The organism is Veronia pacifica (assembly GCF_001707825.1).
GTDB lineage: Bacteria > Pseudomonadota > Gammaproteobacteria > Enterobacterales > Vibrionaceae > Veronia > Veronia pacifica.
In genome coordinates this window covers 1-57,671 of record NZ_LYBM01000018.1, presented here as the reverse complement: position 1 = coordinate 57,671, position 57,671 = coordinate 1, and the positions used below count along the sequence as shown (strand labels likewise).

The window sequence follows — 57,671 nt, the reverse complement described above, 5'->3', positions numbered from 1 at the left end:
CTTCAAAATGGCAAAAGCACAGACTCAGCTAATGAATGCCTGGGATAAAACGCATCCCGTTTCAGCATGGGAATGTGAGAGAGACCGTAAGATTGCTGCTATCCAGAAAAACCACAATCCTTTTGTTCTGGAAGCCTGTCAATCCAAAGGGCTGTAAGCTTCAGCTTTGTCACGTTGCCCGTTGATGCCCATCGTTGGGCAGCGTGATACACTGTCGCGCTTGCGATTGCTAACAGAGTTTATCATGCGGATCCCTAGAATTTTTCATCCCAGCCTCCTGCCCTCTTGTGGTGAAGTGTCCCTGAGTGACGAAGCCGCCAACCATGTCGGCAGAGTACTGCGCATGCAACCCGGGCAACAAGTTCTGCTGTTCGATGGCAGCGATGCTGAGTTCCCAGCCACTATTGCCTCAGTCACCAAAAAATCCGTCGCCGTCAATGTGGAGGACAGGGTTGAGCGCAGCACTGAATCGCCACTGTATCTCCACCTTGGACAAGTGATCAGTCGCGGTGACAAAATGGAATTTACCATCCAGAAAGCCGTTGAGCTCGGGGTAAATACCATTACGCCACTCATATCAGAGCGATGTGGGGTAAAACTGAACGCTGAACGTTTTGAAAAGAAGCTACAGCAATGGCAAAAAATTGCGATTTCAGCCTGCGAACAGTGTGGTCGGAATAGTGTTCCTGAAATCAAACCTGTCATGTCACTGGAACAGTGGTGTAGGGTTGAATTTGAAGGCTTGAGTCTCAATCTTCATCCTAGAGCGAAATACTCAATTAATACGCTTCCTGAGCCTGTTTCTCGGGTCAGGCTCTTAGTCGGACCTGAGGGTGGTCTTTCGGCAGAAGAAATTGACAGCACACGGGAGTGGGGATTTGAAGAAACCCTGCTGGGTCCAAGAGTTTTAAGAACAGAAACCGCTGCACTGACAGCCATTACGGCGCTTCAGGTTCGCTTCGGCGACCTCGGTTAACAAGGAAAAAAGAATGATCAAACTGGGCATAGTGATGGACCCTATTGAGTCTATCAATATTAAAAAAGATTCCACCTTTGCAATGATGCTTGAGGCGCAGAGTCGTGGCTGGGAAATCCACTATATGCAGATGCAGGATCTTTCTCTCGAACAAGGTAAACCACTCGCCAAAACGAAAGTCGTTACCGTTGAGGAAAACCCTCAGAAATGGTTCGAGGTCGTCAGTGAACAGGACATCGCCTTGTCTGATCTCGATGCTGTTTTCATGCGAAAAGATCCCCCGTTTGATACCGAGTATATCTACGCCACTTATATTCTGGAGCGTGCGGAAGAGGCGGGCAGCCTTATTGTTAATAAGCCACAAAGCCTGCGTGACTGTAATGAAAAACTGTTTACCGCTTGGTTCCCAGAGCTGACTCCAACCACGTTAGTGACACGCCGAGCTGAACAAATCAAAGCGTTTCAGGAAAAACACGGTGACGTGATCCTTAAGCCTCTCGACGGCATGGGCGGTTCATCAATCTTCCGGGTTAAACAAGGCGATCCTAACCTGTCAGTGATCATTGAAACCCTGACAAATCTTGGGAATAACTACTGCATGGCACAAACGTTTGTGCCGGACATCAGCAATGGCGACAAACGTATCTTGGTTGTTGATGGTGAGCCTATGCCATATTGTCTGGCTCGTATCCCTGCTAAAGGGGAGACCCGAGGTAATCTGGCAGCAGGTGGTCGCGGTGAGGCACGTCCTCTGAGTGACACAGACTGGGAAATTGCCCGTAAAGTTGCTCCTGCCCTCAAAGAAAAAGGGCTGATATTTGTCGGTTTGGATGTGATTGGTGATAAACTGACCGAAATTAACGTAACCAGTCCAACCTGTATCCGTGAAATTGAGGCTGCATTTGATATCTCCATCACCGGAAAATTGATGGATGCTGTTGAGCGCCATATAAATCAATAACGGTCAGTTACTTGCTTACAGAGGCAACGGTGAGTTGCCTCAATATGACTTTCTGGTGCTTTCCGATCATACTTAATGTAAGCACACCCAGTTGAAAGGTGCTATGAATCTAAAAAACCATTTTTTAGTCGCCATGCCAAGCATGACGGATAGTCGCTTCGATCATAGTGTTGTGTACATGTGCGAACACAACGATGAGGGCGCGATGGGATTGGTGATCAACCAGCCAATCAATATTTCTGTTGCCAGCATGCTCGACCAGATTGAGATTGAACGGGACCTGACAGTGGTCAACCCAATAAGTCTTGATCAGCCAGTATTGTTCGGAGGCCCCGTCTCCGAAGACAGAGGTTTTGTGCTTCACAAGCCTAAGCAGGAATTCGGTTCCAGCGTGATTTTGTCAGAAGAACTGACTGTGACGACGTCGAAAGATATTCTGAGTCTACTCGGCACCAGCGAACAGCCAGAGCAGTTTGTCGTTGCACTCGGCTATGCTGGCTGGGATGCAGGACAACTTGAGCAAGAACTGGCGGAAAACAGCTGGTTAACCATAGAAGCTGACCCCATCGTAATCTTCGATACCCCAATTAATGAACGCTGGGAGAAAGCCTTGTCTCACCTTGGTATTTCTGCCGCAAATCTGTCTTCAGAAATAGGACACGCATGAGTAATACCCAAACTGTGCTTGGTTTCGATTATGGAACCAAGAGCATTGGCGTCGCTATTGGTCAGGCAATCACTGGCACTGCACAACCTCTAAAAGCATTGAAAGCCCGCGACGGTATCCCAAGCTGGGATGCCATTGAATCGATTTTGAAAGAGTGGCAACCGGATCTCGTCGTTGTTGGTCTGCCGCTTGACCTGCACGGTGGAGAGCTTGACGCTATAACACCGAGGGCTCGAAAGTTTGCTAACCGACTGAATGGCCGTTTCGGCTGTAAAGTTGAACTGCACGATGAGAGACTGACGACCACGGAAGCCCGCTCATCACTGTTCGAGCAAGGTGGTTACAAGGCGCTGGGTAAAGGTAAAATAGATAGCCAGTCAGCGGTAATAATTGTTGAGAGCTGGTTTGAAAATCAGTATCAGTAATGACTTAGCATCAGATGAAAAAGGCAGCTCTCCGCTGCCTTTTCTTGTTATTGTTCGTTCTAAAGGATAGATATCGTCAAACCAGCTTGGTTTAAAACTGATTGGTTTATAAAGGCTTTATCCATAACGACGCCTTTGATGGGGATCACCCCATATCTATGCTTATTTTTTTAACCGGATTAGACACAGCAGAGTCACTGCTCATCTTGATCATCAGCTTCAGTTCATTCTGTGAATCAGCATGGTGAAGAGCGTCCTGCTCAGTTATCTTACCCTGATTGAGGAGTACAAACAGCGACTGGTCAAAACTGCACATCCCTGAGGTCTGTCCCCGGGAAATAGCACTTTTCAGCTCATGTAATTCTCCCCTGCGAATCAGGTCAGACACGCTTGAGGTATTAATCAGGCATTCAAATACACCATGTCGCCCTGTTCCACTGACATCAGGAATCAGTTGTTGAGCCAAAATCCCTCTAAGGTTCATCGATAAATCAAACAAAAACTGTTCGCGTCGCTCTTTCGCCACCAAATGTAATATTCGTTCCAGAGCCTGATTGGCATTGTTGGCATGCAGTGTTGCAATACACAAATGTCCGGTCTCAGCAAACTGCATGGCATATTCCATGGTTTCCGGGGTCCGAATCTCACCAATCATGATCATATCCGGTGCCTGACGCAGCGAATTTTTTAGGGCAACCTCGTAGTTTTCCGTATCAATACCCACTTCACGTTGAGTCACAATGCAGGATTGATGAGGGTGAACAAATTCAATCGGATCTTCGACAGTAAGAATGTGACCACTCATCCTTCGGTTTCGAAAGCCGACCATCGCCGCCATAGAGGTTGATTTACCTGAACCGGTGCCGCCGACAATCAACACCAGTCCCCGCTTGGCAATAGCCAGATCTTTCATTACATCTGGCAGGCCCAGTGACGACATTTCGGGGATCTCGGTCTGAATGCGACGGATCACCGCACCGGGCATGTCACGTTGCCAGAAGGCACTGACGCGGAAGCGTCCTTTCTCATTAACCAAGGCGAAATTGGCTTCTTTTTCCTGGTTAAAGGTTTGCCATTGCACATCATCCATACACTCGCGGAGCAACATGCTGACGTTATCAATATGCATTTGTGGACCAAAAGCAGTCAGTTGACCATCAACCCGCAACATGGCGGAGGCACCAACGGTTAAATAGCAGTCGGATGCGTATCGGTTGTTAATTTCATCCAGTAACCTATCAAGCATGCTGTGACATGTCCTGATAACGCTGCATTTCATCCATATCAATCGCCCCCTGCGCCAATAGGGCACGCATGGCCTGATCCATTGTTTGCATTCCCTGCGAGGCACCGGTCTGAATCATTGAGTACATCTGTGCGACCTTGTCCTCCCGAATCAGGTTACGCACCGCAGGTGTGGCAACCATGATCTCGTGAGCGGCAACCCGTCCCCCACCGACACGCTTCACCAGCTTTTGTGAAATAACAGTCCGGAGAGACTCAGATAACATCGAGCGCACCATCGACTTATCATTCCCCGGGAACACATCAATAATGCGGTCTATGGTTTTTGCAGCACTTGATGTGTGCAAGGTGCCAAACACCAAATGTCCAGTCTCAGCGGCCGTCAATGCCAGACTGATGGTTTCTTTATCGCGCAGCTCGCCGACCAGAATCACATCAGGGTCCTCGCGAAGGGCAGAACGAAGTGCAGCGCTAAAAGAGCGCGTGTCTTTATGCACCTCACGTTGGTTGATCAGACATTTTTTCTGGGCGTGAACGAATTCAATCGGATCTTCAATCGTCAATACATGCCGGTGTTGTTCGCTGTTAATACGATCCAGCATGGCTGCCAGTGTGGTTGATTTTCCCGAGCCTGTTGGCCCGGTGACCAGTACCAGTCCATTCTGTAAATTAACAAACCGCTCGAAAGCCGCAGGCGCACCGATTGATTCCAGCGTCGGCACTTCGGAAGGGATGGTCCGGAACACAGCCGCACAGCCACGGCTTTGGTGGAATGCATTGACACGGAAACGGCCTACCGCAGCCATATCGAAAGAGAAATCCACTTCAAGGTTTTGTTCAAACTCGCGTTGCTGCGCATCATTCATAATATCAAAGATGAGTCTCTGTACCTGATTATTGTCCAGAGATGGCAGGCTGAGTTTACGGACATCACCATCCACACGTACCATGGGAGGAATCCCAGCTGAAAGATGTAGATCTGATGCATTATGCTTTACACTAAAGTCCAGTAACTCCGTAATGTCCATTAACTTTTTTCCTCGCAGAAACAAACATGTGTAGTATCAAACAAAACCTGTTGCAGGTCACTGACCAAATTAACGTTGCCGCACGAAAATGCGGGAGAGATGAACAAACAATTACTCTGATGGCGGTCAGTAAGACCAAACCCGCCAGCGATATTGAGCAGGCCGTAGAGGCAGGCCACCGCTGCTTTGGTGAAAACTATGTCCAAGAGGGTGTTGAGAAAGTTCAGTATTTCAATACAAAAGAACTGACACTTGACTGGCATTTCATTGGCCCAATTCAGTCGAATAAATCGCGCCTTATTGCAGAACACTTCGGCTGGGTTCACACCATTGATCGACTTAAAATTGCCAAACGCCTGAGCGATCAACGCCCAGACACCATGCCCCCCCTACAGGTTCTGATTCAGGTAAATACCAGTGGTGAGGCAAGTAAGGCAGGCGTCAGTCTTGAAGAAGTTGAAGCTCTCGCTGAACAAATTGATTCCTTGTCTGGTCTCATACTCAGGGGGTTGATGTGTATCCCACAACCAGAATCAGATTATCAGCGGCAAATGGAGGCGTTTGCCCCGCTTTCAGCCCTGTTTAACAAAATGCGTTCCTCACGCGACAGCTTCGATACGCTGTCGATGGGAATGAGTGGCGATCTGGATGCGGCGATTGCCTCCGGCAGCACCATGGTGAGAATAGGCACTGCAATTTTTGGTGCCAGAGATTACAGTAACAAAAATAGCGACACTAAAAACTGAAACGAATACCAGACCCAGTGTCATGTTGCGGCGGATAAAAAAGCCGCTCACTAAAGGATTCTTTATTGATGGAACATCGTGTCATTGCCTTTATCGGGGCCGGGAATATGGCCCGCTCGATCATCTCCGGTCTGTTGCAGTCCGGTTATCCCAAACACAAAATCATTGCCACCAACCGCACAGATGAAAAGAATTCAGCGCTGATTGAGGCATTTGATATTGATGCCAATTCAGACGTTACAACCTCTATTGATAAAGCGGATGTTGTTGTCTTGGGGGTCAAACCACAGGGGATGGAAGCTCTCCTCGCTTCAGTCGGCAATGTCAGTTTTGACGGCAAGCTCGTCATATCCATTGCTGCTGGTATCACCATTTCGAGGCTTAATGAAATGGCCGGACAAAGCCTGAGCTTAATCAGAACTATGCCGAATACGCCAGCTCTGGTCAGTGAGGGAATGACGGGACTATTCGCACCAGATAATATATCTGATTGCGACCGGACTTATGCCGCTGAGTTACTGTCCGCGACAGGTAAAACCTGCTGGGTAGAGAAGGAAGAAGACATTAACGGTGTGATTGCCGCAGCAGGTAGCGCACCAGCGTATTTCTTTTTGTTTATGGAAGCCATGGAAGCAGAAGCCCGCAGAATGGGATTTGAACCTCAGACCGCACGCGAGCTGGTTCAGCAGTCTGCCTTGGGCGCGGCAAAAATGGTGGTTGCCAACCCCGGAACAACACTGGCAACCTTAAGGGAACAAGTGACCTCGAAAGGCGGCACGACCGCCGAGGCGATAAAAGTATTTAACGACAAACAACTTTCCGAAACGGTCGCCACAGCGATGAAAGCTGCGGTAAACCGTGCCAGGGAAATGGAATCATTATTTTAGGGTTATTCTATGAATTCACTGACTTTCTTAATTGAAACACTTTTTGGCCTCTACTTGATGGTCGTCTTATTGCGGGTCTGGTTACAATGGGCACGTGCTGATTTTTATAACCCTTTCTCCCAGTTTGTAGTGAAAGCCACTCAACCTGTGGTCGCGCCACTTCGCCGCATCATTCCATCACTGGGCAATCTTGATATGGCAACCTTGTCGTTTGCCTACGTACTGATCATTCTGAAATTTGTCGCGTTAGCGGCCGTTTCAAATGGACAGACAATTTTCAGCCCTGAGTTACTTCTTATCGGCTTGATCTCATTGGTAAAAGAGGCGGGCACCCTGTTTCTATACGTTCTGATCATCAGAGCAATCATGAGCTGGGTCAGTCAAGGACAAAGCCCCATTGAGTACGTCATGATTCAGCTGACCGAGCCTGTTGTCGCGCCAGTACGCAGAATCATTCCTGCAATGGGTGGAATCGACCTGAGTGTGCTGGTTATCTTCATTGGTCTTCAGTTTCTTAACTACCTGATGGGCGATCTTATTCCGCTCTGGAGATTTCTGTGATACCCACTGGCGACACAATCAGCCCGTTGCGCATGGAAAACAGTCAACTTCTGCTGAAGCTTTATGTACAACCCAAAGCAAGCAGAGATCAATGGATGGGGCAGCATGGCAGTGAGTTAAAACTTGCCATTACAGCACCTCCTGTTGACGGAAAAGCGAATGCCCACATTGTAAAATGGCTGGCTAAACAGTTCGGTGTTGCCAAAGGTAAGGTCATCATAGAAAAAGGCGAACTGGGGCGACACAAACAGGTGCGTATTGTTCAGCCCCAGTTGTTACCGGAGCATGTTGAGAAACTGCTTGAGTGTTAGACGTCTCAATATTTCAATGTTTCGTCAATTATTCTGCTTTGACGGTCAGTCTTTATTTACTCGACATCAAAAGGCTGGCTAAATAATGATCGAGTAATTTAAAACGATAAGGGCGCATCAGCGCCCTTTTTTGTTGCAGATGGACCTGCTGTCAAAACGATCTGCTTCACTGTTGTTACTCGTAATAACGATTATAAACATTGCCAAGGACGCGAAAATGATACGTTTTGTTCTCACCTTACTGTCGGCTGCCGCCCTGTTTGTTACCACGGCCGTGTCCGCTGGACAATCGAAGGATATTGGCTCGCTGGAAGTCCACTACTCGGCCTTTCCTTCAACCTTTATTCCTGCTGCCGTGGCAAAACATTACGGTATCCAACGCAGCCGATACAACGCAGTCATTAATATTTCGGTTCTCGACAAGAGCAGCCCGGGCAAGCCTGCGGTCAACTCTTTTGTTGAAGGCACGGCAAAAAATCTTCTTGGCACCACCAAAAAGCTGCTCTTCCGTGAAGTCGTAGAGGGGGACGCCATCTATTATCTGGCTGAAGTCGGCTACGCCAACGAAGAAACCTATAACTTTGAAATTAATGTAAATTCATCGGGAAAAAGCAGCGGTAAATTGCGCTTCAAGCAAAAGTTTTACACCGATGGATGACGTGTCAGAGTCCATCAAACGTGACTATGATCGGCAATCTAGTATGATAGCGGCCAATTATCGGCCGCTTTTTTATTGGCCAACGAAAAACACAGAGGAACAGAAGATGAGCAAAGTGGTTCTGGCAACTGGTAACCCGGGAAAAGTGAGAGAAATGGCGGATATGCTGGCCGAGTTTGGTCTGGATATCGTAGCACAGAGCGAGTTCTCTGTTTCTGATGTCGCGGAAACCGGTACTACATTCGTTGAAAATGCCATTATCAAAGCCAGACACGCTGCAAAGGAAACAGGCCTACCAGCCATCGCTGATGATTCGGGTCTGGAAGTTGATTTTCTGCAAGGCGCACCCGGTGTGTATAGCGCTCGCTATGCAGGTGAAGGTAAGAGCGATCAGCAAAACCTTGAAAAGCTACTTACTGAAATGAAAGACGCCCCAGACGGCGAGCGCACCGCAAGATTCCACTGTGTGCTGGTATATATGCGTCATGCTGATGATCCGACACCCGTGATTTGCCATGGCACGTTTGAAGGCAGTATTGCCCGTGAGGCGTCAGGTAGTCATGGTTTTGGTTACGACCCTGTTTTCTGGCTAGATTCGCACAACTGTTCGTTAGCTAACGTTGATCCGTCAGAGAAAAAACAAATCTCTCACCGTGGTCAGGCGCTGAAAAAGCTGTTTGCAGCCATGAAGGTGGCTGGATAAAGAGTATGTCAGCTGTTATCCCACTGAGTCTTTACGTTCACATTCCCTGGTGTGTGCAGAAGTGCCCTTACTGCGATTTTAACTCCCATACACTGAAGGGAGAGGTTCCGGAACAGGATTACATTGATGCACTTCTAGACGACCTGTCACAGGATTTATCTCAATTCCCTGAGGCAGGATCGCGCCCCCTGCACTCTATTTTCATCGGTGGCGGTACACCGAGCCTCATGTCGCCAGATGAAATTGGCCGTTTACTGGCAGGCATTGAGGCGCAACTGCCCTTCTCAGACAATATTGAGATCACGATGGAAGCCAACCCCGGAACCGTAGAGGCTGATAAATTTTTGGCTTATCGCGATGTGGGGGTAAACCGAATTTCAATCGGTGTGCAAAGCTTTGATGCCGCTAAGCTAACGAAGCTTGGCCGTATTCACGGTCCGAAAGAGGCGAACAGAGCCGCACTGCTGGCTCATGATGCGGGTCTCAACAGCTTTAATCTGGATTTGATGCATGGCTTACCAGACCAGTCATTGGCCGGGGCTCTCAGTGATCTCAAACAAGCAATTGACTTGTCGCCACCACACCTGTCTTGGTATCAACTGACTATCGAGCCAAATACGCAATACTATTCGAAACCGCCAGTCTTACCCGATGATGACGACCTCTGGGACATATTTGAACAGGGTCACGAGTTATTGAGAGAAGCAGGCTATGTGCAATATGAAACCTCTGGTTACAGCAAACCCGGTTTTCAGTGTCAGCATAACCTGAACTATTGGCGCTTCGGCGACTACCTCGGCATAGGCTGTGGCGCACATGGCAAAGTGACAGACAACAAGGGAAATATTACCCGCACCGTCAAGGTGAAACATCCGCGCGGATTTCTCGATCCTGATAAAGCGTACCTCGCTGATTCACGTAGAGTAAGTAGTGAGGAGCTGCCGTTCGAGTTCTTTATGAACCGTTTAAGATTGGTAGAGGCCTGCCCGAAAGCTGAGTTCACCGAACGTACCGGATTGTCATTGAGTGCGATTGAACAGCCCGTCAATGACGCCATTTCACAAGGTTATCTCAGGGATACGGGCGACTGCTGGCAGGTCACGGAAAAAGGGCGTTTATTCCTCAACGACCTGCTGGGTACATTTATGTCGGACTGAGGCCAGATGCTGGCGTCAGTAACAGAATATTTCTGTCGCCAGCTCAAAGACATACTGTGCGACCTAGCGAAGGATTGCTGCGCTATGTTTTTCGTCCGCTTGCTTGCGGCATTATTGGTGCTGACCTCATTTCAGTCTGCATCTGAAACGCCAATATTTTCACCCCTCCCTGAATGGGTAGCCGTTACTCATTCCCTTCCAGACAAACCCATTCCTGATAAAGGTGATCAGCAATACTTGCTGGTAGACAAGCAGCTCAATCTTACCGGACCATCGCCCACCTCCTATAAAAGGGTCGTCGTCAAAGCGCTGTCACTCAAGGGAGCCGCTACCTCTTCGAAGATTTCTATCGAACATGTTCCTGACTATCAGCACGTCGAAATTCACAGCCTATCGGTGTTCAGAGATGGCGTAGAAAGGGTACTGCCTGACAGCGCAAGCATTGTTGTCGCCACCGTTGTTCACGACAGACGCTCTCATCTCTACTCAAACAAAAAGCGAATAGATATTGCGCTGAAAGACATCAGGCCGGGAGATATTATTGATTACAGCTACACAATCACAGGTAACAATCCTGTTTATGGAAACTACTTCGATCGCCACATTAGCGTGGGTTGGAACGCCAAGGTTGCAGAAAGTCGAAGCAGGATCTTAATGCCTGATACCAGCAATATTCTGGTCAGTAACCCTCAGCAAAAGGCGAAAGGAAAGCTGAATATCCTGACCAGTGAAGGATTGATCGAATACAGTTATGTCGAACTCGACGGACATTATGACTATCACGAGAGTGAACAACCGGCGTGGTATGACCCTTACCCCTATCTACACGTGACTAACTTTCAAACCTGGCAGGATATTGTTGACTGGGCACTGCCACTTTACACCTTCAATGATGACAGGTCCTCCGCAGCCATTGCAGCAGATATCAAGGGCAGAAAAGCAGAAGATCCCGAAGCTCAGTTAGTCGAGGCCATTCACTACGCACAAAACAAAGTCAGCCATCTCGGACAGCAACATAAGCTTGATTCACATTCACCATCCGCACCCGATGAAGTTATCCATCAAGGTTTTGGTGATAATAAGGAAAAAGCGCTGCTTATGGTCGCCCTGCTCCGTCAACTGGGAGCGAAAGCCACCCCGGCTCTCGTCAGTGAACACTGGAAAGGAACAGTAAGACTGAGACCCGTCTCTCCATCCAGCTTTGATCATGTGATTGTTAAGCTGGAGCATCAGGGGAAGACGTGGTGGATTGACCCAACCTACACTCATCAGGGCTCAAAACTCGATACGATGGCCATGTCGGACCATGTCCTCGCGCTGGTATTGGAGCCGGGAATAAATAATTTAGAGACAGTGCCAATCCTGCGCCCCGACATTCCTCATCAAGTCATCCAGAATTTTATCGTGAATCGTGCAGACCGAGACAGTTACCTCTCAGTCACAACACAGCTCAAAGGCCGTGAAGCCGAGAGATGGCGGAAGTACCTGAGTTCAACCTCAGAAATCACGCTCAGTGATCACTACGAAAAATATTATGCGCGCCACTTTAAAGAGTTGGCGGTGCTGTCACCACTGACTATCGCAGACGATACCAATGCTAACCTGATAGAAATTAAAGAATCTTACATCATTAAAGATCTGTGGCAGGTGAAAGATAATCTCTATCACTTTATGGTGGCTGGAGACATTGTTGATGATTTTCTTATCACGCCCCGCAGCTCATCGCGTAAAACACCTTTCCGCTACGGGCACGACGGTAAAGTCCTGCAGAAAATACAGCTGAGCCTACCTGACGACTGGGAAGTGAAACCGATAGAACATACGTTAAACAATCCTTTCTTTGAGTATCACAGCATACTTCAATCGATGGATGACGTGAAAAACAAAGTACCGGGCAAGATATTTATTGAAGCTGATTACTCATACCGCTCGAAAGCAAGGCATGTCGCCCCAGGCCAGCTCAACAATTATATAAAGCAAGTTAAACTGGCTTGGGAGAGCAGTGAATATGAGTTCGTTTATCCGGTTAACTAACCATTACTCGTTAACTGATTACTACCAGTTAACTGTTACTGTTTTCCAACTGGATAACGCAGGGATCAGTGACTGGATTTTCTCCTCCTGCCGCTGCCAGACAGACAGTCGTGCGCAGACATCCTGAATAAAACTGGCTGACCGACTTTTTTCATCGTTGATGGTCATCCTGAGTTTTGACTGCAGCACGGCGATATCGTCAGATATTCTCATCAGCTTTTCAGGCGCAGTGGTTTTAGTGGTGCGCTGAAAATCCATCAATCCCCGGCGCGGAATTGTGGTGATAAATTGTGGCAAGGTCATGCCCATTTCTTTCATGGCATAGTTTAAGCGGCGGTGATCAACCTTGATTGTTTTGTCTTTATCATAAATCGCACCGTAGAAGCTTTTCTGCAGGTAGATATGATAATGACCAAGCTCATTTCTCAGAATACTGCGCTTACCGAGCTGATTTTCCAGTACTTCGTCCAAGGCTAACCATGAAGTCTGAATTTCATCCATCAGCCCCTGCCCCATATAAGGCAAATCATCTCTGACAGTCTGGCTGTAAATTTTCAGTGAGGTTTTTTGGGCTTGGGTAAGTTTGACCGGATGCACAGCGAAAAACAGCGCACCGTCCTCAGCAATACTGAACTCGCCATGCTCGCTGTTGCCAATGATATTGCCATCTTTCAAGGCAATATCACTGTGAAGGGTAGGTTGGCATTGGCTGACGTCTGTTGCCGACACCATCGCGGGAAAAACCATTCCCAGAAGACATAAGATCCGTAGATTCATCGTAAGCTCTCCTTTCACAAAAGGGAGCTTTCTTATGCACTCCCTAAAAAATGGAACGACCGATGCGCTCAGCCAGCAGTTCTAATGCTGCCGTGCCAGCTAGCGAGTTACCGGAAGGGTCCAGTTCTGGAGACCAGACTGCGATAGACATTTCTCCCGGTACCACCGCTACGATGCCGCCCCCGACGCCAGATTTTCCTGGCATGCCAACCCGGTAAGCGAATTCACCTGCACCATCGTACAAACCACAAGTGGCTAGTAATGCATTCACTTGCTTACTTTGAGTGTGGCTCACTATGGTTTTTTCTGCGCCCAAAGAAAGCCCTTTATTTGCCAGATAGTTAAAAGCTTTTGCCAAGTCAACACAGCTCATACGCAGCGCACAATAATGGAAATATGTCTGCAAAACTGGCATTACCTCATTGCTGAAATTGCCAAATGAGCGCATCAGATAAGCGATAGCAGCATTGCGATCACTATGATCCATTTCAGACTTTGCCACTGTTTTGTCGTAGTAGATATGAGGATTGGCTGAAAGATCACGGACGAACTCAAGCATACGCTGGCGAGGTGCGGACAATCGACTTTGCAATAAATCACACACGACGAGTGCACCAGCATTGATGAATGGGTTACGTGGGATACCATGCTCCATCTCAAGCTGGATCATTGAATTAAAGGCTTGCCCCGACGGCTCTTTTCCAACCCGATCCCAGATCTCCAACGGGCCGTAGTTCTGCAACGCCAGAGTAAGGCTGAGTACCTTAGAAATAGACTGAATTGAGAAAGGTTCATCAGCATCTCCAGCCGTAATAATGTCACCATCGTTGTAGCAGACCGCGACACCCAGCTTATCTGCAGGCACTTCTTCCAAAGCAGGAATATAGCTGGCCACTCGCCCTTGCCCAATCAGGGGCCGGACTTCGTCCAGTACGTCGTTTAATAATTCCGGGCTTGGCTTCATTATGTTCTCCGGCAGTAAAGATGCGAGTGACTTCTCATTGCGCCACTATCAAGGTCAAAAAAGCCAACCCTGTGGTTGGCTTATCATCATTCCTGAGACCTTAGCAGAGACGTTACCTCGCCTGTGTCTCAGGATTTGTGCGGATCGAAATTATTCCGTACGTGCGTATTTCATGTCCCAGACACCATGGCCGAGACGATGACCACGCTGTTCAAATTTCGTCAGCGGACGCTCTTCTGGACGGGCAATATACGGGCCATCGGTTGCAGTATTTGCATAGCACGGAGCCACATCCATAACCTCAACCATATGTTCTGCGTAATTTTCCCAGTCTGTCGCCATATGGAAAATACCGCCAATTTTCAGCTTGTCACGCAGCATTTCAACAAATGCTGGCTGAACAATACGACGCTTATGGTGACGCTTTTTGTGCCACGGATCAGGGAAAAATAGCTGAACAGTATCCAAGCTTGCTTTTGGTAGCATACTCTCAAATACTTCAACGGCATCGTGGCACATCACACGCAGGTTTGTCAGGCCAGCATCACGGGCTGCCATCAGGCATGCGCCAACGCCCGGTGAGTGAACCTCGATTCCCACGAAGTTTTTCTCTGGTGCATTTTTTGCCATCTCAACCAGTGAGGCACCCATACCAAAACCGATTTCAAGAACGACCGGGTTATCGTTGCCGAATACCTCATTCCAGACCAGTTTTTTGTCTTCAAAGTCAATGCCCATGGTTGGCCAGCATTCTTGCATAGCCTGGTCCTGACCTTTGGTCAGTCGCCCTTCGCGGCGAACAAAGCTGCGGATCTTACGAACAACTTTGCCGTCTTCGGTCAGTTCAGTTTTGGTCACTTCAGTCATGATGTTGTGCCTTCGCCTTCGTAGTGAAGAAAAGTTAAGCGGATCGCGCATTATCCAAAGATTCGGCCCATGTGCAAGAGGCAAACTGCCTGAGAGGTGCTCATAGGCTCAGCCAGACCTATTCCTTCATGAGTCAGCAAAAGATGGGTAATCTTGTTAACATAGTATCAATACGCCAAACGGTAATGTTCAGGTTAAACCGAATTATCCCGTCAGTCGTAAGCCTATCCCCAATGATAATAAATGAGAAGCAAACTGTGAGCCTGTCTTTTTCTGATGCAATTCTGACTTGGTACGACAAATACGGCCGGAAAACCCTGCCATGGCAACTCAACAAAACGCCTTATAAAGTGTGGCTGTCAGAGATCATGCTGCAGCAGACTCAGGTAGCGACAGTGATCCCATACTTTGAGCGGTTTATGGAGCGTTTTCCAAATGTTGCCGATCTGGCCGCCGCCGATCTTGATGAGGTATTACATCTTTGGACAGGCTTGGGGTATTACGCCAGAGCCAGAAACCTTCACAAGGCAGCGGTGATGGTCGTTGAAAAGTTTGGGGGGGAGTTTCCAACCAATATTGATGACATGATGGCGTTACCCGGTGTCGGACGCTCAACAGCAGGCGCAGTGCTTTCTCTATCACTTGGTCTTCATCACCCCATTCTCGACGGCAATGTCAAACGCACCCTTGCGCGTCACTATGCCGTAGAAGGCTGGCCGGGTAAAAAACCTGTCGAAAATATCCTCTGGCAGCATGCAGAAATCAACACGCCAGCCGAGGGCGTCAACCGATATAATCAGGCCATGATGGATATGGGTGCGATGATTTGCACACGCAGTAAACCTAAGTGCGAACTTTGCCCGGTCAATTACAGTTGCGAAGCCAACGCTCTTGGCAGACAAACCGACTTTCCGGGTAAAAAGCCGAAAAAAGTGCTGCCGGAGAAACAGGCCTGTTTTCTTCTCTACCAGTATGAAGAACAAATTTGGCTCGAACAACGTCCACCCTCCGGGCTATGGGGCGGGTTATGGTGCTTGCCTGAAACGGAAGAGAGCAAGGTTGAATCAAGCGTATTGACCATGTGTGGCACAGATAACGCCTATGATATTGAGCACCTTACTGCTTTTCGTCACACTTTCAGTCATTTTCACCTCGATATTCTCCCGGTGAGAGTAAGGCTTAAAAGACAACCGACAATGATAATGGAAGCTCAGGGCGGCCTTTGGTATAACTTAACACAACCTGAAAAAGTCGGGCTGGCAGCACCAGTACAGAAGTTACTGAAAACACTGACCCGCGAACTTCATTAAACCGGTAAACGTCGCACAACAAGCAGGAGCTTCATAATGAGCCGCACCGTATTTTGTCAACGCCTGAAGAAAGACGCAGAGGGACTGGATTTCCAGCTGTACCCGGGTGATCTTGGCAAACGTATCTTCGATAATATTTCTAAAGAAGCCTGGGCTGAATGGCAGGCCAAGCAGATCATGCTGATCAATGAAAAGAAACTCAACATGATGGATCCTGAGCACCGCAAGCTTCTGGAAGATGAGATGGTCAAATTCCTGTTTGAAGGTCACGACACTATTATCGAAGGTTATACACCTCCTTCGGAATAACACCTCTGGTTGGGACTAATCCGACTGTTTTGTCATAAAGACTTTATGCACAAAGGCATCCTGATTAAGCTGGTCAGGATGTCTTTTTTTATTGAGCGTTTTCTATGCGACTACGACTTTTCAGTACCTTGGCAATCCTTTTTTTACTGGCGGGGTGCAGCCGGGCAAGTGTTGAAAGATTCTGGGGTGTCAATTATGAGGTGAGCAATCGGTTTGCCAAAAACCTTGCGCCTCTTCCCGGGCAGTTTGAGAAGGATGTTCGGGCACTGGACAGCTTGATCCGTAGCTTCACGGGAGATATTGAGGTTCGCTGGGGCAAGGACGAGGTCTATGTCGCAGGCAAGCGTGACTATGTGAAATACACAGATAATTATCTGAGCCGGGCACGTATCGACTTCAGCAAGGGAGTAATAACAGTAGAAACTGTGGCTAAAACTGACCCTAAAAAACATCTTGAAACTGCCATTGTCACTACCCTCCTCACTCCTAACGATCCCTCATCTGTTGACCTTTATTCAGCCGCAGACGTTGCAATAGAAGGAAGACCATTTCTTGAAGGGCAGGTACTCGATCAGGATGGCAAAGCCATAGCCTGGCAATGGCGAGCGCAGCGTTTTGCTGACTATCTGGTTGCGAAAAAACTCAAGAAAAAAGCACTCGGTATTCAGAAGATCTTTTACGTCGAAATCCCCATGGTTGGCGATCACGCCGAAAAACGAAGCTACCAATACGCCAGTATCGTAAAACAAGCATCACGTCGTTACGGTATTTCTGAATCTCTGATTTACGCCATTATCAAAACTGAAAGTAGCTTTAATCCATATGCAGTGAGCTGGGCCAATGCTTATGGACTGATGCAGGTTGTGCCAAAAACTGCAGGAAAAGATGTGTTTAAATTGGTCAAAAAACGTGGTGGACAACCCACCCCTGAGTATCTCTTTGACCCGGCAAACAACATAGATATGGGCACTGCATACTTTTACCTGTTGAAGAACCGCTACCTGAAGGATGTTCGCAACCCACTCTCGCTCCACTACAGCATGATATCTGCTTATAACGGCGGTGCAGGAAATGTGCTGAACACCTTCGACCGCCGCAGCAGAACCAAAGCAATGACGGATCTTAATCGGTTAAAACCCAATCAGGTATTCTGGGCGCTGACTAATAAACACCCCTCAGCAGAATCGCGGCGGTATTTGCAAAAGGTCACCAAATTTCAGAAATCATTCGAAAAGTCTGGCTAAAAACCTGAAAAAATGACCACTATCGCGCCAGTTTGACTGACAAATGTTCAAACGATGCAATGTGACGTTTTTTTTGAAAAAAAGAGTTGACGCTCAGGGCTAAAATCCGTTTAATAGCGCTCCGTTAGCCCGGATAGCTCAGTTGGTAGAGCAGAGGATTGAAAATCCTCGTGTCGGTGGTTCGATTCCGCCTCCGGGCACCATAATTCAGAAATGGTGTTGATATTTAAACATTATTTCACGATTTGTGTGCCGGCTTAGCTCAGTTGGTAGAGCAACTGACTTGTAATCAGTAGGTCACCAGTTCGACTCCGGTAGCCGGCACCACTTATATGATGCAGACGTAATCGTCTGCTATCATTGCCTCGATAGCTCAGTTGGTAGAGCAGGGGATTGAAAATCCCCGTGTCGGTGGTTCGATTCCGCCTCGAGGCACCATTACAATTTGGTGATAGATTCATTGTATGCACTGCATACATATGTTGGTCACTAGCCGGGTGCGGTTAAATCCGTCTCACGGCCTAAATATTGATTGTTATTGCGATAGCAGTAATAAACAATTCCCCCTTAGTTCAGTTGGTAGAACGGCGGACTGTTAATCCGTATGTCGCTGGTTCAAGTCCAGCAGGGGGAGCCACTTTCAGAAGCTCTGGTCGAAAGACCGGAGCTTTTTTGTTTCTACTGCTTATTTGAGGCTATACCTCAATATGTCGCTGACCTAGGCGGCCCCGCACGAGTTACCTAATTTCAGCGACTTTATCAACCCCGCTGGGGATGCACCTTCGAAACACAGTCGCAAAACTCCCGTTTTTTCCTTTGTTGATGCTTGAAGTGTTTTCTTTCAATTTGTCGTTCTTATGATTTCACTCTTTCATCAATTTTCCGTCAGTGAGGCAGTGTTCAGCCTCCTACACCCTCGATAAATGATTTCCACCGCCAGAAGTTATTCGACATGTCTGGATTGGAAAAGACACATAAACTGATGAAAAAAAAGCCTGACCAGCCAAAAATAGAGCAAACAAACATTTTTATAAAAAAACGCATTGACTCAAAGCCAGAAAACCGTTTTAATGCGCTCCGTTGTCAGGCGCAACCACTCGCTGGTTGGTGATAAAAATAATGACAACTAAGCTTTAAATAGCTTAACTTTTCCCCCTTAGTTCAGTTGGTAGAACGGCGGACTGTTAATCCGTATGTCGCTGGTTCAAGTCCAGCAGGGGGAGCCAAATTTGAGCCCTAGTCGAAAGACTGGGGCTTTTTTCTTTCTGCTGTTTGTTCGAGGCTTCGCCCTCACTCTGTCGCTGACCTCGGCACCATTACCCCGGGCTCAACACCTCGACTACCACCTAGGTAGCCCCGGATTAGCGGCCCCAAAGTCCAGCAGGAAGAGAAAAATTTAAGCCCTAGTCGAAAGACTGGGGCTTTGTTGTTTATGTAATCGAGTAATTATTTTTTACAGTGAGTGCTGGAATTCAAGAGTGGTAAAACATCTCAACTAAGAAAGGGGTAATTTTCTTCAGAGGCATAACATGGGTAGCGGCCCCCATTTCTATCGCAACTCTTGGCATCCCCCACACAACAGAGGTCAGTTCATCCTGCGCCAATGTCACCGCACCGGCAGTGTGCATAGCTTTCATTCCGTCAGCACCATCACGCCCCATACCCGTTAAAAGAATACCTACCGCTCTACCTCCCGCGGCTTTAACAACAGACTGGAACATTACATCTACCGATGGCTTATGGCGCAGAACAGGATCACCGTCATTTTGTCTGCAGTAGAAACGCTGTCCTTTCTTTATTACCTCTATATGTTTGTCTCCCGGTGCCACATACACCCGTCCCGGGATGAGAGGACTTTGTTTGTTCGTAAGCTCTTCCACATGCAAAGCGGATTCTCTGTTCAGTCGATCGGCAAAAGACTTGCTAAAAACAGCTTTAATATGCTGAGTAATGACAATTGGCGGCATTTTGGCTGGCATGTTTTTTAACAGTACTTTTAGTGCTTCAGTGCCGCCCGTTGATGCCCCTATGGCAATCACATCGACCAGACTGGCGTCAAAACGTTGTGCTGATATATCTATTTTTGAATAGCTGGGGCCACTCATGATTTCAGCATGGGCAGTCAGGTTAGCTTTTGCAGCCATTTTGACTTTTTCAATCAGCACCTCACGATAGCTTTCCAGCTCCGATTGTAGGTTCTTTGTTGGCTTTGGTAGATAATCCACGGCACCAATTTCTAGCGAGGCCAATGTGACATCAGCTTTGTGTTGAGTCAGTGTCGACAGCATGACGACAGGCAACGGATGGAGCCGCATAAGATTACGTAAGAACTGGACGCCATCCATTCTCGGCATCTCAACGTCCAGAGTCAGAACATCTGGCTTGAGTTTTTTGATTAACTCACGCGCTTCATAAGGGTCTTCTGCGCCGGCGACGACTTTAAGCTGAGGATCACTTTCCAGAATATCGGTCAACAAGGCACGGAAAACAGCAGAGTCGTCGACAACGAGGACTTTTATTCTGCGTTTTTTCACCATCAGAATAGCTCCGAATCACCGGAGTCCACTTTGCGGCTTTGCAGGACCCGGCGATATTTCTTATCAAAGTTTTCGACTTCTTCACGAAAACCGCGCATTTTTTTTACCCAGGCTTGACCAGTACAGGGGTCAAACATCAACTTTCTTGGAAAGTCGTCACCTAAATCGCTACCGACCAAGGTCAGTCCTTCACTGCTGACATAGTCTTTTGCGAAGGCAATATTTTTTTCTCCTATCGCAGCACATTCTCCCATCACCACACCACCGCCGAATAACTTCACCTGAAGGCGCTTTTTTTCCGCTCCCTGCTGGATAAGGGTATTAATCAGTAATTCCATTGCATAATTGCCATACCTTGCAGCTTTTGAACGCCATTGTGTCGGGTCCCACTCGGCAATATCGTCAGAGGTGCCAAAAGGAAGCATAAAGTGATTCATTCCACCAAGTGACACTTCAGGATCCCAGATGCAGGCCGAAATGCAGGACCCCAAACCGGTGCCAATCAATTCGTCTTCAGAGGTCACATACACCTCACCCTGATGAATTTTAACTAACATCTTTTGTCGGCTGGGAAGGTAGTATCTCATCACCTTGGAGCCTTCGGGATGCCCCTTTAGCTCCAGCACCTTCTGCATGGGTTACTCCTCATTCATAAAATGAACTCAACGCTTTCGATAAGCGGTCTGACCGAGGTTTTCAAAGTGTTCTGCCATCTCGCCCATACTCTCAGAGTGCCCGATAAACAAGATGCCGCCGGGACGCAACTGCCCGCAGAGTCGTTTCAAAAGCTGCTGCTGGATAGAACGGTTGAAATAAATCATCACATTGCGGAAAAAAATAACATCCATCTTATGTTTATGAGGCCATTCAGACATAAGATTGAGCTGTTCGAACGTAATGTTTTCTTTTAGCTCAGGCTTGACGCGCATCAACTCTGATTTGCTACCTGTCCCGCGATTAAACCCTTTTTTTAGCCACTGAATAGGGATATTGCGGGCCGCATCAATGTCGTAGATCCCTTCTTTCGCTGTTTCAAGGACCTGAGTATCAAGATCTGTCGCAGTGATCTTGAAATCAACTTTATCGCCAAGTAGTGATGAAAGTACAACAGCAATCGAATACGCCTCCTCACCTGTTGAGCAGCCCGCAGACCATACGCGCACGTGTTGATGACACCGCGTGAGCCATTGGGGTGCAAGCTCTCGGGCAATATAATCAAAGTGATGTTTTTCTCGAAAGAATTGCGTTTTGTTGGTAGTCAGTGCATTCACGAATGCTACTTTCTCTTGCTCATCTGATTCAATAAGCTTGAGGTAATCAGAGAAGGTATAGAGGTCGTGTCGCCTTAGTCTTCTGGCGAGACGACCGTATACCATCGAAAATTTCCGGTCGGCCAGACATATGCCCGTTTGTTCCAACATGTATTGCTTGATGAAATCGAAATCGGCTTCAGAAAATGGAAACTCTCTGGGCGCCCTACCCGAGCCTGACTTGTTGAGGGACTTCAACAAACTCAACGTCAGAACTCCTCCCATTCATCGTCTGGATCCGTATTGCCGATCACCAAATCACTATTTGCGACACGTTTAGCGGCGGACTTTCGTCTTGCAGCTTCAGCTCTTTCCTTCGATCTCTTACGTCGTTCACTGATAACCGGCTTATTCTCTTTCGCGGGCTTATCACGGCCAGTTACCGTTTTCTCTTCAACCGATTTTCGCTTTTTGGCCTCGGTATCTTTTTTCCGTATCGACGGCGTTCGAATGGGCTCTTTGGTCGCTTTTTTCCGTTCCGAAGATGTACGAATAGTTTCTTTGGACTCTTGCTTTCTTGCCGACGATGTTCGTACTGTTTCTTTCGATTCTTGCTTCCTTGCCGACGATGTTCGTACTGTTTCTCTCGCCTCTTGCTTCCTTAAAGACGACCTTTGAGCCGGTTCTTCGGTCTTTTGTTTCCTGACTGAAGGAGTCCTAATCGCAGCTTTCGCCTCATCAACGCGGAAGAAACTGATCAGATTGAGTAGCTCCTTACCCTCTTCGCGAAGAGACTGGCTTGAGGCAGTTGCCTGTTCAACCAAGGCAGCATTTTGCTGAGTCATCTCATCCATTTTCTCGATAGCCTTGGATATCTCATCAATACCTGTCGCCTGTTCCTGACTGGCTGAATTGATATTAGATATCAGTGCAGACACTTCCCCCACAGCATCAACAATCTGATTCAGAACATCTCCAGATTCATCCACCAGCCGTGACCCTTCAGAGACTTTTTCGACGCTGTCTTTGATGAGATCTTTTATTTCTTTGGCAGCGCCAGCGCTTCGTTGAGCGAGACTGCGAACCTCTCCTGCCACAACAGCAAACCCCCGGCCCTGTTCACCGGCTCTTGCAGCCTCAACGGCAGCGTTGAGCGCCAATAGATTGGTTTGGAAAGCAATCTCATCTATGACGCTGATAATGTCAGCAATTTTCTTGCTGGCCTGATTAATTTCACCCATAGCCGATACAGCCTGACTAACCACATCCCCACCTTTCTGTGCTTTTTTACTGGCATCCTCAGACAGTTTGTTTGCAGCTTCAGCTCCTTCAGCATTTTGTTTAACCGTCGCTGTCATCTCTTCCATACTGGCTGCTGTTTCTTCGAGGCTGGAGGCTTGCTCTTCAGTTCGCTCGCTCAGGTCGCTGTTGCCTTCAGCGATTTCATTCGAAGCAGAAGCGACTTTGGTCGTTGAGTCGGTGATTTTACCTACCATTTCACGTAAGTTAATAATTGAACGATTGACTGCGTTGCTGAGTTGTTTGAAATCGCCTTGGTAGTTATCAGGCATTTCAACTTTCAGGTCACCCTCAGCTACCTTGCTCATCACACTTTGACATTGGTTGAGTGGCTCAACGATACTGCTAATAAGCCCATTGATTGCACCACCAAGATTAGCCATAAAGCCTGAGTAGTTTTCCGTATCAATTCGCGAGTCCAATACCCCTTTCGAAGCGTCCGTAATCAGTCTTTGCACATCGCGCTGACCAGCATTTTGCTCTGTAACATCTTCCCATTGAAGTGCAGGCCCTAAATATGATCCCCCGGCGTCGTGCATGGCAATACAGGTGACATCGAACTCCAGACCACCGATAGCAATATGGGATGTAAACGGCATACGAGCGGGATCTGAGTATGTATCGTGCTGGTGGGTGGAGTTTTTGAAGAAGACGTCAATGTTTACTCCATCGAGCTTATCAGCGTTGAATCCCTGAAAGAGCGACTGAAGTTCACGTTCCCGATGCCTGAACATAGTTGTCAGGGCAGGGTTTGAGTATTTAATGATGCCGTTTCGATCGGCCATCATAATATTTGTTGTCATCCCCTCCACTGCAGAGACTAGACGACCAGCTTTTCTCTCCTGTGACCTGATATCTGTGACATCGCGCCACTCCAGTCCATTGCCTATGTAGTCACCGTTGGCGTCAACAATGGCTGACATATTAAGTTCAATAACCAAGCCATCAATGGTGATATCGGTGCAGTGTGGAAGGTTGTTGGGGTCTGACATTAAGGTGTACTGATGTTGGGGATCAGCGTACAAGTTTTCGATGCAGCGTCCCATCAGCCAATCTGGATCAGCGGTAAAGTCTGACCAAATCGTTTGAAATGCTGAGGCATGCTTCTCAAACAATCTCAGTGTTTGCTGATTGATATAGGTGATCTCAAAGTCTCGGTTAACCATCGCCAAAGCGGTAAGTGACTGATCAATCGCTGTCTGAAGTCTCGCCCGCTCAGCCTCTTGTTGTCGATGCTCAGTAACATCGTCAAATTCTAGGACATTCCCTACATGTTCCCCTTTCTCATCATTAAAGGCTGTGATAGCAAGGTGAATATTCGCACCTTTGGCGGTAATTTCGGCTTCATATTTCCTGTTGCTGAGGTCATTTAGCGAGCCATTGTGCTCAGAGAAGTCGGTATGAAAAATGTCGATGTTCTGACCGATTAACCACTCTCTTCGTGCTTGGAAATTGGTATTCCATGCTCTGAAAATGTCCCTGTGCATTGATAGTAGCTCAAGGGCCTTTTCGTTAACAAAAGAGACGTTGAGTTTTTTATCTACGGTTACGATTGCCGTCTGCGCGCTATTTAGTGCGAGTAAAAGATGCTTTGACCCGTCTGTTGAACTGTCTCGTTGTTTTGAATTGTTGTTCCACCACGACATTGTCAGTACTCCCAAATAGCATCAGGTTTCGCTCAGATCCGGTTGTGCGACATTATGTAGCTCTTGAAAGTCGAACAGCTGCTCAAGATGGATTAAGACAACATGACGGCCATTCACTGACGCTATTCCGTCGATAAGCTTCTGATCTATCTTTACATACCCGGGGGCAGACTTAATTTGTTCTGAGGTGAGTTGGTAGACTTCTGCCACAGCATCAACAATGATACCCAGTGACTGTTCTCTCTCATTTTTCACTATGACGACCACTGTCGTATTGTTCAATACCGCTGCCGTCATTCCAAGACGCTGCCTAAGATCAACAATGGGAATATACTCCCCCCTGAGTTCAAGCACACCTAGCATGTAGCTGGCGGTGTTGGGTAAGCTTCTTACTTCTGACCATCCTCTGACTTCTTTGACATCGAGGATGTGAACACCATATTCATCCTCATCAATAAGAAAGCTCAGATACTCTTTGGCAACCTCAGCCATGGGTGCCTCCTTCTATATTAAATCGTCGATTTTAAGCAGGGTGTCTACATCCAGAAGACTCATCACCTGGCTGTCGACGTTCAATAATCCGCTCACGAATGGCATTACTTCTGAGTCGCCAATGGGTGGCAATATACTATCGTCACCCAGGTCGATAACATCGGACACTGCATCTACTACTATGCCCATAATTTTCCCACCGCTATCATCGCTGGCTTTCAATATCAGAACGACAGTGGTGGGCAGATAATCTGCCTGCCCAACATGAAAACGCAGGCGAAGATCCATGACGGGAACGATCATCCCCCTCAGATTTATCACACCACATATAAACTCCGGCGCGTGGGGCAATGGAGTGGGATGCTCCCATACTCTGATCTCTACGACCGCCTGAATATCGACACCATACAACTCATGAGCTAAATCAAAACTCAGAAAATCAGACCCCTGAAGGCGGACTTCATCTCTCGTGCTGTTTTGGTCTGTTGGCGCCTCAGATAATGCTTGCTCTGCCATCGTATTCACCTATGCCGCTATATCTTTAAACCGAGAAAGGAAGCTTGTCATCAGTCCCTGTACATCAAGAATCAATGCCACGGAACCATCTCCGAGAATTGTTGCGCCGGAGACACCGCTGACTCTGGAGTAATTAGACTCCAAGCTTTTGATCACTACCTGCTGTTGACCAAGCATTTCGTCAAGAAGCAGGCCAATTCGGGTACCACCCGCCTCCACGAGACAAAGGAGTTGGTGGTCAAGATCACCACTCTCACCCAGCCCAAATTCCTCTTTTAAACGCAATATAGGAATGTTCTCGTCGCGTAGGCGGTAGAGTTCAATTCCCCCTGTCGCCATTTTGACGCGCTGGGGATCAATCTGGAGAGACTCGATGATAGAAATAAGCGGAACGACATATACTTCGTCGCCCAGTTTGACCAACTGACCGTCTAGAATAGCCAGTGTCAGTGGTAGGCTTATTCGGAAGGTGCTTCCCTCGTCAGCCGCCGAATGCACTGTTATATGCCCACCAAGCTCTTCGATATTTCTTTTGACGACATCCATACCGACGCCACGACCCGATACGTCCGAAATCGTGTCGGCAGTTGAAAAACCCGGAGCAAAAAGCAGGCTGTGTACCTGAGCATCAGTCATATCGTTCAGCTGAACATCATTACCCAAGAGACCTTTTTCTCGTGCTTTCGACCAGATTTTCTCTTTATTCAGCCCCGCCCCATCATCTTTTACCTCAATGATAATGGAGCTGCCCTGATGGTAGGCGTTAAGGAAGACCTTTCCCTCTGTCGGTTTGCCTTTTTCCGCTCTCAGCTCAGGCGGTTCCAGACCATGATCGACGGCGTTGCGCACCAAATGCACCAAGGGATCGGTTATCCGCTCTAACACTGTTTTGTCCAGCTCCGTTTTCTCACCTTCAACGACCAATTCAACACTTTTGCCAAGTTGCGATGACAAGTCCCGAACAAGACGAGGGAATCGGTTAAAAGCAAAACTTATCGGCAACATGCGAATGTTGAATACGCTCTCCTGCAGTTCTTTAGTATTCTGAAGAAGCTGCTCGAGGCCGAGCTGCAAACGTTCAACCTTTTCTTCGTTGAAGTTTTGACCGAGCTCAGTCAGCATGGATTGCGTGATAACAAGCTGCCCGACAAGGTTTATCAGGTTATCGACTTTGTCGATTTCAACCCGAATCGACGATACCGCATCAGTTTTTGCGATGGGTGCTTTGGCACGTTTACCGTCTGCAGTCGGTTCTGTTGCTTCTTGTTTCGCCTCTGGCTGAGGCTCTCTATCGACGGCAGCCTTGCTGTCCGGAACGGCTTCCTGTTGATGATTTTCAGGCATAACATCTAACTCCTGATCGCCTGTGTTACTTATCACTTCACCTGACCGAGAGATGGTCAAGTCACACTCATCTTCCACCCACTCAAATATCTCGTGAATACTCGCCTCATCGATAACCCCATCAATCGTTATGCGCCATGTCAGGTATGACATTTCTGGCTCAAGCTCATCCAGTTCGACGAGATCATCCATCAAACATTCGATGTTGCAGTCAGCACCCAAATCAAAAAACTCACGGAGGATACGGACGGGATCGTTACCAGTAAAAAACATGTCTTTGAATGGTTTGAATACCACTACCCAGTCAGCGTTATCAGATTCTCCAGCATCGACCGACACCTCATTTTTTTCGTCACTTTCAACGTCAGCGCCTTTGGATACAACCGACCCCGTAGTGTTTGAATGCGATTCACCCTCAAGCAACTCTTCAAACAGCCGGGTGAGGGATGCACTGAGTTCATGGTCAAAATCAGTATCCGTCTCGTAGGCGACCAACATGCCATTGATACAGTCACCGCCTTTGAGCAATAAATCTATTGTGTAGTGATCAAGATGACGTTTACCCTCTCTTGCCTCATCAAGAAGCGTTTCCATATCATGGGTAAACACACTGATCTCATTGCAATTAAACGTTGCACCACCACCTTTGATAGAATGGGCTGCTCGGAAAATAGAATTGATTGCTTCGGGGTCCAGTTCAGAGTCTGGGTCCAGCGACAGTAACTCCTGCTCCAATATTTCAAGATTCTCCCGGCACTCCTGGTAAAAAATCTTGCGTAGCTGATCCATATCCAAAGCCATGAATAACTCCTATTTCGCAGGTGTTTAGAGGACTCGTTGCAGGGTTTTCAGAAGCGTTTCCGGGTTAAATGGCTTCACAATCCAACCAGTTGCGCCAGCCGCTTTACCCATCGACTTTTTCTCGACTGAGGATTCTGTCGTCAGCATTAAAATGGGTGTGAATTTGTATTGCGGCACTGTGCGTACCTCTTTAACAAACTCGAGGCCGCTCATATTCGGCATATTGACATCTGAAATGATCACGTCGTACTGCGCCAGTTTAGCTTTGTTCAACGCATCAGCCCCGTCGTTAGCCGTTTCTACCTGGTATCCAGCTTCTTTTAACGTATGACTGACCATCTGACGGATGGAGACTGAGTCATCCGCCGCTAATATTTTTCGCATACTCTCACCCTGAAAAAATAATCACTATTGAAAGCCGTTAAACGCTAACTGCTCTGTTAACCCAATGACCCCAGCCGCATGAGCCAGTTCGTCAGACACTGATTCCCATGTCCATTCGATGTTATTTTTTTCGCAATGACGCTTTACTGCCAGTAGCAGTTGTAAGCCGGATGTATCGACCCGTACTACCTCGCCGCCTTGCACAGACAAAGCATTTCCCGCTTCACCGAGTTCGTTAAGAAAGGCTTCTTTCAAGGTCAACACTTGTGAAATGTCTACCTGTTCCCCCAAAGACACGCTCATTTTGAAAATTCCCAAGGTTTTTTTAAAAAGGAATGTCAACCTCACACTTCAGTAAAGTGTAGCAATTGTGAGCAAAATGTTTCTTTTTTGGTGAGATGAATATTTGTTACTTTTTTAACGTCAAGAAAACGGCCCGATTGCGGGTTTCAAATCACCGTGTTGCGGAATCGGGTTGGCTCTTCCTCACCCGACCTGAAGTAAAAACAAACTAATCAGTGAAAAAAACAGCGGATGAGCAGGACGCAACGGAAAAGTCTTTGACTTACGTTTTTAGGTAGCGTCTAATAGCCCTCCGTTGCCCGGATAGCTCAGTTGGTAGAGCAGAGGATTGAAAATCCTCGTGTCGGTGGTTCGATTCCGCCTCCGGGCACCATATATCACAACATAGCCTCAGCTCATGCTGGGGCTTTGTTGTTTCTGGGGTTGAATAAAAGTAAAAAAGCCCCGCACACAGTGCGAGGCTTATCAGTCGTTTACTCTTTGCCGGATAGTAACTTATCCGTTAAACAACCTTTCCAGCCACCCTACAGGGCCTCCCTGGCAGTAACTTTTCCATTTACCATCGCGGTCCCAGACTGGCAGTGTGGTTTTACTCTTACAATCCGGCACAAAGCTGGTTGCCTGCCTGTGATAAGACACTGATGTGAGCTGACTCGGCCAAGGCAGCAATAATGGCTGTGGCTGACGTCGTTTTATATAATTCTGATAGACGGGCAAGGCACCGCTGGAGCCAGTCAGTCCTGTCGGCTTGTTATCGTCACGCCCCAACCAGACAGTGACAACCTCGCGGCCATCAATACCCACATACCAACTGTCTCTGTTATTGTCCGTAGTCCCTGTTTTTCCTGCCAAGGATGCCCAACTGAACTCGTGATTCAATCGTCTCGCAGTGCCTGACGCCACCACCTTTTTCATTGCGAACAAGGTCAGCCAACTTGCCTGCGCGGGGACAACCTGCGATGACTTAGGCCATTGCCTGTAGAGAACATCGCCCTGTTGTGTCACCACAGAACGCAGTGCAGTCAATGAGGCTTTGCGGCCGCCACTGGCAAGCGTTTGATACATTTGAGTGACTTCCATCGGCGTCAAGGTAAACGCTCCTAAAAGCAGAGAGGGCACCCGGGTGATCTGGTCAGGATCAATACCCAAATCTGCCATGGTATCAACCACATTGTTAAGGCCCAGATCCAGCCCCAGATTCACCGTCGGAATGTTGTAAGATTTTTCCAGCGCGGTGATCAGAGGGACCTGTCCTCGGTATTTACGATCATAGTTTCGCGGTTGCCACTGAGTACCGTTGCTGTTGAGGCTCAGTGGATTATCATCCAACGGCGACATCAGGTTATATTTGTCTGGCTGTGAGAGAGCAGCCAGATAAATTGGCGGTTTGGCGAGCGATCCGATTTGTCGGCTTCCATTTAATGCTCGGTTGAAACCGGCATAACCCGGTCGACTTCCGCCGACGACGGCCCGGATCTCCCCAGAGCTTCTGTCTGCAATGACAGCTGCAGCCTCAAGTTTTTTTCCTGCTCTCTTTTTGAGGCTACCCACAGTGTCGACTACTGCTTTCTCAATCAACTGCTGCGATAACGGATCCAAGGTTGTAAATACCCGTAACCCGGTCCCCGGAGTGAACTGCCCGCCGACTCTCTCTTTGATTTCCTGCCGGAGAAGCTCAAAATATGCAGGCTGCCTCTGGGTCAGTCCAACATCTTTCTCGATCCCGAGTTTGCGCGATGCAGCCTGCTCATATTGCGCGCCTGAGATCAGGTTTTGTTCCATCATCAGCCTCAACACCAGATCCCGGCGCTGTCTGGCACGCTCCGGATAACGCCTCGGATTGTAATAAGAGGGGCCTTTCACCATGCCCACCAGCATGGCCAGTTGGTCCAGACTCAGCTCATTAATTGGTCTGCCAAAATACAACCGGGCACCCAATGGGAATCCATGCACAGCATTTCCTGCCGCCTGCCCGAGGTACACTTCATTGAGATAAGTTTCCAGTATTTTGTCTTTGCTGTAGCGATAATCGAGGATCACAGCCATGTAGGCTTCCTGAACCTTTCGCCATAGAGAGCGCTCCCTGGTCAGGAAGATATTTTTGGCCAGTTGCTGTGTTAAGGTCGATCCGCCCTGCACGGTTCGCCCTGAACGAAGGTTTGCTACAAAAGCCCGGGCAATGGCAATCGGCGATACACCGCCATGGTGATAAAAATCCCTGTCTTCTGTCGTGAGCAGTGCATCAACCAGATACTCTGGAAACCCTTCACGGGGAACAAACAGACGTTGCTCATCGCCCCGGGGATTCATCATTCCCAGCAACCGGGGCTCAATGTTGAGGAAACCAAGTTGCTTGCCACTGTCCATATCTTTAAGTTTTTTCACACCCTGCTGATCAAAGCTGATCATCACATGACGAGAGGGATCTGAGCCATCCTCAAACTCAAAGGGACGACGAATGATCTCAATTTTGGTGGAAGAGGCTGCATACTGGCCGGCTTTTTCCGGCTGTCTGACACGTTGATAATTTAATAATTCAAGTTCCTGTTTCAGGCCCTGAATATCCTGATTATCACCGGGTTCAAGGTGCAAAACCCGCCCGTAAACCACAGCGGGCAGAGACCAGATTTGTCCTTCAAACCTGCTCTGGATTTTACTGTCGAGATAAATCCCAAACAATGCCATTACCGCCACACAACAAAGCCCAAGCTTGAGACCCAGAACGGCAGTCCACCTAAACCAGTTTTTTTTCTGCTGGTTATTTTTTTTGTTCGATGATTTTTTTGCAGGCGATTTACGGGTAGTCGATGACTTCTTTTTTGCCGGGGTTTTTGTTTTCCCCTGCTTTGGCTTTTCCGTGGCTGCGTTTTTAATTTTTATGACCATTTAATGCGACTTAAAATGTCTTTTCGTTTTATTAGTAGCAACATGATTTGCCGGATCATCCGGCCACACGTGCTTCGGGTAACGCCCTTTCATTTCTTTCTGTACTTCGCGGTAGGCACCTTGCCAAAACCCTGCCAGGTCTTGAGTGATCTGCAAGGGTCGCTGAGCTGGACTCAACAGCTCGAGAACCAGCGTGATGTTACCATCGCAGATAACTGGCGACTGTGCCTCACCAAAGACTTCCTGCATACGGACAGCCAACACAGGTTTATGACCAAGCTGATATCGGATACGGTAACGCGAACCAGTCGGAACCTCATAATGCTCCGGCAACAGACAATTAATGTCTTTCACCGTCTCCCAGCCAAGATATGCCTCTAATGCCGGATACAGGTCGAGTTTACTTAGTTCCGCCCAGCGCGTCATACCCACCATAAAAGGAGCCAGCCATTCCTCAAGCGTTTCAAGCATTGCTTCGCTGCCAAGTGCAGGCAGAGAAACCGGTACTTGCCACTCACACGCACAGCGCGAGCGCAAAAGTAAACTCTCTGCTTTGTCGCCCCAATTGAGTGCGTCTAACCCTTTACGTCGCAATGCCGTGAGCAGTGCTTCCGTGATTCTGCCCTGCTCTGGTGCGTCAATAGGGTAACGTTCAATCACCAGTTTTCCCAATCGGGTCTGCCGCTCAGCAATCACTCTGCCCTTGTCGTCGTCCCAGTCAACCCATTCAAACTGGTCAAACAAAGCAGGAATATGTCGCTGAAGGACATCAATATCAAGGGCACAAGCAACAAAAATTCGACTGTTTCCCTGACCGACTGTCATTAAATCTACCGCCACAAGATGTGGAAGACCACTCATAGGATGATCAGGTTCCAACTCAGCGCCATGTCCGTTACTCAACAAATATCGTCCGTCGTTGCCACGGGCCATCGCCACTCTGTCGGGCCAAGCATACGCCGCAAGGACAGGAAGCCAATCATGGTCCAATGTAGCGCGGAGCGTGATATTGAGTCTGCGGGCAAAATGCTTGGCTCTCTGATATTGAGGGCCTTTTTTGTTGATTAACGCGAGAAGATGAGCGGAAAGACTCGGTTCTCTTATTCCTCGCGGAGGCTCCTCCGCCCACGCAGCCAGCCAGCAGGCAGTCAATTTTGCCTGTTCATCGAGGGAGTCGGCAAACGCCAACATAGCAGATAATCTCGGTTCAGTGCCAAACACTTGCGCGCAACGACCAAGCGGTGTCATTCCATCATCATTGAGTAAACCCAGCTGAAAGAGCAGTTCTTTGGCCTGTTTCCAATGAAGTGCAGGGGGCATATCTAGCCAGGATAGTGCCTCAGGTTCACAACCCCATTGTGTAAGCTCAGTCACTAGATATGTAAGATCACTGGTCGTGATCTCTGGCTCGGGGACTGTGCGCATGCGCTGAAATGTCTCTTCTCCATATAAGCGAAGACAGTACCCCGGCTCCAGCCTTCCTGCACGTCCAGCACGTTGAATAGCAGATGATTTGGCGATCTGAACAGTCTCCAGACGGGTAACACCCGTTTTACGGTTGAATCTGGCAACCCGCTCAAGTCCACTATCGACCACAACTCTTATCCCTTCAATGGTCAAGCTGGTTTCAGCGATATTGGTCGCCAATACCACCTTTCGTGCACCATCCTGTGGCGGGGCAATCGCTTTTTGTTGCTCGGCAACAGACAACTGACCAAAAAGAGGACAGACAATGACGTCCCCGGGCAACGTATTTTCCAATGCTTCTGCAGTCCGTTTTATTTCGCCGACACCCGGCAGAAAGACCAGAACAGAACCAGGTTGTTGCTGCATAAGTTGACGAATTTCATTTGCAACCCGCGACTCGTAACCATATTGACGGGTAACTGTTTTATAGCCCACATCTATGGGATAGCATCTGCCTTCTGAGCTTACCACCTGTGCATCTGGCAACAGATTGACCAGAGCGTCATCATCCAAGGTGGCTGACATCACCAGAATTTTCAGGTCATCCCTCAACCCCTGCTGAACATCCAGTGTCAAGGCCAATGCCAGATCTGCCTGTAAGCTGCGTTCGTGAAATTCATCAAAAATGACCAGATCAATCCCCGTCAGTTCGGGATCATCCTGAATCATCCGGGTCAGCACTCCCTCGGTAACCACTTCAAGACGGGTAGCGGCGCTGACTTTGCTCTCACCGCGGACCCGCAGTCCAACGGTGTCACCCACTGACTGTTTTAGTTCACTGGCCAGAAAGCGAGCGATATTTCTCGCAGCCAATCTTCTTGGCTCAAGAATGAGGATTTTTCCATCGACAATTGAATGTTGCAGGAGAGCAAGTGGCAGTCGGGTTGACTTACCTGCACCCGGAGGTGCCTTAACAATGAGCCTGTCTCTTTTTATCAATCCCTGAAAGAGATCATCCAACACGGTTTCTATGGGCAGTTGTGACAAATCCAGCGCCTTTGTGTAAAACTTAACGGCTAACAGTTTAAACAAAATCACAAGGGAATGGGGCAGAGCATGCCAAGATTATTCTTTGCACTGGATTTGGCAGAGAAGCAAAACCTCGCTGCCAGAAAGCAAATTGTTGCACTGAAAGCCCAGTTATCAGAGGCAGGAAAGCCGGTACAAGATAACAATCTCCACCTGACGCTTGCGTTTCTTGGCAACGTCACTGCACAGCACACCAGCCGGCTGCGTAAGCAGGCAAACCATATTAAAGCAGGGATCATCGAAACCAATACTGGTGAGCTCGGCTTTTTTAACCGATCCGGCGCAATTTGGCTGGGACTGGACCCTGTACCAGATGGCCTGTCATCACTGGCCAGAACATTACAGAGCCTAAGTTCATCAATTACTGGAAAAGATTTCGATCAAGAGTATATTCCGCACATCACTCTGCTGCGCAATGCTACTGTGCCGCAGCTTGTGCCACTTACTCCGCTATCTTTGACCTTCAGGCGATTCGGATTATTTGTTTCTGAACCCGACCCTGAACAAAAAGGTGCGCGTTACCAGTGCCTTCAGCACTGGCCATTGAACGAAGGACATACAGGTGAATTTTGATCCACCGCTTGAATCGGCCACTCTGTTACGCCGCTACAAACGCTTTCTTGCAGATATACAACTCCCGGACAATAGCATCCGAACAATCCATTGCGCCAATACAGGTGCAATGACAGGGTGCGCTGAGCCTGGCGATACGGTGTGGTTTTCCACGTCAGATAACAAAAAAAGAAAATATGCCAACAGCTGGGAACTCACCGAGACCCGCACGGGTCATATGATTTGCGTTAATACAGCAAGGGCTAACCAGTTAGTGATTGAGGCCATAAAAATGGGCCGCGTTCCTAGTCTGGACGGATACACAGAATTACGTACAGAAGTCAGCTATGGGCTGGAAAATAGCCGTATAGACATCTTGTTGCAATCTGAAGGCCGTAAAGACTGCTATATTGAGGTAAAAAGTGTCACGCTTCTGGAGCATGAAGATCAGGGATACTTCCCAGATTCAGTGACAACCCGAGGCCAGAAACACCTGCGCGAGCTTGCTGCTATCGCTGCAGATGGCCAACGTGCTGTACTATTTTTTGCAGTACTTCATTCTGGTATTAATCGGGTTTCTGCGGCAAAACATATAGATGCGGTCTATAATCAGTTGCTTATAGAGGCAGAGCAAATGGGTATTGAGATTATCTGCTGTAAAGCAACGCTTTCGCCCAGTGAATTGAGCATAAAATTTGAACTTCCATTCTCTCATATTTGAGAAAATTGCAATTATGTTCACATTGGATCTGATAAGCATAAAACAAAGATTGCCTACCCATGGGCTTTCTGCTATAGATACCGCCCTCTTTTGACCGAGTAGGTCAAGGTGTATTTAGGAGAACGCTGAATGCCAGAAAGCAAAGTAAAAAAATCGCTGGGCATCCTGGCAATTGCCGGGTTAGAGCCCTATCAGGAAAAGGCGGGCGAGGAATACATGAACGATGACCAAGTCGATCATTTCCGTAAGATCCTCCAAGCATGGCGTAATCAGCTCAGGGAAGAAGTAGACAGAACCGTTCATCACATGCAGGATGAAGCGGCAAATTTTCCTGACCCTGTTGACCGTGCAGCGCAGGAAGAAGAGTTCAGCCTTGAGTTACGTAACCGTGACCGCGAGCGTAAGCTAATCAAGAAAATTGATAAAACGCTTCAACGACTCGAAGACGATGACTTCGGTTTCTGCGACTCGTGTGGTGTAGAAATTGGCGTTCGCCGACTGGAAGCCCGTCCGACAGCCGATCTATGTATCGACTGCAAAACACTGGCTGAAATCAAAGAAAAACAAATGGCGGGTTAAGCCCCCTGTTTTTTATCGCGTGCGAATGAGAAAAGGGAGCTGTTGGCTCCCTTTTCCTGTTAAAGAGCTATGAATCAGAAATATATCGGGCGTTTTGCGCCCTCGCCTTCCGGACCACTGCATTTTGGTTCCCTGATCGCTGCATTAGGGAGTTTTTTGCAGGCACGGGCAAATGGTGGCCAATGGCTGGTTCGTATTGAAGACATCGACCCACCCCGGGAAGTGGCAGGTTCTGCCAGTGCCATTTTGCGTACCCTTGAAGCCTATCAACTTCAATGGGATCGCGACGTCTTGTATCAAAGTAACCGCACTGAGGCATATCAGCATCAAATTGACCAATGGCTGTTATCTGGCGAAGCTTATTATTGCCAATGCACGCGACGACAGATAAAAGACAGCGGGGGCATTTACCGGGGAACCTGCCGTCATCGCGTTTTAGGGCCTGACGGTTCAGGTGTGCGATTAATGATAGATTCCCCTGTCACCACTTTTTCCGATCTAAGGCACGGTGACATTACGCTTGATAAAGCAATGGCGGCAGAAGATTTCATTATTAAACGCCGGGATGGACTTTTTGCATACAACCTTGCCGTGGTGCTCGACGATATTTATCAGGGAGTCACTGAGGTTGTGCGCGGGGCAGACATGATTGAGCCAACAGGCAGACAGCGCGCTCTTTATCACAAGCTCGGCGCAGCGCCTGTCAGTTACCTTCATTTACCCTTAGCGTTGAATAGCAAAGGTCACAAACTGTCAAAGCAAAATCATGCACCTGCTATCGACAATCGTCACCCCGGACCAGCACTTGAAGCGGCATTAGCGTTTCTAGAGTTGCCCGTCCCTGTCGAGCTGTCAGGTGCATCGGTATCGGAGCTGCTGGAGTGGGCCGTTACCAACTGGCAACCTATGCGTTTGCCAGCCGAAACTGAAGTGATCACGGCATTCTAAAATGTGGTCTATTGATGTACTATATGCCGTCATTTTATTGCCTGACCTGTTAAAACGAGGTGAGTTATCTTTAATCGAGTTACCAGCTTTTGCCGCAAGGTTCTAAATCTGAAAGACAATGAGCACAATTTCAGTGAGCTTGCACCTTTGGTGATCCCTCGCGATGAGCACGGTATATCACGAAAAGATATCAGCGAAAATGCGCTGAAAGTGCTCTATCGTTTGAATAAGAACGGCTTTGACGCCTACCTCGTTGGTGGCGGTGTTCGCGACCTGCTATTGGATACTGAGCCCAAAGACTTCGATATTGCTACCAATGCAACACCGGAAGAAGTCAGAAAGCTCTTCCGCAACTGTCGTCTTATCGGTCGTCGCTTTCGTCTGGCTCACATTCTGTTTGGACGCGAAATTATTGAGGTAGCAACGTTCCGCGGCCATCATATGTCTGATGCAGGAAAGAACACTGCATCTCAGTCCAGTGACGGTATGCTGCTTCGTGACAACGTCTACGGCAGCATAGAAGAAGACGCTCAGCGTCGTGATTTCACCGTGAATGCACTGTATTACAACATCGCCGATTTTTCTGTCCGTGATTATGCTGGCGGTATCGCCGATCTCAATGACAGAGTTATCAGACTGATTGGCGATCCGGAAACCCGTTACAGGGAAGACCCAGTGCGCATGCTACGTGCGGTTCGCTTTGCTGCCAAACTTGATATGTCGATCAGCGAGGAAACTGAAGCGCCTATCCCGCATCTTGCCCATTTGTTGAAAGACATTCCATCTGCTCGCCTGTTTGAGGAAAGCCTCAAACTGCTGCAATCCGGTCAGGGACTGGATACTTACTTATTGCTCCGCGAACTGGATTTATTCGAACCCTTGTTCCCTATCCTCGATGAACATTTTACCGAGGACATGAGCAGTAAGACCGAACAAATGCTGGAAATTGTCCTGCGTTCAACTGATCGCCGCATCGGTTCAGGTCAACGCATTAATCCTGCATTCCTGTTTGCAGCGATGTTGTGGTACCCGGTCACCATTCGCACGGAAGAAATATCGTTCGAAAGTGGTCTGAGTTACTACGACGCCTTCATGGTTGCGTCAAATGACATCATTGATGAGCAGGTCAAGACACTGGCCATTCCACGCCGCTTCACCGCGATGATCCGTGATATATGGCTACTGCAGCTTCGTCTCAGCCGTCGAACGGGCAATAGAGCATTTAAACTGCTTGAGCAGCCCAAATTCCGCGCCGCTTACGATTTCCTCGAAATGCGTGGAGAAATTGAAGGTGGGCAGATTGCAGAGCTTGCAACATGGTGGCGCGATTTCCAAAGCGCGGGTAATGACAACAAAAAGACCATGCTGCAGGATCTAAACAAAGCGACCGGGAATAAGAAAAAGCCCCGTCGTCGTCGCAATCCGAGCAGACGCCGCAAGCCGCAGGCGAATAAAGAAACATGAACAGGGTGTATATCGCCATAGGCAGTAACCTTGGCGATCCGATTAAAAAAGCCAAAGACGCCATTGAAGCCCTGAAATCGTTGCCGAAGACAAAATGGGTAGCTGCTTCATCACTGTATAGCAGTAAGCCTATGGGTCCATCCGATCAACCTGATTATGTGAATGCCGTGGTATCCATAGATACCACTTTGTCGCCTCACAATTTACTCGACCATACCCAGTCCATAGAACTGGAGTTTGGCCGGGAGAGAAAAGCGGAACGCTGGGGACCCCGTACGCTGGATCTGGATATCCTGCTCTACGGGGCTGAAAAAGTCGAAGACGCCAGATTAACGATTCCACACTACGGGATGAAAGAACGAGAATTCGTTCTTTATCCACTCGCCGAAATTGCACCTGACTTACACCTGCCAGACGGCAGCGCACTCCGCCAATGGGTGGAAGCGACAGACAAAAATGGGTTGACAGTCATTTGCTGATCACCTGAATAACGTGTAAGCAGGGGTAGGGAGAGAAAATGAAAAAAGTAACAATTAACACCTTAATTGCATGGAAGCAGGAAGGGCGTAAGTTTGCGTCGGTCACAGCCTATGATGCAAGTTTTGCGCAACTTTTCGAACAGCAACAAATGCCGGTTTTACTGGTTGGCGATTCCCTCGGGATGGTGCTGCAGGGTAAAAACGACACACTGTCCGTCACCATTGACGAGATTGCCTATCACACCCGCAGTGTCAGAGCCGGCAGCCCCAATAGCTTCCTAATGGCAGATATGCCATTTATGAGTTACGCCACCCCCGAGCAAGCATGTCAAAATGCCGCTAAGCTAATGAGCGCTGGGGCAAACATGGTGAAGCTTGAAGGTGGAGACTGGTTAGTCGATAGCGTAAAAATGCTGACTGAACGCGCGGTGCCTGTCTGTGCTCACCTCGGTTTAACCCCTCAATCAGTCAATGTATTTGGTGGGTTTAAAGTTCAGGGCCGTGATCAGGCTGCTGCTGAAAAAATGGTTGCGGACGCGCTGGCACTGGAAAAAGCAGGGGCACAAGTCATTGTCCTTGAGTGCGTTCCTGTTGCACTGGCTGAACAAATCACCAAGTCGGTCAGTATTCCCGTGATCGGTATCGGCGCAGGGAATGTCACAGACGGACAGATTCTGGTCATGCACGATATGTTCGGCATTTCAGCCAACTACATGCCGCGTTTCTCGAAAAACTATCTCGCAGTAGCGGGTGATATGCGCGAAGCTGTCTCACGTTATATTGCGGAAGTGGAAAGTGGTGAGTTTCCCTCTCCTGACCACACTTTTAATTAAGGATTCGTTGCTGTATGCAAGTTGTCGCCGAGATCTCCCCGATCAGAGAACAGGTCGCCAAATGGCGACGTGAGGGCAAGAAGGTTGCCTTCGTACCCACCATGGGCCACCTGCACGACGGTCACATGGCACTGGTACGCAAAGCCAGAGAACTGGCTGATCATGTTATTGTCAGCATCTTCGTCAATCCTTTGCAGTTTGAAAAAGTGGATGACCTGAACAATTACCCACGCACACTTGATGAAGATACCTCACTATTAAATAGTGAGGGGGTTGAGCTGGTTTTCACGCCAACACCAGACATTATGTACCCTGAGGGACTGGAACAACATACGTCTGTTGATGTACCTGGCTTGTCATCGATTCTTGAAGGACAATCTCGCCCGGGCACTTCCGTGGAGTATCGACCGTTGTCACCAAGCTGTTCAATATCGTTCAGCCAGATGTAGCCTGCTTTGGCGAAAAAGATTTTCAGCAACTGGCATTAATACGCAAGATGACTGACGATCTGGCACTGCCCATTGACATCATTGGTCTGCCTACTGTCCGTGAGATGGATGGGCTTGCAATGAGTTCGAGAAACAGTCGACTGACTGTTGATGAGCGTCAACGTGCGCCTGTTTTGGCAAAAACCTTACGCTGGATCAGCAGCCAACTGCGCGGCGGAAGGACTGACTTTAACGATTTGGTGCTCGATGCTCATGACCAGCTCAGAGCCGCTGGACTTGAACCGGACGAGATCTTTATCCGTGATGCTGCTTCGTTACACGCGCCAAATGATGACACCAATCAACTGGTTATTCTGGCGGCTGCCTTCCTTGGTCAGGTTCGACTCATCGATAACCTCGTGGTGGACATGACACCTGCGTCGACACAAGAAACAAGTAGTAAAGAGGATTGACCTCTTTAATAGAAAAAACGCCAGCTAAATTGCTGGCGTTTTTTTGTTACGATAAGCTATTCGTCAGGTTTTTAACCCAATACCACGACTAATTAAATACCAGGCAATGGTATAAAGCCCAATAATGAATGCCAGTAACACCCCAAAAGACGTCACAATACTGACATCAGAAACGCCGAGAAAACCATAACGAAACGCATTGACCATATAAACCACTGGATTAAGTTTCGATATGCCCTGCCAAAACTCAGGTAGTAAGGAAAGCGAGTAAAAGACCCCTCCGAGATAGGTCAGTGGCGTCAAAACAAAGGTTGGTATGATGGTGACATCATCAAAGCCCTTGGCAAAGACAGCATTAATTAGCCCGCCCAAAGAAAACAACACTGAGGTCAAAAAGACCGTCGCAACAATAATTCCCGCGTGAGCAATACTCAAATCAACGAAGAAAAGAGAGATGAGGGTAACCAGAAAACCCACAGCAAGTCCCCGCCCTACACCGCCGCCGACATATCCCGCAATAATAATGTAGTTAGGAACAGGAGCGACTATCAACTCCTCTAAATTACGCTGATACTTTGCACTGAAAAACGATGAGGCAACATTGGAATAAGAGTTGGTGATCACCGACATCATGATCAGTCCCGGTACTATGTAGGTCATGTAGCTAAAGCCATCCATCTCACCGATCCGACTGCCAATCAGATTACCGAAAATCACAAAATACAGGCTCATGGTCACAACGGGTGGAATAAGTGTCTGAATCCAGATGCGGGTAAACCGGTTAATTTCCTTCGCCAACAGACTTTTGAGCGCGACCCAGTACAATTTATTCATCTGACGTCTCCATACTTTCGCCGACTAAACTGACAAAAAGCTCTTCCAGACGGTTCGCCTTATTGCGCATCGACAATACCTGAATACCTTGAGCGGACAACTGCTCAAATACCTGATTCAGGCCGATGTCTTTATGTACCTCAACTTCCAGAGTATGGTCGTCGCACTGTTGCCAACTGACACCATGAAGGTATTCCACCTTACTGCCCGCGGTGAGGTCGAAAATAAACGTCTCCAAATCCAATTTGTTAAGCAACTTTTTCATCGAGGTATTCTCGATAAGTTCACCCCGGCTGATAATACCGATATTGCGGCATAGCATCTCAGCCTCCTCAAGGTAATGGGTGGTTAGGATGATGGTGATACCCTGCTTGTTTAGGTTTTCTAAAAAGCCCCACATAGAGCGTCGCAACTCAATATCAACCCCCGCCGTTGGCTCGTCCAGAATCAAGAGCTTGGGTTCGTGCATAAGGGCACGGGCAATCATAAGACGACGCTTCATCCCTCCCGAGAGGTTACGTGAACGTTCCTTTCGTTTATCCCACAGATCAAGCTGAATCAGATACTTCTTTGCTCTTTCTTTGGCAACATGGCGCTCTACCCCATAAAAACCAGCCTGATTAGTTACAACCTGCTCGACTGTCTCGAACTGGTTGAAGTTAAACTCCTGAGGGACCAGACCTATCTGCCGCTTTGCCTTGACCAGATTGGCATCCAAGCAGTGACCAAATACTTTTACAGAGCCGGATGTTTTATTTACTAAAGAGCAAATAATGCCGATGGTTGTTGATTTACCAGCACCGTTCGGACCAAGTAACGCATAGAAATCTCCCTCAGATACAGTGAGGCTGATCCCTTTTAATGCCTTTACTTCTGTGCCGTAAACCTTAATTAAGTTATCTATCTCTAATGCATACATGGAATTAAAATATTTACTTACTATTAGCAAAAAGTCTCGGACATGTTCCGACCAAAAGTACTGTATAGTAAGGCCAAAAATGTAAATAGGTAACCGTTATGGCACAAATTAAGCAGTTATTTGCTAACAACCTCGAATGGTCAAAATCAATTAAGGATAATGATCCGGCTTACTTCGCGGAGCTTGCCAAGGAGCAACATCCGGAATACCTTTGGATCGGCTGTGCAGACAGCCGAGTCCCAGCAGAGCGCCTGACTGGTCTCGACTCTGGCGAACTGTTCGTTCACAGAAATGTTGCCAACCAAGTGATCCACACTGATCTTAACTGCTTGTCAGTGATCCAGTACGCGGTTGATGTACTCAAAGTAAAACATGTGATTGTCTGCGGCCACTATGGCTGTGGTGGTGTTAAGGCTGCGATTGATAACCCTCAGCTTGGGCTGATCAATAACTGGCTTTTACACATTCGTGATTTGTATTTAAAACACATAGATTTTCTGGAAACCAAGCCGGAAAATGAGCAAGCCAACCTGTTATGCGAGATCAACGTCGCGGAGCAGGTCTATAACCTCGGCAATTCAACTATTCTCCGTTCAGCGTGGGAGCGTGGTCAGGAAGTAAAATTACATGGCTGGTTCTATGACCTCAACGACGGCATTCTGCGTGATTTAGGTGTGACAGCGACAGATAAGCAAAGTCTTGAAGATAACTACACGTCTAGCATTGCAACGCTGACAGGAAAAGCCGAATAAGCTTGGATGGCGGGTGAATTGTAATTTTGGCTAGTCACTAACAATTAAAAAGCGGTCATATGACCGCTTTTTTTCGTTTATCTTGGTACTTAGTCTTCCAAAGGAACAACTTTGCCAATAAACGGCAGGTGGCGGTACTTCTGGGCGTAATCAATACCCACACCCACTACAAATTCGTCAGGGATACGGAAGCCATACCAATCAACATTCACTTCGACTTCACGGCGCTCAGGCTTATCGAGGAGTGTACAGATACGTATTGATTTAGGTTCACGTAACTCTAAAATCTCGCAAACTTTGCTCAGCGTATTACCGGTATCAATGATGTCTTCAACCAGCAAAATATCTTTACCCTTGATATCGTCATCCAGGTCTTTAAGAATGCGCACGTCACGGGTGCTTTCCATCGCATTTCCATAGCTCGAAGCCGTCATGAAATCGACAGAATGTGGGATATCAATGACACGGGCGAGGTCAGCCATGAAGACAAATGAGCCCCTCAGCAAACCCACCATGACAAGATCTTCTGATCCCTCATAGCATTTTGTGATCTCAGCCCCTAACTGCTGAATTCTCTCCTGTACTTCCTGTTCCGAAATTAAGACTTCTACGGTATGTTTCATATTAAACCCCGACGGAGCACCGCCATAGCAACCTGTTAATTCAAGGTCGCACATTCTAGCACCCGCTGGGCGATGTTCCTATAACTACTAATTACTGTTTTTTCGGCGTGGATCATCTGTAGTAGCGTTGTAATGCAACTGGTTGCTAATGTACACTTTCTGCGCAATAAAAATAATCTAATAAAACAGTCACATAAAACATTTAATAAGTTGGCAGGAAATAATAATGACGACATCTAATGGACGAGTTCGTACACGACTGTCCCCACAGCAACGTAAGGAACAACTACTTAATTGTGCTTTAAATGCCTTCGCTCGCAGGGGTATTGCGAGAGCAGGTCATGCTGATATTGCTGATGTAGCAAACGTTTCCGTTGCGACAGTTTTTAACTACTTTCCCTCACGGGATGAACTGGTTGAAGCTGTCCTTAATGAGGCAGAGCGCGAGTTTACTTCTATTCTAAGTAACAGTGTTACTCAGGAGCCCCACTCTCTTCGCGCCTCACTTAACCGCGTCACAGCTGAAGTCATTGACGCAGCTCTCGATGAACAGGATTGGCTCAAAATCTGGTTTGAGTGGAGCACGTCGATTCGTGAGAATATCTGGCCTCAGTTTGCGAAAAGTAATCAGAAGTTTATCGATAGATTATCAGAGCAATTTCAGGCTGGGATGGCACGTGACGAGCTAAACAGCCCGCATACACCAGAAGACCTTGCGAGTATGGTAAATGGTATCATTTACATGCTTTACCTCCATGCTAACCAGCATGCGGATAAAGAGCAATTAACCAGTAAGGCACAGGCCTACATCAATGTTTTGATGGAAGCATGATCTGCCGATAAACATAAAAAACCGACGCAAATTGCGTCGGTTTTTTTTACTCAATCATTACGGAAAAGCACAGGTTTGTGTGGCCTGATATCCACTTTTACCTTATCGCCATGGTCCAATATCTCACTGGAATACACCATCAATGACTGACCGTTAATGTTGACGAGATAACGGCAATTATCACCCATAAAGTGAACTTCACTGACCACTCCTTTGCCATCATCATCAGGGCTGATTTTGAGGTTCTGCGGTCGAATCAACCATGATAAATCACCACTTTCCGGCTTATTTTCAAGAGGCCAATCACCCAGAGGCGTTTTCATATTGGCACTGCCGTTCACAGACACAGGTATATAAGATCCATGACCGAGAAAATCAGCAACAAAGCGACTGCTTGGTTGATGATAAAGCGTCGCAGCCGAACCATACTGTTCGATGATGCCGTGGTTCATCACTGCCAGTTTGTCAGCAAAAGCAAACGCCTCTTCCCGGCTGTGGGTAACAAATATCGCGGTGACGCCGTGAGATTTGAATATGTCACGTATCTCTTTTATCAGGCTATGTCTGACTTGGGTATCGATATTAGAAAATGGCTCATCGAGTAACAAAAGATCTGGCTCACAAGCCAATGCACGTGCAATCGCAACGCGCTGCTGTTGACCACCTGACAATTGGTGTGGGTAACGTTTTTCAAGGCCATCAAGGCGCACCAGCGATAACATCTTCTCAATCTGTTTTTTCACTGTGCCCTGATCCTGACCTCGCAGACCAAACGCGACATTCTCCCCTACGGTTAAGTGCGGAAAGAGCGCGTAGTCTTGAAATATCATACCAATATTGCGTGACTCAGGCGGAACTTGCGTTTTTCCATCGGCGATAACTCTGCCATTGATACTCAATGATCCCGATTCAAGAGGTAGTAGACCGGAGATTGCCTTCAAAAGCGTTGTTTTTCCGCAACCACTTGCACCAAGCAAACAAACGATATCACCGCGTTCAACGTCAAAAGAGAGGTTTTTCAACACAGACTGCCCGTTGTATTTACTGCTCAGGGCTTTCACTGATAAGGCCGTACTCATTTGTGTGTTTGCTCCAACGAACGATTGATCAGGATTAATGGAATTAATCCGACAAGCACCAGAAGAATGGCAGGCATTCCCGCATATTCAAGCTGCTCATCTGATGCATAATTAAAGACATAGGTCGCCAGTGTCTCAAAGTTAAATGGCCTAAGTAGAAGCGATGCATTCAGCTCTTTCATTGACTCAATAAATACCAATAGCGCCGCGATGAGACACCCTCTTCGAATAAGAGGTAACTGAACTCGGCTAAAGGTGAGTCTGGCATTGCACCCCATAGTACGTGCCGCCATATCAAGCGACGGCGAGATTTTCGACAGGCTGCTTTCCACACTGCCGATGGCCACAGCACTGAAACGAACCACAAAGGCCGCGATGAGTGCGAACATAGTACCGGAGAAGAGCAGACCCGGCCGCCCCATATCAAACTTAACTGCAATAAAGTTAACGATGTGGTCGGCACTAGTCAACGGGATCAAAACACCAATAGCAAGCACAGTGCCGGGTACAGCATAACCCAGTGATGAGATCCTATTGGGCACTTTACTTAGGGACGAACCCCGGAAGCGGGGATAGATATTAACCAAAATGGCGATGAACAATGCAATACATGCAGCAATAGAGGAAATGTAAACACTGTTAATGCTGTACTGAACAAAATCGGTAAAAGAGCTGTCCGAAATATAGTCGACAGCATAAAACACAAGCTGAGCCATCGGGGCGGCAAAGGCGAGAATAAACAGCCCCCAACACCAAACAGCTGCTACAACTTTTTTCCATCCAGTCAGAATCTCTTTCTCTACTTGATCAGGTGCTGCACTCTGACTGAACAGCTTTTGCTTTCTTCTGCTATACCGCTCACCACTGATCAATAAGAAAATAGCTAAAAGCATGAAGGCAGAAATTTTTGCCGCAGCATTAAGGTTGGAGTACCCGAGCCAAGTATCATAGACAGCTGTAGTAAGAGTGTTCACCGCAAAAAAATGAACGGTTCCAAAATCACCCAAGGTTTCCATCGCTACCAAGGAAGCACCGACCGCAACAGCAGGTCTGGCTAGCGGAAATGAGACCCGAAGAAAACTGTGCAACGGCGAACAGCCGAGTAGCCGGGCAGTATGGGTCATTGTCCGGCTCTGCTCCATAAAAGCGGTACGTGCCAGGAGATAGATATATGGGTGTAAAACCAGTGCAAGTACAAAGCATGCGCCTGGCAGTGTCCGAATATCAGGAAACCAATACTCTGAAGCGCTTTGCCAGCCCATCACATCACGGAGATAAATCTGGACGGGCCCAGCAAAATCGAACCAGTCAGTGTATATATAGCCAACAATGTAGCCGGGGATAGCGAGCGGTAATACAAGGGCCCACTGAAGAACACGGTCGCCCGGCACCCGGAAAGATGCCATAAGCCAAGCAGAAGGGACTCCCATCAACAAAGACAGTACTACGACGCCGGACACTAGCAAGAGCGTGTTTGAAGTGTAGGTGCCCATTACGCTGGCGAGTAAATGACTAAAAAGATCGTCGGTCTGACCGAACGACGTAATGAAAATAGCCAGAATGGGCAAAGCCAGCAGCAAGGAAACTCCCCAGCTACTGGCCTTTAATAATCTATTTTTTTCGAGCATTGCCTACCACTAATCAGGCATATTAAAAAGACAAAAAGGGCGCATAGCGCCCTTCTCTACCCATATGATTACAGGTCGAACTTAACTTCATCCAGAAGTTTCATTGCTTTACTATGGTTTTCAGCAATGGTTTCCAGAGGAAGATCGTCTGCACGGTAGTCACCCCAAGATGCAACCAGCTTAGAACGTTTGACACCTGGTTTAACAGGCTCTTCGTAGTTCACTTCTGAATACATTTCTTGAGCAGCGTTAGACGTTAAGAACTCCATCAGCTTCTGAGCGTTTTCTTTATGCGGAGCATATTTTGCCATCGCCATACCACTGATGTTGACGTGAGTACCGTATGCTTTCTGACCAGGCTGGTTGATATAAACAGAGTTCGCCCATGCAATCTGGTCTTTGTTTGCCAGCATTTTACCTAAGTAGTAGCTGTTACCCAGAGACACATCACACAGACCTTCAGAGATTGCTTTAACCTGAGCACGGTCATTACCTTGTGGCTTACGAGCAAGGTTCGCTTTCACGCCTTCAAGCCACTTCTTAGTTTCAGCTTCACCATGGTGTGCAAGAATGGCTGATACCAGTGAAACGTTGTAAGGATGCTTACCAGAACGGGTACAAATTTTACCTTTCCAGTTTGACTTAGCCAGATCCATATAGTCGAAAGACTCGCCCAGCTTTCCAACGCGATCACGTGATGAATACACAACGCGTGAACGAAGTGTCAGTGCAACCCAGCGGTCTTCGCTGTCACGGTATTTAGCAGGTACGTTGCTGTCGATGACTTTACTATCAACTGGTTGAACCAAATCCAGTTTCATCAGCTCCATCAGACGCGAGATATCTACAGTCAAAATAACATCAGCAGGGCTGTATTCGCCTTCTTGCTTGAGCTTCTCAGCCAAGCCTTTTTTCGCGAATTTAATGTTAACTTTGATACCCGTTTCTTTCGTGAACTCTTTCAACATAGGTTCAATAAGAAACGGTTGGCGGTAGGAATAAACGTTTACTTCTTCAGCTGCAGACACAGTGCCTGCTCCCAAAAGACCCGCCAAAACAGCAGTGCTTAGTACTATTTTTTTCATAGCTTCACAATCCTTGGTGTTAATGCTAATAAGAACTTTTATCAATACGGATTGAGTATACAGTGTGAAATCAGAACCGCAACTTTATGAATCAAACCGCTGGGAGTACAACAAAAAAATTCTCACCCATAGATGAGAATTTCATCTTAAATACAGTTTGTGAGATTTTTACATATCAAAATCCCACAAGAATATGCTACTTCACACTGACGAACTCGGGGTATGCATCCACACCACAATCGTGAAGATCCATGCCCGCCATCTCTTCTTCTTCAGATACCCGGATGCCCACAGTTGCTTTGAGGACAGCCCATACCGCGAGGCTTGCACCGAATACCCAAGCAAAAATAACCGCCGCACCGATAAGCTGGGTGACGAAGCTGGCATCAGCATTACTAAACGGTACTACCATCAGTCCGAAGAATCCGCAAACACCGTGAACAGATATAGCACCAACAGGGTCATCAATCTTCACTTTATCAAGACCGACAATACTGACGACAACCAATGCACCGCTTACTGCACCAACTAGCACTGCCGCAAGTGGTGATGGAGACAGAGGGTCTGCCGTTATCGCCACCAAGCCTGCAAGCGCACCGTTAAGCACCATGGTCAGATCAGCTTTACCCCACGTCATTTTACAAAATGCCAGTGCTGCAATCGCACCTGCTGCAGCCGCTGCGTTAGTATTCAGAAAAATTTGACCTACTGCTGTCGCATTCTCAAAGTCAGATACCATCAGCTGTGATCCGCCGTTGAACCCAAACCAGCCGAACCAAAGAATAAAAGTACCAAGCGTCGCAAGTGGCAAGTTAGAGCCAGGAATAGGGTAAATTTGACCATTCTTACCATATTTCCCCTTACGGGCTCCCAATAAAAGCACACCAGCTAATGCCGCAGCTGCACCAGCCATGTGAACGATTCCAGAGCCCGCAAAGTCGCTGAAGCCCATTTCAGATAAGAAACCGCCGCCCCAAGTCCAGTAACCCTCGACCGGATATATAACTGCCGTCAGCACAACAGAAAATATCAGGAAAGACCAAAGCTTCATCCTTTCTGCTACCGCGCCAGAAACAACTGACATCGCTGTTGCAACGAAGACAACCTGGAAGAAGAAATCAGATTCTAAAGAGTGGTCGGCGCCTTCGGCCTGAGTGCCGATCAATGCACCAAACGAAGGTAACCACCCAGCTTCTGCATTATCAACGTACATGATGTTGTAACCCACCAGCAGGTACGTAGTACAAGCGATGGCATACAAACAGATATTTTTTGTTAATATTTCTGTCGCATTTTTTGAGCGGACCAGGCCCGCTTCGAGCATAGCGAAACCTGCCGCCATCCACATAACCAACGCGCCCGACATCAAGAAGAAAAAGGTGTCCAGTGCGTAACGAAGTTCAGTGACTGTTGTTGTTAAATCCATTTTTACCCCCTCAACCTTAAAGTGCTTCCGTGTCCATTTCGCCAGTTCGTATACGCAGTGCCTGCTGAAGGTCGTATACAAATATCTTTCCATCGCCGATCTTGCCGGTATGTGCTGCTTTGGTTATCGCTTCAATAACCTCATCAACATTTTCACTGTTAACCGCTATCTCCAGCTTCACTTTTGGCAAAAAATCAACTTGGTACTCAGCTCCACGATACAGCTCGGTATGACCCTTCTGACGGCCAAATCCCTTCACCTCACAGACAGTCATACCATCGACACCGACCTCTGACAGTGCTTCGCGAACATCATCTAACTTAAATGGTTTTATGATCGCATTGATTATTTTCATTCCCCTCTCCTTGAGCCATTCTGTTCTCTATTGCTTGTCTGACAATCAAGTGGTGTGCCAATTTTTATTTTTAATACTTTTCAATACTTTAAATAATAAAATATAAATAAGTAGATATTAGCGCACCAAAATAGTGCATTAAATTCACTATTGTTAAGCAGAAATAATGGGCGGTAGATTCGCGCACCACAGTGACGCAATGCGCAAAGATAGGGAGTGGTAAGGGGTGATAAGTGTTGTTTTTACAGGTAGGCTAATCAACGGCCGTAGCGTTTGATGAAGTCTTGCCATGCTGTGACAAGTTTAACGAAATCTTCCAGACCACACAGAGAAATACTTTCATCGTCATACTCCCGAAGGTCTTCCCCTGAGTCATTTTCAGGCTCTGAATCTACACTATTAAGCACTGAATTAGCCTGAATGAGGGCTTCCTCCCGGTTAACGGTCAGATGGAACTCTTTACCGGGCATATTCCAGTCTTGCTCAGACTGCGATACGTCTTCAACCGCACTCAGAAGCTTAGAAATGGCGGCTGAATCAGTACCTAACTCATCAACCAACCAACGCCCCAGCGCTTCATGCCCCATAGATAATTCGGCATGAAAGCTGTCATCTAATGTATTGCGGCGAAATTCGTAATCCACGTGCGTTCCTCAGTATAACCAGTCAAAACCAGACATTGTCTTGAAAGATGACAATGATTCAAGCTCAATTGCTTTATATGGAAAAAATTGGACACATGAGTATCAATTAATTGTACTTATTCACTGAGTATATCTACCGTTTCGTCCTGCCCGCGTATCAAAGGTTGCACTTATGGGGAATTTGTCGTTGATATTCAGAAGAAATGTGAAAATAAAAAGCCCTCTGAAGACAGAGGGCTTTTTTACATTTACAAAGCTAAAGTGATCAGACTGCAGCCTGAATAATCACGTCGTCAGCCTTATTAGTGTACTGATCCATGTGGTGGAAGTTCAGGTAGCGATACGTATCGGCAGCTGTTGCGTTAATCTGCTCGGCGTATTCCAGATACTCCTCAACAGACGGGATTTTACCCAGCATAGCACCCACCGCCGCCAACTCAGCAGACGAAAGATAAACATTCGCGCCAGTACCAAGACGATTAGGGAAGTTACGGGTTGATGTTGATAGTACTGTCGCACCATCAGCAACACGGGCTTGGTTACCCATACACAGCGAACATCCCGGTGTTTCGATACGCACTCCGGCACGACCATAAATACCGTAGTAACCTTCTTCTGTCAGTTGGTCACGGTCCATCTTAGTTGGCGGAGCAACCCACATACGGGTAGACAACACGGTGCCCGCTTTATCAAGCAGCTTACCCGCAGCACGGAAGTGACCAATGTTAGTCATACAACTACCGATGAAGACTTCGTCAACCTTATTACCCGCGACCTCTGACAACAGACGTGCATCATCTGGGTCATTTGGCGCGCACAGAATAGGCTCGTTGATTTCAGCGAGATCAATCTCGATGATTTCTGCATATTCTGCATCTTCATCAGCTTCCATCAGTTCAGGATTGGCTATCCACGCTTCCATGGATGCGATACGGCGTTCGATGGTACGGCGGTCACCATAGCCTTCACTGATCATCCACTTGAGCATAACGATGTTCGATTGGAGATACTCAGTAACTGATTCCTGAGACAGCTTAACCGTACAGCCAGCAGCAGAACGCTCAGCAGATGCATCAGACAGCTCGAATGCCTGTTCAACCGTAAGGTGCTCAACACCCTCAATTTCCAGAACACGGCCAGAGAATGCGTTGATTTTACCAGCTTTCTCAACGGTCAGCAGACCCTGCTTAATCGCATAATAAGGGATCGCATGAACCAGATCGCGTAATGTAATACCCGGCTGCATCTCGCCTTTGAAGCGAACCAGAATAGATTCAGGCATATCCAGCGGCATAACGCCTGTCGCCGCTGCAAACGCGACCAGACCAGAGCCTGCAGGGAATGAAATACCGAGTGGGAAACGCGTATGCGAGTCACCACCTGTACCGACTGTATCCGGCAGCAACATACGGTTCAGCCATGAGTGAATAACACCATCACCCGGACGCAATGAAACACCGCCACGGTTCATGATGAAATCTGGCAATGTGTGGTGAGTAACAACATCGACCGGCTTGGGATACGCTGAAGTATGACAGAAAGACTGCATAGTCAGGTCTGCAGAGAAACCAAGACAAGCGAGGTCTTTCAGTTCATCACGCGTCATTGGACCCGTCGTATCTTGGGAGCCAACGGTGGTCATCTTGGGTTCACAGTAAGTGCCCGGGCGGATACCCTCTACACCACACGCTTTACCGACCATCTTCTGGCCAAGCGTAAAGCCTTTGCCTGTGTCAGCCACTGACTGAGGCAGACGGAAAATATCAGAGGCAGGTAAATTAAGCGAGTTGCGCGCTTTTTCAGTCAAACCACGACCGATAATCAGGGGTATACGACCGCCTGCACGTACTTCGTCATAAAGTACATCCGTTTTCAACGAGAACGTTGAAAGAAGCTCATCGCCTTCATGGCTGCGAACTTCACCTTTGAACGGATAAACGTCAATCACGTCGCCCATGTTGAGCTTGGAAACATCCAGCTCAATTGGCAAGGCACCAGCGTCTTCCATTGTATTAAAGAAGATAGGAGCAATTTTGCCGCCCAGACAGAACCCGCCTGCACGCTTGTTAGGAACATTTGGAATGTCATCGCCCATGAACCATAAAACGGAGTTAGTTGCAGATTTACGAGATGAGCCCGTACCCACAACATCGCCCACGTAAACCAACTGATGGCCTTTTTCTTTCAATGCTTCGATTTGCTTGATTGGACCAATGACACCAGGTTGATCTGGTTCAATACCCTCACGGACGTTTTTTAGCATTGCCAACGCATGTAGTGGGATATCAGGGCGTGACCACGCATCAGGGGCAGGAGACAAGTCATCCGTATTGGTTTCACCTGTGACTTTAAAGACAGTCAGGGTAACTTTTTCAGGAACATTAGGCTTGGAAAGGAACCATTCAGCTTCTGCCCAAGACTCTATAACCTGTTTAGCATGTTCGTTACCTGCTTTTGCTTTTTCTTCTACATCATAGAAGGCATCGAACATGAGAAGGGTGTGAGACAGTGCTTTTGCCGCCAGTGGGGCGAGTGACGCGTCATCAAGTAGCGAGATAAGTGGCTCAATATTGTAACCACCTTGCATAGTGCCGAGGAGCTCAACCGCTTTCTCTTTACTCACCAGAGGTGAACTGCACTCGCCTCTCGACACAGCAGCAAGAAAACCAGCCTTTACATAAGCAGCTTCATCAACACCCGGTGGAATGCGATTTTCCAGCAACTCAATCAGCGTGTCTTCTTCACCGGCAGGCGGATTTTTCAACAGCTCGAGCAAACTTGCCGTTTGCTCCGCATCCAGTGGCTTAGGGGCAATCCCCTCTGCAGCACGTTCTTCGACGTGTTTTCGATAGGCTTCAAGCACGACTTTTTCCTCATCATTGCGGTCCGACTATTGCGCCAGACATCCTTGGAATAGAACTCGGCGTACCAGGCTGGCAATTTAAGGATAGCCGCCAACGCAAATGCTGGGTGCCTGTGCGACCGAGCGGGCATGTTATCACTTTTTAACCAAAAGTTAAAATTAACTCCCATAAGTCAACATATGTTTTGTAGGTGTATGATTTAAAATACGCCTGCTGAAAACAGCACTATGTTAACTTTAAAATTGGGTGCCCAAACTCAGATAAAACGAATCGTCCCCGGTCTCTGCATAGCCATATGCCACCACAACCGGGCCTATCATTGTATCTACCCCGGCAAATATACTGCCAGCATTGTAAAATGGTATGTCTTTTATTGAAAAATCAGGGTTATTCCACACTGCACCACGTTCTAATGATGCACCAATGTAAACGGGTGTCTTAAATAAGCCAAAATCATTATCCTGGAGACGATAACGATAAATGGCAGAAGCAAACGCCAGATTGTTCCCCAAAAGCCGCTGTCGCGGGAAGCCTGACAGGTTAAATAGACCTCCCAGCCCCTTAGGTTCAATTAACAATGAACGCGGCTGATACGCAAAACCTGAGATATCTTCAACGATCGCTGAGGTACGAGAATAACTCACCCTCCCATACAAGGTGTGTTTGCCGTAACTTTCAGCATGTAACGCCTCCAGTTCAAGCTGCCTAGCATCAAGGGTGCCCTGGTCCGAGTTTTCGTAGAACCGAATTTCGTCATGCAGCCAACTGTGTGTCAGGGAGAGGTAACTGCCTTCAGCGGGGAAAACACGGTTATCCAGTGTATCCAATGTCATTCTTAGATACGGCCGCTTCCTGAGAAAGTTCTTGTTGTTCTTACCGCCCAATCTTTTTTCATCACCCAGCAGGTACTGATAACCCACAGTGAACTCTGACCAAAGTTCTGGCTGCCAAGTCAGTTCTGTTCCCATTTCCCACTCAGAATAGTCGGCCGTCTCGGCGATGTCGTTATCTCGATCAATGATAGGTTCATCGTCAGATTGGCGATAACGTGCAAATTGATTAACTGAGTATTGTCCCCAGATAATGGAGTGAAACTCTTGGCTGGCCGTCAGCGGGGCATCAAGCTCTACTCTCGCGACTTTGTCATTGCCAAGCTCTAGCTGTGTCACCAGTTCAGCCCCATACTCGCTCAGCCCCGTATTGGTGATACGGACCCCTGCTGAATATAAGGTGTTAGTGTTAAAATCGTCTTCAATCGCAAACCTAAAGTCGAGGAAACTCGGACCCCAACTTCGCTCCCTTGCCTCCAGATGAAGCTCATTTTCTCCATCCACCTGATGCACTTCATAGCCAATCGATTCGAATCTATCTAAGGCGTTCAAGTTCTCGATAGATTTTTCCAGTTCATGAGTATCAATCTTGCCTGTGGAAATTTTAAGCCGATCCATGAGCACCTGATCAGAGAGTGGCGTCTGATTGTCAATGACAACCTTAGCGACTTCAATTTGGTCGGCATACTCTAATTGTTTTCGCCTCTTCTGCTTCCTCTCAACATAAGCCTGATAGTCAGCTGAAGACACAATTAAATTTGACAGGCTGGACTCAGCCAAATGGGCAGCCTGATAGCCTTTCTGCAATGCTTCAGGCATCCGGTAAAAATCAGCAGTATGCATGTCACCAACATCAGGCCGAAGCAGAATGTCATCTTTAGACATTTTGGCAATCTGTGCTTCCGTGCTGTTCCGGACCATAAAGTTAATTAACTGGTTACTGACTTGATAGAAGCTCTTTAGCTTGTCGGCTTTAACATAGTCGGTGCCAATATCCACAGCAATAATGATATCGGCTCCCATCTCTTTCAATACATCAACAGGCATATTATTGACTGGACCGCCATCGACCAGCAGGTGACCATCCAGCTCCACCGCAGGTAATGCTCCCGGTACGGACATACTGGCCAGCATTGCCTTACTAAGCACTCCCTTATCAATGACAACGGGCGTCAACTTTTCGATATCCGTAGCAACCGCCCGAAATGGCAGCACCAAGTTGTCAAAAGAGGAAAATGCAGGCAAAGACCCTGTCGATTCGCGAAGAATTCGCTTCATGTACTGACCTTGGACAATACCCTGCGGCGTTTTTATTTCGGTACCTTCATAGCCGATATTGGCCTGAATATTGAACCTGTCATCCGACGCTTTAGTGCGGACACGTCGCTTGCCACGCTTTTCTCTGTCCTGATAGCCTTTCTTCCACTCAATCGACTCAAGCAAAACATGAATGTCATCTGCCGACATACCGGACGCATATAGGCCACCCACGTAGGCCCCCATACTGGTGCCCGCAATATAATCAACCGGAATATGCATTTCTTCCAGTGCCTTAAGCACGCCAACATGAGCAGCACCTTTTGCCCCGCCACCGCCGAGTGCAAGACCTATTTTTGGTCGTGATAAATTTTCATTCGCCGAGGCTAAAGATGAAACAAACACTGCCGACAACATGATTGCCGCAGTTATTATCCTGCCCAAAGAAGATGTAAATATCATTGAACGCAATTCCAAAATATTGATCTTTCAAAAAAGTAAACCATCAACACGATGCCGCGCAGTTAAGCGGTTCTCGGAGGGAAACATGAAGCCCACACACCTGACTATAAAGCAAAAGCTGATTCTCGCGTTAGTGTCTGCGGTGATCACCACCGCTGTTATTCTCAGCTCAATGAGCCTCTACAAATCATATAGTACCGTCAAACATCGCCTGATGGACAGAGAGCTTCCCATGACTCTCGCCAGTATCAGTCATCAACTGGAGAGTGATGTCAGGTTGTTGGAAAATGCCGCACAACAATTAGCCACCAACCCCATGATTGCAAAGGCCGTCGAACAGCCTGACTCGGAAGAGAGCCAGCAGCAAATCGTCGATACGTTGAGAAAAATCAGGCAGCAGTATGGGTTAACAGATGCGTCACTGGCAAACCGCTCGTCAGCACACTACTGGAATCAGAATGGTTTTTTACGTCAGCTCAATCGCGAGCAGGATAACTGGTTCTATCAGTTCCGCGACTCTGGCAAAGCAAAAATGACACACCTCTTTCGTGAACCTAACGGTGACATGAAGCTCTTCGTCAATTACCAACTGACTAACAGCTCAACTCTCGCCGGTTTGTCTCGCTCAATGGATAAAATGGTGAATATGCTCAACCAATTTACCATTGAAAAGACAGGATTCATCTATCTTGTCGCGCCCGATGGCAAAATCAAACTGCATAAGAACACTGGCCTTATCGACTCCCAAAATATTCGTCAGCTGTATTCTGGCGACACAAGTCCCCTATTGCGCAAGGGCAGTGTGAATATCATTTCGGCACAGCACAAAAACAAAGATGTAATTTTGGCGTCCCAGTACGTGCCCGCTCTCGGCTGGTATATGGTGGCAGAAGTTCCTGAAGGTGAAGTATTCGCACAGCTATATGCGACGGGCAAAACTATTGTGATCATATCCTTTATAGTCTGTCTTGCATTTGCTTTCATTGCTGTTTTCGTCGCCGCCAGTATCGTGCGCCCAATTACTAGGTTGGCTGATATCTTCAAGGATATCGGAGAAGGTCAGGGAGATCTCCGTCAGCGTATACCTGTCGAAAGTAAAGATGAAATTGGGCAGCTTGCTGAAGGGTTTAATAGCTTTGTCAGTCAGATTCATCGCCTGATCACTGATGTATCAGACACCAGTAAATCACTTAACCGTGCTGCAGAAACTGTGTCATATCAAGCGAAAACAACTGAGGACAATAGCGGTAGTCAGCGAGACCGGACACTTCAGGTGGTTGCAGCCATCAATGAAATGGGTGCTACGGTAAGTGAAATAGCATCAAATGCTGCACACGCTGCCGACTCTGCCAATCAGGCCGCCAACGAAACATCAACGGGTCAACAGGTGGTAACATCAGGCCGTGACACCATCAATCAACTCGCCCAAGACATGAATAAAATGGCTGACGTGATCAGCACACTTGCCAATAATACCCATGCTATTGGCAGCATTCTTGAAGTGATCCGGGGGGTTTCAGAGCAAACCAATCTTCTGGCTCTCAATGCCGCGATTGAAGCAGCAAGGGCCGGTGAGCAAGGGCGAGGCTTTGCCGTTGTTGCTGACGAGGTAAGAAGTCTGGCCAGCAGAACCGCGCAATCGACCAATGAAATCCAGACCATGATCGACCAGCTCCAACAGGAAGCACAAAATGCGGTCATTGCGATGGAACACTCTCAGGCACTAACCGGAGAGGGGGTGACGGCTGCCGATAATGCTTCGGGAACCTTGGCGCAGATCAATCAGCAAATCATATTGATCTCAGACATCAACACCACTG

The 57,671-nt window shown here is 47.7% G+C and carries 53 protein-coding genes, 6 tRNA genes and 1 pseudogene (1 of these 60 running past the window's edge); 33 read left to right on the top strand and 27 right to left on the bottom strand.

Features of this window, described 5'->3' with window-relative positions:
* The 5 genes from A8L45_RS11300 to ruvX form a co-directional block, all read left to right on the top strand.
* A protein-coding gene (locus tag A8L45_RS11300; protein ID WP_068902283.1) for an endonuclease crosses the window boundary here: on the top strand, positions 1-157 show its end. Its footprint begins 551 nt before the window's first position; only the last 157 of its 708 coding nucleotides appear in the window; the start codon falls outside the window, past its left edge; the stop codon is at positions 155-157.
* Positions 158-244: 87 nt separating this feature from the next.
* Complete coding sequence (gene rsmE / locus A8L45_RS11295; protein ID WP_068902282.1) at positions 245-976, top strand: 16S rRNA (uracil(1498)-N(3))-methyltransferase; 732 nt, start codon at positions 245-247, stop codon at positions 974-976.
* Positions 977-989: 13 nt separating this feature from the next.
* Positions 990-1,937: a glutathione synthase gene (gshB, locus tag A8L45_RS11290; protein ID WP_068902281.1), complete on the top strand. Its 948-nt coding sequence runs from the start codon at positions 990-992 to the stop codon at positions 1,935-1,937.
* A gap of 103 nt (positions 1,938-2,040) precedes the next feature.
* Positions 2,041-2,604, top strand: coding sequence for a YqgE/AlgH family protein (locus tag A8L45_RS11285; RefSeq protein WP_068902280.1), 564 nt, complete (start codon positions 2,041-2,043; stop codon positions 2,602-2,604).
* Entirely contained in the window at positions 2,601-3,029 is a 429-nt protein-coding gene (gene ruvX / locus A8L45_RS11280; protein WP_068902279.1) for a Holliday junction resolvase RuvX, read from the top strand. The genes A8L45_RS11285 and ruvX overlap by 4 nt, the downstream gene beginning before the upstream one ends.
* 145 nt (positions 3,030-3,174) lie before the next feature.
* Here the strand turns inward: ruvX and A8L45_RS11275 are convergent, their stop codons facing one another.
* Positions 3,175-4,275 carry a PilT/PilU family type 4a pilus ATPase gene (locus tag A8L45_RS11275; RefSeq protein WP_068902278.1) on the bottom strand — a complete coding sequence of 367 codons (1,101 nt, stop codon included), beginning with the start codon at positions 4,273-4,275 and terminating at the stop codon, positions 3,175-3,177.
* Complete coding sequence (locus tag A8L45_RS11270; protein ID WP_068902277.1) at positions 4,268-5,302, bottom strand: type IV pilus twitching motility protein PilT; 1,035 nt, start codon at positions 5,300-5,302, stop codon at positions 4,268-4,270. Before A8L45_RS11270 ends, A8L45_RS11275 begins: the two co-directional genes overlap by 8 nt.
* Before the next feature lie 26 nt (positions 5,303-5,328).
* On the opposite strand from A8L45_RS11270, the gene A8L45_RS11265 reads away from it, so the two are divergent.
* The 8 genes from A8L45_RS11265 to A8L45_RS11230 all read left to right on the top strand — a co-directional run bounded on the left by A8L45_RS11265 (position 5,329) and on the right by A8L45_RS11230 (position 12,359).
* Complete coding sequence (locus tag A8L45_RS11265) at positions 5,329-6,048, top strand: YggS family pyridoxal phosphate-dependent enzyme (protein ID WP_068902274.1); 720 nt, start codon at positions 5,329-5,331, stop codon at positions 6,046-6,048.
* A 68-nt stretch (positions 6,049-6,116) separates the two neighbouring features.
* On the top strand, positions 6,117-6,935 hold the full coding sequence (gene proC, locus A8L45_RS11260) for a pyrroline-5-carboxylate reductase (RefSeq protein WP_068902272.1): 819 nt from the start codon (positions 6,117-6,119) through the stop codon (positions 6,933-6,935).
* Positions 6,936-6,944: 9 nt separating this feature from the next.
* Entirely contained in the window at positions 6,945-7,496 is a 552-nt protein-coding gene (locus A8L45_RS11255) for a YggT family protein (protein WP_068902270.1), read from the top strand.
* Between the two features lie 17 nt (positions 7,497-7,513).
* Entirely contained in the window at positions 7,514-7,807 is a 294-nt protein-coding gene (gene yggU, locus A8L45_RS11250; protein WP_417852017.1) for a DUF167 family protein YggU, read from the top strand.
* Positions 7,808-8,024: 217 nt separating this feature from the next.
* Positions 8,025-8,465, top strand: coding sequence for a DUF4426 domain-containing protein (locus A8L45_RS11245; RefSeq protein WP_068902355.1), 441 nt, complete (start codon positions 8,025-8,027; stop codon positions 8,463-8,465).
* Positions 8,466-8,571: 106 nt separating this feature from the next.
* Entirely contained in the window at positions 8,572-9,168 is a 597-nt protein-coding gene (locus A8L45_RS11240; RefSeq protein WP_068902353.1) for an XTP/dITP diphosphatase, read from the top strand.
* 5 nt (positions 9,169-9,173) lie between these two features.
* Positions 9,174-10,325 carry a radical SAM family heme chaperone HemW gene (hemW, locus tag A8L45_RS11235; protein WP_068902268.1) on the top strand — a complete coding sequence of 384 codons (1,152 nt, stop codon included), beginning with the start codon at positions 9,174-9,176 and terminating at the stop codon, positions 10,323-10,325.
* A 6-nt stretch (positions 10,326-10,331) separates the two neighbouring features.
* A complete protein-coding gene (locus tag A8L45_RS11230) occupies positions 10,332-12,359 on the top strand; it encodes a DUF3857 domain-containing protein (protein ID WP_083228307.1) in 2,028 nt (675 codons plus the stop codon).
* Between the two features lie 21 nt (positions 12,360-12,380).
* Here the strand turns inward: A8L45_RS11230 and A8L45_RS11225 are convergent, their stop codons facing one another.
* The 3 genes from A8L45_RS11225 to trmB form a co-directional block, all read right to left on the bottom strand.
* Positions 12,381-13,136: a DUF2884 family protein gene (locus tag A8L45_RS11225; protein ID WP_068902265.1), complete on the bottom strand. Its 756-nt coding sequence runs from the start codon at positions 13,134-13,136 to the stop codon at positions 12,381-12,383.
* Between the two features lie 43 nt (positions 13,137-13,179).
* The gene (gene glsB / locus A8L45_RS11220) at positions 13,180-14,100 is read right to left on the bottom strand and encodes a glutaminase B (protein WP_068902263.1); all 921 of its coding nucleotides are present in this window, start codon (positions 14,098-14,100) and stop codon (positions 13,180-13,182) included.
* A gap of 150 nt (positions 14,101-14,250) precedes the next feature.
* Positions 14,251-14,967: a tRNA (guanosine(46)-N7)-methyltransferase TrmB gene (gene trmB, locus A8L45_RS11215; protein WP_068902261.1), complete on the bottom strand. Its 717-nt coding sequence runs from the start codon at positions 14,965-14,967 to the stop codon at positions 14,251-14,253.
* A gap of 257 nt (positions 14,968-15,224) precedes the next feature.
* Between trmB and mutY the strand changes: the two genes are divergently transcribed.
* The 8 genes from mutY to A8L45_RS11175 all read left to right on the top strand — a co-directional run bounded on the left by mutY (position 15,225) and on the right by A8L45_RS11175 (position 19,056).
* Positions 15,225-16,277, top strand: a complete 1,053-nt coding sequence (gene mutY, locus A8L45_RS11210) for an A/G-specific adenine glycosylase (protein ID WP_068902259.1) — start codon at positions 15,225-15,227, stop codon at positions 16,275-16,277.
* Positions 16,278-16,313: 36 nt separating this feature from the next.
* Complete coding sequence (locus A8L45_RS11205) at positions 16,314-16,586, top strand: oxidative damage protection protein (RefSeq protein ID WP_068902257.1); 273 nt, start codon at positions 16,314-16,316, stop codon at positions 16,584-16,586.
* Positions 16,587-16,690: 104 nt separating this feature from the next.
* Positions 16,691-17,830, top strand: coding sequence for a membrane-bound lytic murein transglycosylase MltC (gene mltC, locus A8L45_RS11200; RefSeq protein ID WP_068902255.1), 1,140 nt, complete (start codon positions 16,691-16,693; stop codon positions 17,828-17,830).
* Positions 17,831-17,957: 127 nt separating this feature from the next.
* Positions 17,958-18,033: transfer RNA gene (locus A8L45_RS11195), tRNA-Phe, on the top strand.
* Positions 18,034-18,081: 48 nt separating this feature from the next.
* Positions 18,082-18,157: transfer RNA gene (locus A8L45_RS11190), tRNA-Thr, on the top strand.
* A gap of 35 nt (positions 18,158-18,192) precedes the next feature.
* A tRNA-Phe gene (locus tag A8L45_RS11185) sits at positions 18,193-18,268 on the top strand.
* A 123-nt stretch (positions 18,269-18,391) separates the two neighbouring features.
* Positions 18,392-18,467 (top strand) — tRNA-Asn (locus A8L45_RS11180).
* 513 nt (positions 18,468-18,980) lie between these two features.
* A tRNA-Asn gene (locus A8L45_RS11175) sits at positions 18,981-19,056 on the top strand.
* A gap of 246 nt (positions 19,057-19,302) precedes the next feature.
* Here the strand turns inward: A8L45_RS11175 and A8L45_RS11170 are convergent.
* The 9 genes from A8L45_RS11170 to A8L45_RS11130 are packed head-to-tail and all read right to left on the bottom strand — an operon-like array spanning position 19,303 to position 28,402.
* Positions 19,303-20,367, bottom strand: a complete 1,065-nt coding sequence (locus A8L45_RS11170; protein WP_175401973.1) for a protein-glutamate methylesterase/protein-glutamine glutaminase — start codon at positions 20,365-20,367, stop codon at positions 19,303-19,305.
* Positions 20,367-21,002 carry a chemotaxis protein CheD gene (locus A8L45_RS11165; RefSeq protein ID WP_068902253.1) on the bottom strand — a complete coding sequence of 212 codons (636 nt, stop codon included), beginning with the start codon at positions 21,000-21,002 and terminating at the stop codon, positions 20,367-20,369. The genes A8L45_RS11170 and A8L45_RS11165 overlap by 1 nt, the downstream gene beginning before the upstream one ends.
* A gap of 27 nt (positions 21,003-21,029) precedes the next feature.
* Positions 21,030-21,902 (bottom strand): CheR family methyltransferase, encoded by an 873-nt coding sequence (locus A8L45_RS11160; RefSeq protein ID WP_083228306.1) that lies wholly within the window; start codon positions 21,900-21,902, stop codon positions 21,030-21,032.
* Entirely contained in the window at positions 21,887-24,562 is a 2,676-nt protein-coding gene (locus A8L45_RS11155) for a methyl-accepting chemotaxis protein (RefSeq protein WP_068902251.1), read from the bottom strand. The genes A8L45_RS11160 and A8L45_RS11155 overlap by 16 nt, the downstream gene beginning before the upstream one ends.
* Before the next feature lie 21 nt (positions 24,563-24,583).
* Positions 24,584-25,054, bottom strand: a complete 471-nt coding sequence (locus A8L45_RS11150; RefSeq protein ID WP_068902249.1) for a chemotaxis protein CheW — start codon at positions 25,052-25,054, stop codon at positions 24,584-24,586.
* Positions 25,055-25,066: 12 nt separating this feature from the next.
* Positions 25,067-25,570 (bottom strand): chemotaxis protein CheW, encoded by a 504-nt coding sequence (locus A8L45_RS11145; protein WP_068902247.1) that lies wholly within the window; start codon positions 25,568-25,570, stop codon positions 25,067-25,069.
* Positions 25,571-25,579: 9 nt separating this feature from the next.
* Positions 25,580-27,715, bottom strand: a complete 2,136-nt coding sequence (locus A8L45_RS11140) for a chemotaxis protein CheA (RefSeq protein ID WP_068902245.1) — start codon at positions 27,713-27,715, stop codon at positions 25,580-25,582.
* A 24-nt stretch (positions 27,716-27,739) separates the two neighbouring features.
* Positions 27,740-28,099 carry a response regulator gene (locus A8L45_RS11135; protein WP_068902243.1) on the bottom strand — a complete coding sequence of 120 codons (360 nt, stop codon included), beginning with the start codon at positions 28,097-28,099 and terminating at the stop codon, positions 27,740-27,742.
* 24 nt (positions 28,100-28,123) lie between these two features.
* Positions 28,124-28,402: an STAS domain-containing protein gene (locus A8L45_RS11130; RefSeq protein WP_068902241.1), complete on the bottom strand. Its 279-nt coding sequence runs from the start codon at positions 28,400-28,402 to the stop codon at positions 28,124-28,126.
* Positions 28,403-28,699: 297 nt separating this feature from the next.
* On the opposite strand from A8L45_RS11130, the gene A8L45_RS11125 reads away from it, so the two are divergent.
* Positions 28,700-28,775: transfer RNA gene (locus A8L45_RS11125), tRNA-Phe, on the top strand.
* 122 nt (positions 28,776-28,897) lie between these two features.
* On the opposite strand, the gene mrcB is transcribed toward A8L45_RS11125, so the two are convergent.
* Both mrcB and hrpB read right to left on the bottom strand, forming a co-directional pair.
* Positions 28,898-31,288 (bottom strand): penicillin-binding protein 1B, encoded by a 2,391-nt coding sequence (mrcB, locus tag A8L45_RS11120; protein ID WP_068902238.1) that lies wholly within the window; start codon positions 31,286-31,288, stop codon positions 28,898-28,900.
* A complete protein-coding gene (gene hrpB / locus A8L45_RS11115) occupies positions 31,289-33,742 on the bottom strand; it encodes an ATP-dependent helicase HrpB (RefSeq protein WP_068902348.1) in 2,454 nt (817 codons plus the stop codon).
* Between the two features lie 69 nt (positions 33,743-33,811).
* Between hrpB and thpR the strand changes: the two genes are divergently transcribed.
* From thpR to panC, 8 genes and pseudogenes are all read left to right on the top strand, one after another.
* On the top strand, positions 33,812-34,357 hold the full coding sequence (gene thpR, locus A8L45_RS11110; RefSeq protein WP_068902236.1) for an RNA 2',3'-cyclic phosphodiesterase: 546 nt from the start codon (positions 33,812-33,814) through the stop codon (positions 34,355-34,357).
* The gene (gene sfsA, locus A8L45_RS11105; RefSeq protein ID WP_068902234.1) at positions 34,347-35,057 is read left to right on the top strand and encodes a DNA/RNA nuclease SfsA; all 711 of its coding nucleotides are present in this window, start codon (positions 34,347-34,349) and stop codon (positions 35,055-35,057) included. The genes thpR and sfsA overlap by 11 nt, the downstream gene beginning before the upstream one ends.
* Positions 35,058-35,186: 129 nt before the next feature.
* Positions 35,187-35,636, top strand: coding sequence for an RNA polymerase-binding protein DksA (dksA, locus tag A8L45_RS11100; protein WP_068902231.1), 450 nt, complete (start codon positions 35,187-35,189; stop codon positions 35,634-35,636).
* Between the two features lie 69 nt (positions 35,637-35,705).
* The gene (gluQRS, locus tag A8L45_RS11095; protein ID WP_068902228.1) at positions 35,706-36,584 is read left to right on the top strand and encodes a tRNA glutamyl-Q(34) synthetase GluQRS; all 879 of its coding nucleotides are present in this window, start codon (positions 35,706-35,708) and stop codon (positions 36,582-36,584) included.
* Between the two features lie 66 nt (positions 36,585-36,650).
* Positions 36,651-38,048, top strand: coding sequence for a polynucleotide adenylyltransferase PcnB (gene pcnB, locus A8L45_RS11090; protein WP_083228304.1), 1,398 nt, complete (start codon positions 36,651-36,653; stop codon positions 38,046-38,048).
* The gene (gene folK / locus A8L45_RS11085; protein ID WP_068902223.1) at positions 38,045-38,527 is read left to right on the top strand and encodes a 2-amino-4-hydroxy-6-hydroxymethyldihydropteridine diphosphokinase; all 483 of its coding nucleotides are present in this window, start codon (positions 38,045-38,047) and stop codon (positions 38,525-38,527) included. The genes pcnB and folK overlap by 4 nt, the downstream gene beginning before the upstream one ends.
* Positions 38,528-38,565: 38 nt before the next feature.
* The gene (gene panB, locus A8L45_RS11080) at positions 38,566-39,360 is read left to right on the top strand and encodes a 3-methyl-2-oxobutanoate hydroxymethyltransferase (RefSeq protein WP_068902221.1); all 795 of its coding nucleotides are present in this window, start codon (positions 38,566-38,568) and stop codon (positions 39,358-39,360) included.
* A 14-nt stretch (positions 39,361-39,374) separates the two neighbouring features.
* Positions 39,375-40,261, top strand: a pseudogene (gene panC / locus A8L45_RS11075) (pantoate--beta-alanine ligase).
* Positions 40,262-40,324: 63 nt separating this feature from the next.
* Here the strand turns inward: panC and A8L45_RS11070 are convergent.
* A complete protein-coding gene (locus A8L45_RS11070; RefSeq protein WP_068902219.1) occupies positions 40,325-41,095 on the bottom strand; it encodes an ABC transporter permease in 771 nt (256 codons plus the stop codon).
* Positions 41,088-42,014, bottom strand: coding sequence for an ABC transporter ATP-binding protein (locus tag A8L45_RS11065; RefSeq protein WP_068902217.1), 927 nt, complete (start codon positions 42,012-42,014; stop codon positions 41,088-41,090). The genes A8L45_RS11070 and A8L45_RS11065 overlap by 8 nt, the downstream gene beginning before the upstream one ends.
* 98 nt (positions 42,015-42,112) lie before the next feature.
* Between A8L45_RS11065 and can the strand changes: the two genes are divergently transcribed.
* Positions 42,113-42,766, top strand: a complete 654-nt coding sequence (gene can / locus A8L45_RS11060; RefSeq protein ID WP_068902215.1) for a carbonate dehydratase — start codon at positions 42,113-42,115, stop codon at positions 42,764-42,766.
* A gap of 89 nt (positions 42,767-42,855) precedes the next feature.
* Here can and hpt read toward each other — a convergent pair whose 3' ends face one another.
* Positions 42,856-43,389, bottom strand: a complete 534-nt coding sequence (hpt, locus tag A8L45_RS11055) for a hypoxanthine phosphoribosyltransferase (protein ID WP_068902346.1) — start codon at positions 43,387-43,389, stop codon at positions 42,856-42,858.
* 226 nt (positions 43,390-43,615) lie between these two features.
* On the opposite strand from hpt, the gene A8L45_RS11050 reads away from it, so the two are divergent.
* On the top strand, positions 43,616-44,221 hold the full coding sequence (locus A8L45_RS11050; RefSeq protein WP_068902213.1) for a TetR/AcrR family transcriptional regulator: 606 nt from the start codon (positions 43,616-43,618) through the stop codon (positions 44,219-44,221).
* Between the two features lie 50 nt (positions 44,222-44,271).
* Here A8L45_RS11050 and A8L45_RS11045 read toward each other — a convergent pair whose 3' ends face one another.
* The 8 genes from A8L45_RS11045 to A8L45_RS11010 all read right to left on the bottom strand — a co-directional run bounded on the left by A8L45_RS11045 (position 44,272) and on the right by A8L45_RS11010 (position 55,851).
* Positions 44,272-45,300: an ABC transporter ATP-binding protein gene (locus A8L45_RS11045; RefSeq protein ID WP_068902211.1), complete on the bottom strand. Its 1,029-nt coding sequence runs from the start codon at positions 45,298-45,300 to the stop codon at positions 44,272-44,274.
* Positions 45,297-46,928 (bottom strand): ABC transporter permease, encoded by a 1,632-nt coding sequence (locus tag A8L45_RS11040; RefSeq protein WP_068902209.1) that lies wholly within the window; start codon positions 46,926-46,928, stop codon positions 45,297-45,299. The genes A8L45_RS11045 and A8L45_RS11040 overlap by 4 nt, the downstream gene beginning before the upstream one ends.
* A gap of 68 nt (positions 46,929-46,996) precedes the next feature.
* Entirely contained in the window at positions 46,997-48,013 is a 1,017-nt protein-coding gene (locus A8L45_RS11035) for a Fe(3+) ABC transporter substrate-binding protein (protein ID WP_068902207.1), read from the bottom strand.
* Positions 48,014-48,209: 196 nt separating this feature from the next.
* A complete protein-coding gene (locus tag A8L45_RS11030) occupies positions 48,210-49,439 on the bottom strand; it encodes an ammonium transporter (protein ID WP_068902205.1) in 1,230 nt (409 codons plus the stop codon).
* A gap of 16 nt (positions 49,440-49,455) precedes the next feature.
* Positions 49,456-49,794, bottom strand: coding sequence for a P-II family nitrogen regulator (gene glnK, locus A8L45_RS11025; protein WP_068902203.1), 339 nt, complete (start codon positions 49,792-49,794; stop codon positions 49,456-49,458).
* A gap of 257 nt (positions 49,795-50,051) precedes the next feature.
* The gene (locus A8L45_RS11020; RefSeq protein ID WP_068902201.1) at positions 50,052-50,438 is read right to left on the bottom strand and encodes a YacL family protein; all 387 of its coding nucleotides are present in this window, start codon (positions 50,436-50,438) and stop codon (positions 50,052-50,054) included.
* A gap of 265 nt (positions 50,439-50,703) precedes the next feature.
* Positions 50,704-53,301 (bottom strand): bifunctional aconitate hydratase 2/2-methylisocitrate dehydratase, encoded by a 2,598-nt coding sequence (gene acnB, locus A8L45_RS11015; protein WP_068902200.1) that lies wholly within the window; start codon positions 53,299-53,301, stop codon positions 50,704-50,706.
* A gap of 237 nt (positions 53,302-53,538) precedes the next feature.
* Complete coding sequence (locus A8L45_RS11010) at positions 53,539-55,851, bottom strand: patatin-like phospholipase family protein (protein ID WP_068902198.1); 2,313 nt, start codon at positions 55,849-55,851, stop codon at positions 53,539-53,541.
* A gap of 85 nt (positions 55,852-55,936) precedes the next feature.
* Between A8L45_RS11010 and A8L45_RS11005 the strand changes: the two genes are divergently transcribed.
* Positions 55,937-57,671, top strand: a 1,735-nt coding sequence (locus A8L45_RS11005; RefSeq protein ID WP_068902195.1) for a methyl-accepting chemotaxis protein, incomplete at its 3' end; no start/stop codon positions are given.

Coding starts and splice junctions, on each gene's coding strand:
- A8L45_RS11255 (WP_068902270.1), top strand. CDS start 6,945: ATGAATTCACTGACTTTCTTAATTGAAACACTTTTTGGCCTCTACTTG.
- A8L45_RS11140 (WP_068902245.1), bottom strand. CDS start 27,715: ATGGCTTTGGATATGGATCAGCTACGCAAGATTTTTTACCAGGAGTGC.
- A8L45_RS11240 (WP_068902353.1), top strand. CDS start 8,572: ATGAGCAAAGTGGTTCTGGCAACTGGTAACCCGGGAAAAGTGAGAGAA.
- can (WP_068902215.1), top strand. CDS start 42,113: ATGGCACAAATTAAGCAGTTATTTGCTAACAACCTCGAATGGTCAAAA.
- A8L45_RS11010 (WP_068902198.1), bottom strand. CDS start 55,851: ATGATATTTACATCTTCTTTGGGCAGGATAATAACTGCGGCAATCATG.
- A8L45_RS11065 (WP_068902217.1), bottom strand. CDS start 42,014: ATGTATGCATTAGAGATAGATAACTTAATTAAGGTTTACGGCACAGAA.
- glnK (WP_068902203.1), bottom strand. CDS start 49,794: ATGAAAATAATCAATGCGATCATAAAACCATTTAAGTTAGATGATGTT.
- A8L45_RS11265 (WP_068902274.1), top strand. CDS start 5,329: ATGTGTAGTATCAAACAAAACCTGTTGCAGGTCACTGACCAAATTAAC.
- A8L45_RS11155 (WP_068902251.1), bottom strand. CDS start 24,562: ATGTCGTGGTGGAACAACAATTCAAAACAACGAGACAGTTCAACAGAC.
- A8L45_RS11130 (WP_068902241.1), bottom strand. CDS start 28,402: ATGAGCGTGTCTTTGGGGGAACAGGTAGACATTTCACAAGTGTTGACC.
- panB (WP_068902221.1), top strand. CDS start 38,566: ATGAAAAAAGTAACAATTAACACCTTAATTGCATGGAAGCAGGAAGGG.
- A8L45_RS11070 (WP_068902219.1), bottom strand. CDS start 41,095: ATGAATAAATTGTACTGGGTCGCGCTCAAAAGTCTGTTGGCGAAGGAA.
- A8L45_RS11135 (WP_068902243.1), bottom strand. CDS start 28,099: ATGCGAAAAATATTAGCGGCGGATGACTCAGTCTCCATCCGTCAGATG.
- A8L45_RS11150 (WP_068902249.1), bottom strand. CDS start 25,054: ATGGCTGAGGTTGCCAAAGAGTATCTGAGCTTTCTTATTGATGAGGAT.
- A8L45_RS11245 (WP_068902355.1), top strand. CDS start 8,025: ATGATACGTTTTGTTCTCACCTTACTGTCGGCTGCCGCCCTGTTTGTT.
- A8L45_RS11035 (WP_068902207.1), bottom strand. CDS start 48,013: ATGAAAAAAATAGTACTAAGCACTGCTGTTTTGGCGGGTCTTTTGGGA.
- A8L45_RS11225 (WP_068902265.1), bottom strand. CDS start 13,136: ATGAATCTACGGATCTTATGTCTTCTGGGAATGGTTTTTCCCGCGATG.
- gluQRS (WP_068902228.1), top strand. CDS start 35,706: ATGAATCAGAAATATATCGGGCGTTTTGCGCCCTCGCCTTCCGGACCA.
- A8L45_RS11040 (WP_068902209.1), bottom strand. CDS start 46,928: ATGCTCGAAAAAAATAGATTATTAAAGGCCAGTAGCTGGGGAGTTTCC.
- rsmE (WP_068902282.1), top strand. CDS start 245: ATGCGGATCCCTAGAATTTTTCATCCCAGCCTCCTGCCCTCTTGTGGT.
- A8L45_RS11270 (WP_068902277.1), bottom strand. CDS start 5,302: ATGGACATTACGGAGTTACTGGACTTTAGTGTAAAGCATAATGCATCA.
- A8L45_RS11170 (WP_175401973.1), bottom strand. CDS start 20,367: ATGGTGAAAAAACGCAGAATAAAAGTCCTCGTTGTCGACGACTCTGCT.
- thpR (WP_068902236.1), top strand. CDS start 33,812: ATGCCAAGATTATTCTTTGCACTGGATTTGGCAGAGAAGCAAAACCTC.
- dksA (WP_068902231.1), top strand. CDS start 35,187: ATGCCAGAAAGCAAAGTAAAAAAATCGCTGGGCATCCTGGCAATTGCC.
- folK (WP_068902223.1), top strand. CDS start 38,045: ATGAACAGGGTGTATATCGCCATAGGCAGTAACCTTGGCGATCCGATT.
- trmB (WP_068902261.1), bottom strand. CDS start 14,967: ATGACTGAAGTGACCAAAACTGAACTGACCGAAGACGGCAAAGTTGTT.
- A8L45_RS11285 (WP_068902280.1), top strand. CDS start 2,041: ATGAATCTAAAAAACCATTTTTTAGTCGCCATGCCAAGCATGACGGAT.
- A8L45_RS11230 (WP_083228307.1), top strand. CDS start 10,332: ATGCTGGCGTCAGTAACAGAATATTTCTGTCGCCAGCTCAAAGACATA.
- hemW (WP_068902268.1), top strand. CDS start 9,174: ATGTCAGCTGTTATCCCACTGAGTCTTTACGTTCACATTCCCTGGTGT.
- mltC (WP_068902255.1), top strand. CDS start 16,691: ATGCGACTACGACTTTTCAGTACCTTGGCAATCCTTTTTTTACTGGCG.
- A8L45_RS11165 (WP_068902253.1), bottom strand. CDS start 21,002: ATGCAGAAGGTGCTGGAGCTAAAGGGGCATCCCGAAGGCTCCAAGGTG.
- glsB (WP_068902263.1), bottom strand. CDS start 14,100: ATGAAGCCAAGCCCGGAATTATTAAACGACGTACTGGACGAAGTCCGG.
- A8L45_RS11045 (WP_068902211.1), bottom strand. CDS start 45,300: ATGAGTACGGCCTTATCAGTGAAAGCCCTGAGCAGTAAATACAACGGG.
- gshB (WP_068902281.1), top strand. CDS start 990: ATGATCAAACTGGGCATAGTGATGGACCCTATTGAGTCTATCAATATT.
- A8L45_RS11050 (WP_068902213.1), top strand. CDS start 43,616: ATGACGACATCTAATGGACGAGTTCGTACACGACTGTCCCCACAGCAA.
- A8L45_RS11275 (WP_068902278.1), bottom strand. CDS start 4,275: ATGCTTGATAGGTTACTGGATGAAATTAACAACCGATACGCATCCGAC.
- ruvX (WP_068902279.1), top strand. CDS start 2,601: ATGAGTAATACCCAAACTGTGCTTGGTTTCGATTATGGAACCAAGAGC.
- A8L45_RS11030 (WP_068902205.1), bottom strand. CDS start 49,439: ATGGATTTAACAACAACAGTCACTGAACTTCGTTACGCACTGGACACC.
- A8L45_RS11145 (WP_068902247.1), bottom strand. CDS start 25,570: ATGGCAGAGCAAGCATTATCTGAGGCGCCAACAGACCAAAACAGCACG.
- proC (WP_068902272.1), top strand. CDS start 6,117: ATGGAACATCGTGTCATTGCCTTTATCGGGGCCGGGAATATGGCCCGC.
- mrcB (WP_068902238.1), bottom strand. CDS start 31,288: ATGGTCATAAAAATTAAAAACGCAGCCACGGAAAAGCCAAAGCAGGGG.
- hpt (WP_068902346.1), bottom strand. CDS start 43,389: ATGAAACATACCGTAGAAGTCTTAATTTCGGAACAGGAAGTACAGGAG.
- A8L45_RS11160 (WP_083228306.1), bottom strand. CDS start 21,902: ATGGGAGGAGTTCTGACGTTGAGTTTGTTGAAGTCCCTCAACAAGTCA.
- A8L45_RS11205 (WP_068902257.1), top strand. CDS start 16,314: ATGAGCCGCACCGTATTTTGTCAACGCCTGAAGAAAGACGCAGAGGGA.